This window comes from Hyphobacterium sp. CCMP332, from assembly GCF_014323565.1.
In the GTDB taxonomy this organism is placed as follows: domain Bacteria; phylum Pseudomonadota; class Alphaproteobacteria; order Caulobacterales; family Maricaulaceae; genus Hyphobacterium.
Window position 1 is genome coordinate 57,302 of sequence record NZ_CP058669.1, and the last position, 55,368, is coordinate 112,669.

At 61.6% G+C, this 55,368-nt stretch carries 58 protein-coding genes (2 of these 58 only partly in view); 21 read left to right on the forward strand and 37 right to left on the reverse strand.

The window, feature by feature from the left end; genetic code table 11:
- The 3 genes from HXX25_RS00270 to fsa form a co-directional block, all read right to left on the reverse strand.
- Positions 1 to 305 carry the start of a type II toxin-antitoxin system HipA family toxin gene (locus tag HXX25_RS00270; protein ID WP_187166431.1) on the reverse strand. The gene continues 940 nt to the left of window position 1, outside the view, so the window shows 305 of its 1,245 coding nt (coding positions 1–305); it begins with the start codon at positions 303 to 305; the stop codon falls past the left edge of the window.
- A complete protein-coding gene (locus tag HXX25_RS00275) occupies positions 302 to 520 on the reverse strand; it encodes a helix-turn-helix domain-containing protein (protein ID WP_187166432.1) in 219 nt (72 codons plus the stop codon). Before HXX25_RS00275 ends, HXX25_RS00270 begins: the two co-directional genes overlap by 4 nt.
- A 126-nt stretch (positions 521 to 646) precedes the next feature.
- Complete coding sequence (gene fsa / locus HXX25_RS00280; protein WP_187166433.1) at positions 647 to 1,300, reverse strand: fructose-6-phosphate aldolase; 654 nt, start codon at positions 1,298 to 1,300, stop codon at positions 647 to 649.
- A 155-nt stretch (positions 1,301 to 1,455) separates the two neighbouring features.
- Between fsa and HXX25_RS00285 the strand changes: the two genes are divergently transcribed.
- Both HXX25_RS00285 and HXX25_RS00290 read left to right on the forward strand, forming a co-directional pair.
- The gene (locus tag HXX25_RS00285; protein ID WP_187166434.1) at positions 1,456 to 2,205 is read left to right on the forward strand and encodes a YebC/PmpR family DNA-binding transcriptional regulator; all 750 of its coding nucleotides are present in this window, start codon (positions 1,456 to 1,458) and stop codon (positions 2,203 to 2,205) included.
- 2 nt (positions 2,206 to 2,207) lie between these two features.
- Positions 2,208 to 3,086, forward strand: coding sequence for a hypothetical protein (locus HXX25_RS00290; RefSeq protein ID WP_187166435.1), 879 nt, complete (start codon positions 2,208 to 2,210; stop codon positions 3,084 to 3,086).
- Here HXX25_RS00290 and HXX25_RS00295 read toward each other — a convergent pair.
- Positions 3,083 to 4,177, reverse strand: coding sequence for an SMP-30/gluconolactonase/LRE family protein (locus tag HXX25_RS00295; protein ID WP_187166436.1), 1,095 nt, complete (start codon positions 4,175 to 4,177; stop codon positions 3,083 to 3,085). The genes HXX25_RS00290 and HXX25_RS00295 overlap by 4 nt on opposite strands.
- 145 nt (positions 4,178 to 4,322) lie before the next feature.
- Between HXX25_RS00295 and tkt the strand changes: the two genes are divergently transcribed.
- Complete coding sequence (tkt, locus tag HXX25_RS00300; protein WP_370543741.1) at positions 4,323 to 6,311, forward strand: transketolase; 1,989 nt, start codon at positions 4,323 to 4,325, stop codon at positions 6,309 to 6,311.
- Here tkt and HXX25_RS00305 read toward each other — a convergent pair.
- The 4 genes from HXX25_RS00305 to HXX25_RS00320 form a co-directional block, all read right to left on the reverse strand.
- Positions 6,308 to 7,495 (reverse strand): cupin domain-containing protein, encoded by a 1,188-nt coding sequence (locus HXX25_RS00305; protein WP_187166438.1) that lies wholly within the window; start codon positions 7,493 to 7,495, stop codon positions 6,308 to 6,310. The two genes, tkt and HXX25_RS00305, sit on opposite strands and share 4 nt — an antisense overlap.
- A gap of 268 nt (positions 7,496 to 7,763) precedes the next feature.
- Positions 7,764 to 8,249 carry a hypothetical protein gene (locus tag HXX25_RS00310; RefSeq protein WP_187166439.1) on the reverse strand — a complete coding sequence of 162 codons (486 nt, stop codon included), beginning with the start codon at positions 8,247 to 8,249 and terminating at the stop codon, positions 7,764 to 7,766.
- A 39-nt stretch (positions 8,250 to 8,288) separates the two neighbouring features.
- A complete protein-coding gene (locus tag HXX25_RS00315; RefSeq protein ID WP_187166440.1) occupies positions 8,289 to 8,861 on the reverse strand; it encodes a hypothetical protein in 573 nt (190 codons plus the stop codon).
- 276 nt (positions 8,862 to 9,137) lie between these two features.
- Positions 9,138 to 9,491, reverse strand: coding sequence for a hypothetical protein (locus tag HXX25_RS00320; RefSeq protein WP_187166441.1), 354 nt, complete (start codon positions 9,489 to 9,491; stop codon positions 9,138 to 9,140).
- A gap of 296 nt (positions 9,492 to 9,787) precedes the next feature.
- Here HXX25_RS00320 and ruvC point away from each other — a divergent pair, with 296 nt between their 5' ends.
- From ruvC to ruvB, 4 genes are read left to right on the forward strand one after another with little or no spacing between them, the layout of a single operon-like run.
- Positions 9,788 to 10,288: a crossover junction endodeoxyribonuclease RuvC gene (gene ruvC / locus HXX25_RS00325; RefSeq protein ID WP_187166442.1), complete on the forward strand. Its 501-nt coding sequence runs from the start codon at positions 9,788 to 9,790 to the stop codon at positions 10,286 to 10,288.
- The gene (ruvA, locus tag HXX25_RS00330) at positions 10,285 to 10,923 is read left to right on the forward strand and encodes a Holliday junction branch migration protein RuvA (RefSeq protein WP_187166443.1); all 639 of its coding nucleotides are present in this window, start codon (positions 10,285 to 10,287) and stop codon (positions 10,921 to 10,923) included. The genes ruvC and ruvA overlap by 4 nt, the downstream gene beginning before the upstream one ends.
- Positions 10,920 to 11,702, forward strand: a complete 783-nt coding sequence (locus HXX25_RS00335; RefSeq protein WP_187166444.1) for an MBL fold metallo-hydrolase — start codon at positions 10,920 to 10,922, stop codon at positions 11,700 to 11,702. The genes ruvA and HXX25_RS00335 overlap by 4 nt, the downstream gene beginning before the upstream one ends.
- Positions 11,699 to 12,730: a Holliday junction branch migration DNA helicase RuvB gene (gene ruvB / locus HXX25_RS00340; RefSeq protein ID WP_187166445.1), complete on the forward strand. Its 1,032-nt coding sequence runs from the start codon at positions 11,699 to 11,701 to the stop codon at positions 12,728 to 12,730. The genes HXX25_RS00335 and ruvB overlap by 4 nt, the downstream gene beginning before the upstream one ends.
- 2 nt (positions 12,731 to 12,732) lie before the next feature.
- Here ruvB and HXX25_RS00345 read toward each other — a convergent pair whose 3' ends face one another.
- Positions 12,733 to 14,061 carry an ATP-binding protein gene (locus HXX25_RS00345; RefSeq protein ID WP_187166446.1) on the reverse strand — a complete coding sequence of 443 codons (1,329 nt, stop codon included), beginning with the start codon at positions 14,059 to 14,061 and terminating at the stop codon, positions 12,733 to 12,735.
- 69 nt (positions 14,062 to 14,130) lie between these two features.
- Here HXX25_RS00345 and HXX25_RS00350 point away from each other — a divergent pair, with 69 nt between their 5' ends.
- The 10 genes from HXX25_RS00350 (at position 14,131) to folP (ending at position 23,985) form a co-directional block, all read left to right on the forward strand.
- Complete coding sequence (locus HXX25_RS00350) at positions 14,131 to 14,589, forward strand: YbgC/FadM family acyl-CoA thioesterase (RefSeq protein WP_187166447.1); 459 nt, start codon at positions 14,131 to 14,133, stop codon at positions 14,587 to 14,589.
- Between the two features lie 155 nt (positions 14,590 to 14,744).
- Complete coding sequence (gene tolQ, locus HXX25_RS00355; protein WP_187166448.1) at positions 14,745 to 15,413, forward strand: protein TolQ; 669 nt, start codon at positions 14,745 to 14,747, stop codon at positions 15,411 to 15,413.
- 3 nt (positions 15,414 to 15,416) lie between these two features.
- The gene (locus HXX25_RS00360; protein ID WP_187166449.1) at positions 15,417 to 15,872 is read left to right on the forward strand and encodes a biopolymer transporter ExbD; all 456 of its coding nucleotides are present in this window, start codon (positions 15,417 to 15,419) and stop codon (positions 15,870 to 15,872) included.
- 11 nt (positions 15,873 to 15,883) lie between these two features.
- Positions 15,884 to 16,681 carry a cell envelope integrity protein TolA gene (locus HXX25_RS00365; RefSeq protein WP_187166450.1) on the forward strand — a complete coding sequence of 266 codons (798 nt, stop codon included), beginning with the start codon at positions 15,884 to 15,886 and terminating at the stop codon, positions 16,679 to 16,681.
- A 39-nt stretch (positions 16,682 to 16,720) separates the two neighbouring features.
- Positions 16,721 to 18,073, forward strand: a complete 1,353-nt coding sequence (gene tolB / locus HXX25_RS00370; RefSeq protein WP_187166451.1) for a Tol-Pal system beta propeller repeat protein TolB — start codon at positions 16,721 to 16,723, stop codon at positions 18,071 to 18,073.
- 162 nt (positions 18,074 to 18,235) lie between these two features.
- Complete coding sequence (gene pal, locus HXX25_RS00375) at positions 18,236 to 18,760, forward strand: peptidoglycan-associated lipoprotein Pal (RefSeq protein ID WP_187166452.1); 525 nt, start codon at positions 18,236 to 18,238, stop codon at positions 18,758 to 18,760.
- Positions 18,761 to 18,898: 138 nt separating this feature from the next.
- Positions 18,899 to 19,819, forward strand: coding sequence for a tol-pal system protein YbgF (ybgF, locus tag HXX25_RS00380; RefSeq protein ID WP_187166453.1), 921 nt, complete (start codon positions 18,899 to 18,901; stop codon positions 19,817 to 19,819).
- Entirely contained in the window at positions 19,810 to 21,162 is a 1,353-nt protein-coding gene (gene tilS / locus HXX25_RS00385) for a tRNA lysidine(34) synthetase TilS (RefSeq protein ID WP_187166454.1), read from the forward strand. Before ybgF ends, tilS begins: the two co-directional genes overlap by 10 nt.
- Before the next feature lie 55 nt (positions 21,163 to 21,217).
- On the forward strand, positions 21,218 to 23,146 hold the full coding sequence (ftsH, locus tag HXX25_RS00390; protein ID WP_187166455.1) for an ATP-dependent zinc metalloprotease FtsH: 1,929 nt from the start codon (positions 21,218 to 21,220) through the stop codon (positions 23,144 to 23,146).
- Complete coding sequence (gene folP / locus HXX25_RS00395) at positions 23,146 to 23,985, forward strand: dihydropteroate synthase (RefSeq protein WP_233346744.1); 840 nt, start codon at positions 23,146 to 23,148, stop codon at positions 23,983 to 23,985. The genes ftsH and folP overlap by 1 nt, the downstream gene beginning before the upstream one ends.
- On the opposite strand, the gene HXX25_RS00400 is transcribed toward folP, so the two are convergent.
- From HXX25_RS00400 to HXX25_RS00520, 25 genes are all read right to left on the reverse strand, one after another.
- Positions 23,969 to 25,816 carry a glycosyltransferase family 39 protein gene (locus tag HXX25_RS00400; protein WP_187166456.1) on the reverse strand — a complete coding sequence of 616 codons (1,848 nt, stop codon included), beginning with the start codon at positions 25,814 to 25,816 and terminating at the stop codon, positions 23,969 to 23,971. The two genes, folP and HXX25_RS00400, sit on opposite strands and share 17 nt — an antisense overlap.
- Positions 25,816 to 26,565, reverse strand: coding sequence for a glycosyltransferase family 2 protein (locus HXX25_RS00405; RefSeq protein WP_187166457.1), 750 nt, complete (start codon positions 26,563 to 26,565; stop codon positions 25,816 to 25,818). Before HXX25_RS00405 ends, HXX25_RS00400 begins: the two co-directional genes overlap by 1 nt.
- A gap of 83 nt (positions 26,566 to 26,648) precedes the next feature.
- Positions 26,649 to 27,425, reverse strand: coding sequence for a hypothetical protein (locus tag HXX25_RS00410; protein WP_187166458.1), 777 nt, complete (start codon positions 27,423 to 27,425; stop codon positions 26,649 to 26,651).
- The gene (locus HXX25_RS00415; protein ID WP_187166459.1) at positions 27,422 to 28,147 is read right to left on the reverse strand and encodes a hypothetical protein; all 726 of its coding nucleotides are present in this window, start codon (positions 28,145 to 28,147) and stop codon (positions 27,422 to 27,424) included. The genes HXX25_RS00410 and HXX25_RS00415 overlap by 4 nt, the downstream gene beginning before the upstream one ends.
- Positions 28,144 to 28,902, reverse strand: coding sequence for a hypothetical protein (locus HXX25_RS00420; protein WP_187166460.1), 759 nt, complete (start codon positions 28,900 to 28,902; stop codon positions 28,144 to 28,146). The genes HXX25_RS00415 and HXX25_RS00420 overlap by 4 nt, the downstream gene beginning before the upstream one ends.
- A 31-nt stretch (positions 28,903 to 28,933) precedes the next feature.
- Positions 28,934 to 29,575 carry a hypothetical protein gene (locus HXX25_RS00425; protein WP_187166461.1) on the reverse strand — a complete coding sequence of 214 codons (642 nt, stop codon included), beginning with the start codon at positions 29,573 to 29,575 and terminating at the stop codon, positions 28,934 to 28,936.
- A gap of 93 nt (positions 29,576 to 29,668) precedes the next feature.
- Positions 29,669 to 30,415: a hypothetical protein gene (locus HXX25_RS00430; RefSeq protein ID WP_187166462.1), complete on the reverse strand. Its 747-nt coding sequence runs from the start codon at positions 30,413 to 30,415 to the stop codon at positions 29,669 to 29,671.
- The gene (locus HXX25_RS00435; protein WP_187166463.1) at positions 30,412 to 31,167 is read right to left on the reverse strand and encodes a hypothetical protein; all 756 of its coding nucleotides are present in this window, start codon (positions 31,165 to 31,167) and stop codon (positions 30,412 to 30,414) included. The genes HXX25_RS00430 and HXX25_RS00435 overlap by 4 nt, the downstream gene beginning before the upstream one ends.
- Positions 31,164 to 31,904: a hypothetical protein gene (locus tag HXX25_RS00440; RefSeq protein WP_187166464.1), complete on the reverse strand. Its 741-nt coding sequence runs from the start codon at positions 31,902 to 31,904 to the stop codon at positions 31,164 to 31,166. Before HXX25_RS00440 ends, HXX25_RS00435 begins: the two co-directional genes overlap by 4 nt.
- The gene (locus HXX25_RS00445; protein ID WP_187166465.1) at positions 31,901 to 32,674 is read right to left on the reverse strand and encodes a hypothetical protein; all 774 of its coding nucleotides are present in this window, start codon (positions 32,672 to 32,674) and stop codon (positions 31,901 to 31,903) included. The genes HXX25_RS00440 and HXX25_RS00445 overlap by 4 nt, the downstream gene beginning before the upstream one ends.
- Complete coding sequence (locus HXX25_RS00450) at positions 32,671 to 33,399, reverse strand: hypothetical protein (protein ID WP_187166466.1); 729 nt, start codon at positions 33,397 to 33,399, stop codon at positions 32,671 to 32,673. Before HXX25_RS00450 ends, HXX25_RS00445 begins: the two co-directional genes overlap by 4 nt.
- Complete coding sequence (locus HXX25_RS00455) at positions 33,396 to 34,181, reverse strand: DUF6090 family protein (protein ID WP_187166467.1); 786 nt, start codon at positions 34,179 to 34,181, stop codon at positions 33,396 to 33,398. The genes HXX25_RS00450 and HXX25_RS00455 overlap by 4 nt, the downstream gene beginning before the upstream one ends.
- Positions 34,178 to 35,299, reverse strand: a complete 1,122-nt coding sequence (locus tag HXX25_RS00460; RefSeq protein ID WP_187166468.1) for a DUF3500 domain-containing protein — start codon at positions 35,297 to 35,299, stop codon at positions 34,178 to 34,180. The genes HXX25_RS00455 and HXX25_RS00460 overlap by 4 nt, the downstream gene beginning before the upstream one ends.
- A 145-nt stretch (positions 35,300 to 35,444) precedes the next feature.
- A complete protein-coding gene (locus tag HXX25_RS00465) occupies positions 35,445 to 36,191 on the reverse strand; it encodes a hypothetical protein (RefSeq protein ID WP_187166469.1) in 747 nt (248 codons plus the stop codon).
- Positions 36,188 to 36,481: a hypothetical protein gene (locus HXX25_RS00470; protein ID WP_187166470.1), complete on the reverse strand. Its 294-nt coding sequence runs from the start codon at positions 36,479 to 36,481 to the stop codon at positions 36,188 to 36,190. Before HXX25_RS00470 ends, HXX25_RS00465 begins: the two co-directional genes overlap by 4 nt.
- 6 nt (positions 36,482 to 36,487) lie before the next feature.
- On the reverse strand, positions 36,488 to 36,940 hold the full coding sequence (locus tag HXX25_RS00475) for a hypothetical protein (RefSeq protein ID WP_187166471.1): 453 nt from the start codon (positions 36,938 to 36,940) through the stop codon (positions 36,488 to 36,490).
- Positions 36,937 to 37,677, reverse strand: a complete 741-nt coding sequence (locus HXX25_RS00480) for a hypothetical protein (RefSeq protein ID WP_187166472.1) — start codon at positions 37,675 to 37,677, stop codon at positions 36,937 to 36,939. The genes HXX25_RS00475 and HXX25_RS00480 overlap by 4 nt, the downstream gene beginning before the upstream one ends.
- Positions 37,674 to 38,402 carry a hypothetical protein gene (locus HXX25_RS00485; protein WP_187166480.1) on the reverse strand — a complete coding sequence of 243 codons (729 nt, stop codon included), beginning with the start codon at positions 38,400 to 38,402 and terminating at the stop codon, positions 37,674 to 37,676. Before HXX25_RS00485 ends, HXX25_RS00480 begins: the two co-directional genes overlap by 4 nt.
- Positions 38,399 to 39,157 (reverse strand): hypothetical protein, encoded by a 759-nt coding sequence (locus HXX25_RS00490; protein ID WP_187166481.1) that lies wholly within the window; start codon positions 39,155 to 39,157, stop codon positions 38,399 to 38,401. Before HXX25_RS00490 ends, HXX25_RS00485 begins: the two co-directional genes overlap by 4 nt.
- Positions 39,154 to 39,906 (reverse strand): hypothetical protein, encoded by a 753-nt coding sequence (locus tag HXX25_RS00495; RefSeq protein ID WP_187166482.1) that lies wholly within the window; start codon positions 39,904 to 39,906, stop codon positions 39,154 to 39,156. Before HXX25_RS00495 ends, HXX25_RS00490 begins: the two co-directional genes overlap by 4 nt.
- 106 nt (positions 39,907 to 40,012) lie before the next feature.
- A complete protein-coding gene (locus HXX25_RS00500; protein WP_187166483.1) occupies positions 40,013 to 41,848 on the reverse strand; it encodes a hypothetical protein in 1,836 nt (611 codons plus the stop codon).
- Positions 41,845 to 43,692 carry a tetratricopeptide repeat protein gene (locus HXX25_RS00505; protein ID WP_187166484.1) on the reverse strand — a complete coding sequence of 616 codons (1,848 nt, stop codon included), beginning with the start codon at positions 43,690 to 43,692 and terminating at the stop codon, positions 41,845 to 41,847. The genes HXX25_RS00500 and HXX25_RS00505 overlap by 4 nt, the downstream gene beginning before the upstream one ends.
- On the reverse strand, positions 43,689 to 45,557 hold the full coding sequence (locus HXX25_RS00510) for a tetratricopeptide repeat protein (protein WP_187166485.1): 1,869 nt from the start codon (positions 45,555 to 45,557) through the stop codon (positions 43,689 to 43,691). Before HXX25_RS00510 ends, HXX25_RS00505 begins: the two co-directional genes overlap by 4 nt.
- Positions 45,558 to 45,679: 122 nt before the next feature.
- Positions 45,680 to 46,927 carry a hypothetical protein gene (locus tag HXX25_RS00515; RefSeq protein ID WP_187166486.1) on the reverse strand — a complete coding sequence of 416 codons (1,248 nt, stop codon included), beginning with the start codon at positions 46,925 to 46,927 and terminating at the stop codon, positions 45,680 to 45,682.
- A 93-nt stretch (positions 46,928 to 47,020) separates the two neighbouring features.
- Positions 47,021 to 48,784: an ABC transporter ATP-binding protein gene (locus HXX25_RS00520; protein ID WP_187166488.1), complete on the reverse strand. Its 1,764-nt coding sequence runs from the start codon at positions 48,782 to 48,784 to the stop codon at positions 47,021 to 47,023.
- A gap of 304 nt (positions 48,785 to 49,088) precedes the next feature.
- Here HXX25_RS00520 and thiD point away from each other — a divergent pair, with 304 nt between their 5' ends.
- Positions 49,089 to 49,889 carry a bifunctional hydroxymethylpyrimidine kinase/phosphomethylpyrimidine kinase gene (thiD, locus tag HXX25_RS00525; protein WP_187166490.1) on the forward strand — a complete coding sequence of 267 codons (801 nt, stop codon included), beginning with the start codon at positions 49,089 to 49,091 and terminating at the stop codon, positions 49,887 to 49,889.
- Here thiD and HXX25_RS00530 read toward each other — a convergent pair.
- Positions 49,865 to 50,767: a DMT family transporter gene (locus tag HXX25_RS00530; protein ID WP_187166491.1), complete on the reverse strand. Its 903-nt coding sequence runs from the start codon at positions 50,765 to 50,767 to the stop codon at positions 49,865 to 49,867. The two genes, thiD and HXX25_RS00530, sit on opposite strands and share 25 nt — an antisense overlap.
- On the reverse strand, positions 50,764 to 51,903 hold the full coding sequence (locus HXX25_RS00535; RefSeq protein ID WP_233346745.1) for an aminotransferase class V-fold PLP-dependent enzyme: 1,140 nt from the start codon (positions 51,901 to 51,903) through the stop codon (positions 50,764 to 50,766). The genes HXX25_RS00530 and HXX25_RS00535 overlap by 4 nt, the downstream gene beginning before the upstream one ends.
- A gap of 122 nt (positions 51,904 to 52,025) precedes the next feature.
- Here HXX25_RS00535 and HXX25_RS00540 point away from each other — a divergent pair, with 122 nt between their 5' ends.
- Positions 52,026 to 53,195: a phosphoserine transaminase gene (locus tag HXX25_RS00540; protein ID WP_187166497.1), complete on the forward strand. Its 1,170-nt coding sequence runs from the start codon at positions 52,026 to 52,028 to the stop codon at positions 53,193 to 53,195.
- 74 nt (positions 53,196 to 53,269) lie between these two features.
- On the forward strand, positions 53,270 to 53,842 hold the full coding sequence (locus HXX25_RS00545) for an acyloxyacyl hydrolase (protein ID WP_187166499.1): 573 nt from the start codon (positions 53,270 to 53,272) through the stop codon (positions 53,840 to 53,842).
- 106 nt (positions 53,843 to 53,948) lie between these two features.
- On the opposite strand, the gene HXX25_RS00550 is transcribed toward HXX25_RS00545, so the two are convergent.
- Complete coding sequence (locus HXX25_RS00550; protein WP_187166501.1) at positions 53,949 to 54,494, reverse strand: hypothetical protein; 546 nt, start codon at positions 54,492 to 54,494, stop codon at positions 53,949 to 53,951.
- Positions 54,495 to 54,599: 105 nt separating this feature from the next.
- Between HXX25_RS00550 and HXX25_RS00555 the strand changes: the two genes are divergently transcribed.
- Positions 54,600 to 55,368 carry the 5' portion of an adenylosuccinate synthase gene (locus tag HXX25_RS00555; RefSeq protein ID WP_187166503.1) on the forward strand. It continues 521 nt past the right edge of the window, so only the first 769 of its 1,290 coding nucleotides appear in the window; the start codon lies at positions 54,600 to 54,602; its stop codon lies off the right edge, out of view.

Here is a 55,368-nt window from a genome sequence, read left to right on the forward strand (position 1 = left end):
GGGCCGCCGATCGACAAGGCCCCCGCAGTTTCCCGCCCGGTTTTTTTGAGCAGAGTGTATAGATCCGCCGGATGCGACCGGTTCAACCGCGCAAATGCGCGAAGTTGATCTTCTTCGGGCAGAAGATTGGCAAACCAGTTTGTTGCGATCTCTGAATCCGGTTCCGTGAGCGTAACGGGAAGGCTGGCTGAAACGGGAAACGGGTCTTCCTCGTCCAACCATGACGGATTGTAGCGAAAATTGATATTCGCGCCTTCGCCGGTGATTGTGCCGACCTGGCGGGTTTCATAGTAGACTGGAATCATTCAACGCTGCTCGCTTTGAGGGTAAGGTTCAAGGCGGCCGCGACCTCCAGTATGGCCCCGATTCGGGCATTGGGCTTGCCGGATTCGATTTCGCTAATCCATTGGTGGCTGAACCCCAAAGCATCTGCCACCTGCATTTGGGTTAATCCGGCCTTTCGTCTCGCCTGACGCAAAGCGGCACCCAAGTCTTCTGTAGACCGAATGATCTGTGCCATGGTCTAGCCCCTTTCGCCGATTGACGAAATTTAGCACGATCTATTCGAGTAGGCAAGGGTTTTCGCCGATCAACGAAATTGAACAATAACTTCGGGAATTGAACTGGATTTCTCTGATCGACGAAATCACAGCGCGCCCTTTCCCGCATCCGTCCAATCCTTCAGGAAGGCATCCAGCCCCTTGTCGGTCAGATCGTGCCGGATCATGGCGTCGAAGATGTTCGGCGGCAGGGTGCAGGCATCGGCGCCTGCAAGCGCGGACCCTTCCACATGCGCCATCGTGCGGATGGAGGCGGCGAGGATATAGGTCACATAGCCATGCTCGTCATAGAGCGTGCGGATATCCCTGATCAGCCCCAGCCCGTCCTGTCCGATATCATCCAGACGGCCGATAAAGGGCGACACGAAGGTGGCTCCCGCCTTGGCCGCCAGCAGGGCCTGGGCGACGGAGAAGCACAGCGTCACATTGGTCGGATGGCCTTCATCTGTCAGCGCGCGGCAGGCTTTCAGCCCGTCCACGGTGAGCGGCAATTTGACGACGATATTGTCGTGAAGGGCGCGCAGCTTGCGGCCTTCGGCAATCATGGTTGCGGCATCTGTGGCAACGACTTCGGCGCTGACCGGCCCGTCGACGGCCTCGCAGATGGCCTTCAGTCCGTCGAAGAAATCACCGCCCGCCCTGGCCACCAGTGACGGGTTGGTCGTCACGCCGTCCACCAGCCCGCCTGTGGCGCGTTCGGCAATCAGACCGGCATCGGCACTATCCAGAAACAACATCATCGCGGCATCTCCTCTTGTCTTGTCTCCCGGATATCGCCTGCCGGTGAAGGAAACGTGACGAGACGGCTTGGAGGATGCACCTCACATGCGCTAACTAGCCGCCAGAGCAATTCACGCCGCCCTTCGGGGCGTGCCACAAACGGAGGCGACCGGACATGGCCGGACACTCGAAATGGGCAAATATCCAGCATCGCAAGGGCCGTCAGGACAAGGCGCGGGGCAAGCTGTTTTCCAAATTGTCCAAGGAAATCACTATCGCCGCCAAAATGGGCGGCCCCGACCCGGACATGAATCCGCGTCTGCGTCTGGCGGTGGCCAATGCCAAGGGGCAGTCCATGCCCAAGGACAATATCCAGCGCGCCATAGACAAGGCGTCGGGCAATGATGTCGATGCCTATGAGGAAATCCGCTATGAGGGCTTCGGCCCCGGCGGTATCGGCATCATCGTTGAATGCTCGACCGACAACCGCAATCGTGCCGCGTCCGATGTGCGCACGGCCTTCTCGAAAAATGGCGGTAATCTCGGCGAGACCGGTGCCGTCGCCTTCATGTTCGATCAGGTCGGCGAGATCCGTTATTCCGAAGAAGTCGCCGACGAGGAGGCGATGTTCGAGGCCGCCATCGAAGCCGGGGCCGAGGATGTCATCCATGAGGCCGGCGATGCAGACGAGGGCGAGCCCGGTGAACGCATCGTCTTTTGCGCCCGCGATGATCTCGCAGAAGTCGCCGGCAATCTGCAGACTGCTCTGGGCGAGCCGAAATCGGTGAACATCATCTGGAAGCCGCAGACGATGACGCCGGTCGAAGACGACAAGGTCGATAGCGTCGTCCGACTGCTCGAAGTGCTGGATGATCTCGACGACGTCCAGAATGTCTACGCCAACGCCGACTTCCCGGACGAATAGACGTGCAACCCGGCCTGACCTTTCTTGATGCCGTCAACGTCCCGTCCGGGACAGGCAAGGGCGATGATCGCTACGGATTTGATGAAGGCGCCGGCACGGCCTGGGTCGTTGATGGGGCCACCGATGTCGGCACAGCCCGCCTGTTTCCCGATATCGGGGCCGACGCGGATGCCCCCAATTTCGGCTGGGAGAGTGATGCTGCCTGGTATGCGGATCATCTGTCAGAGCGTTTTATCCAGCCGCCCGATCCGCTTGAGAGCGCGAAAGCCTATCTCGAGCGCGTGATCACAGACGTCACGGCCAGGGCGCATCGCGACGCCGTGGTTCGGATTGAGGAACAGCCCCGCCACAACCTGCCGAGCGCTGGCGGGATATGGATGCGGCGCGTCGATGACACGCTGGAATTTGCCGGGCTCGGCGATTGCGTGGCCATCGTCCGCACCGGCGGCCACACGCAATTCGTCGGCAATCTGGAGATGATCCGGGCCGAGCATGCCTTGAACCGCAAACAGCTTGCCGAGCCCGCGGGCAAGGTCGGCGGCTATGCCAGTGCGCGCGAAACCCGCGGCCGGATGAATACAGACGGCGCTCACTGGGTGTTTTCCCTGCATCCCGAAGCCGCCGCGCGCGCCGAGGTGACGCGGATACAGATGCGCGGCGAGACCCATGTTCTCCTGATGTCAGATGGCTTTTTCCGTCTGGTCGAACCCTACGGGCTTTATGATATCGACCGCCTGATGGCGCGTGCCATTGAGGAGGACAGCCTGCCGGACCTCGCGGCGCAACTCCGCGCTGCCGAGCAGAATCCGGAGGATGATGTCCGCATCGGCCGCCTGAAAACCTCCGACGATGCCTGCGCCGTGCTGGTCGAGATCAGCTAGTTTTCCGGCAGCTCATACCGCCCGATCACGCCCTCGGTCAGCGAGCCGAGCCAGAGATTTCCTTCATCATCCGGCACCACATTCGCCAGCATGCCGAAGCGGCTGTCGGGATCGTGGAAGCTGTCGAGATAATTTCCCTCTTCATCCATGACCAGCACGAAGGCCTTGGTTTCGCCGGGCCGAAGCCAGACCCATTCGGGCAGTTTGGTGATCATCCGCGTCCAGAACGGATTGCGATGGAGGAAGCGCATGATCGGCACGCGCTGTGTGTCCATGGCGATGTAGAGCCGGCCCTGACCATCGCCCATCAGACCATCCGGAATGCCGGGCAAATTCTCGGCCAAGATTTCGAACTCGCCGGCGCGCGGGCCCTCCAGCCAGTAGCGCGACAGGCGATAGCGATAGGTTTCCAGAACGAAGACGGCGCGATTGTCCGCCGACATGGCCACGCCATTGGCGAAATACAGCCCGTCGGCCAGCACCTCCATTTCGCCGGTGGCCGGATTGAGCGAATACAGGAGTCCATAGGGACGGTTCTCTGCCATGTCATAGGCATATTGCGGGGTCCCTTCGCCTGCCCCCCAGCGGTAAGACGCCTCGGAAAAATAGATCGTCCCGTCCGGCCCGATATCCAGATCATCGGCAAAGGCGAGCGGGTGCTCGGTCGCCCCGGTCGAGAGCAGGGTGACTTCACCAGTCGCGACATCGACTGCATAAACTCCGTCGATAGCCGCTGCAATCAGCCGGCCTTGGGCGTCCCATTGCAGACCCAGCACGGCAGCGCCGTCGGTCACCTGCGCCGCGGTCTCGCCTGCCCAGCTCTCTCCGTCCCGCGTCAGCCGGACGATCGATCCGTCATGCTGGCCGGAAAAGATCGCCCCGTCAGAGCCAATGGCCACATCCTCGGACGAGTGTAAAAGCGGGTGGGTGATCAGCTCCGCATCGGCCAGCCGTCCGCGCGGCTCCAGAACGCCGGTGAGGGCCGGCGGTTCCGGCTCGTCCCAATAGGCCGGGTCCACCGTGGCGGGCCAGACAAACCAGACCAGAAACAGACCGCCCAACACGGCCAGAACAATCAGAAATGTGCGCATGACCCCTGCCTCCCATTGATGCGGCAGCTTATCGCCAAAGTCCGGCCTGCGGAAGCACCGCCATTAACTGTGGGAAATCCGGCCGTCGCGCGTTAGGGCAAAAGCCGAATCTCTTTATAGATTTTGCGCATCACAACACACGGGAATGGCCGCCATGACGTCTCTTGATCTCAACACCTTGAAACCCATGGCAAATGCCGTTCGCGCACTGGCGATGGATGCGGTCGAAGCGGCCAAATCCGGTCACCCCGGCATGCCGATGGGCATGGCCGATGCGGCGACCGTCCTCTGGTCGCGGCATCTCAAATTCAATCCGGCCGATCCCGACTGGCAGGACCGCGACCGCTTTGTGCTGTCGGCGGGCCATGGCTCCATGCTGATCTATGCGCTCCTACACCTTACCGGCTATGCCGATGTGACGCTGGACGAGATCCGGAATTTCCGCCAACTCGGCTCGAAAACGCCGGGCCATCCCGAATATGGCCACACCACCGGCATTGAAACGACAACCGGGCCGCTGGGGCAGGGCATTTCCACCGCCGTCGGCATGGCGCTGGCCGAACGGATCCTGAATGCCCGATTCGGCGATGATCTGGTCGATCACCGCACCTGGGTGATCGCGTCGGATGGCGACCTTCAAGAGGGTATCAGCCACGAGGCCATTTCGCTTGCCGGGCATCTCGGGCTCAATCGCCTCACAGTCCTGTGGGATGACAATTCCATCCAGATCGATGGCTCGACCGGGCTGGCCGAGACCTCCGATGTGCTCAAACGCTTTGAAGCGGCGGGCTGGGATAGGGACGCCGTTGATGGTCATGACATGGAAGCGGTCGATGCGGCGCTTGCCCGCGCTAAAACCTCGCGGAAGCCGGTCCTGATTTCCTGCAAGACGATTATCGGGTTTGGCGCACCCAACAAGGCGGGGAAATCGTCCAGCCATGGCTCGCCCCTCGGCGCAGATGAACTGGCCGCGGCGAAGCAGGCGCTGGACTGGCCGCACACCGCCTTTGATATTCCAGAAGATATCCGGACGACCTGGAAAGCGGCCGCTGAAGGCGGGGCCATCGCGCACAAGGCCTGGAAAGACCGCTATGAGAACACCTCACGCCGCGAGGAATTCGATGCCGCTTTCAAGACCGGACTGCCGATCAAGGCCGCCCGCAAACTGGCAGATTGGCGCCGCGAACTGGCCGCAGAGAAACCTGACCTCGCCAGCCGCGCCTCCTCGGGGCGGGTGCTGGAACAGATTGTGCCGGTGATGCCGGAACTGGTCGGCGGATCGGCAGACCTGACCGGGTCCAACCTGACCAAAACGCCCGATCAGCAAGTCATCCAGGCCGGGGCTTATGGCGGTCAGTATATCTATTATGGCGTTCGCGAACACGGAATGGCGGCGTGCGCCAACGGTCTGTCGCTGCATGGCGGCGTGCGGCCCTATATCGGCACCTTCCTGGTCTTCGCCGACTATTGCCGCCCCGCCATTCGTCTCGCCGGTCTGATGAACCAGCCCGTCACCTATGTCTTCACCCATGATTCCATCGGGCTTGGCGAAGACGGCCCGACCCACCAGCCGGTCGAGCATCTGGCCTCCTTGCGGGCCATGCCCAATGTCCGCGTCTTCCGCCCGGCCGACGCAATGGAGACCGCCGAAAGCTGGGAGCTGGCCCTGTCGCACCAGACCGGACCAACACTCTTGGCGCTGTCACGCCAGAAACTGTGCTTCGCACGGCAGGATGACGGGTCGGAAAATCTGTCGGCGCGCGGGGCCTATGTGCTGCGCGATGCGCCGGATGCAAAGGCCGTGATCATCGCCACGGGTTCGGAAATCGGCATTGCTCTGGAAGCCGCTGAAACCCTTGCCAACAAGAGCGTTCCGGTTCGTGTCGTGTCGGCCCCCTGCATCGAGATTTTCCTCGAGCAGGACCACGCCTATCAGGACAGTGTGCTGCCGAAGGGCCTGCCGCGGATCGCGGTCGAGGCCGGGCTCCGCTATGGCTGGGATGCCATCATCGGCCGCGAGGGCGGCTTTGTCGGTATGACCGGCTTTGGCGCATCCGCACCTGCCGAAGCGCTCTACGAGCACTTCGGCATCACTGTGGATCGCATTGTTGAAGAAGTGGAGGCGCGGGTCTAGCCGACGCGTTCCACCACGCCATAGCCGAAAAGCTGGTTCAGTGCTTTTTGCGCTTCTTCCTCACCGGCCGCCTCGAAGGTCGATAGATCAATCTCTTCACCGTCGAGCACCTTGTCGAGCCCGGCTTCAACCGCGCTCGGGAAGATCAGCTCACCGCCGGCCGTGATCAGGACCAGACGATTCTCGTCCTCGGCCAGTCGCCAGGGAATATTCGGCCGCAGGCGGAATTTCGCGCCCGGTATTGTGGATCCCCCGCGTCCGGTGATCGCCCCTTCGGAATAGGGCGGCCGCGAGCGTATGAAGTTGTCGACGAAGAGATCGAACGCGCCTTCCATATCGGCTTCTTCGCCGATTTTCTTGACCAGCGTATCGAAATGCGCCTGTGCAATGGAGCGGTCGAAATCGGCCCGCGCATAACCGGGTGGCAGGGACTGGCGGAATTCCGGATGGCGCAGCGCCACTTCCGAGACCGCTTCCAGCATCAGGTCGGCCCAGGTTTTCACGATCATGCCAACCGTGATGTGCAGGCTGTCCGACGCGCCCTGCGCCTGTGCGTCATGCATCAGGCCGCGAGGGACATAGGCACAATCGCCCGCCTTCAGAACGAATTCCTCGACGAGATCGCCGGGCTGCACGTGATCGGGGTTGAAGCCTTCGCCGCGATAGGGTTTGTCGACGCTCTGGTCATACAGACGCCACAGCTTCTCGCCTTCGACCTGCAGCACGAAGACATCATGATCATCATAATGTGTGCGGAAGCCCTGATTGTTGGGCGGCGTCAGATAGATATTCGTCTGCACATGGCTGGAGAAAATCGCTTCCATCGCGCGGCAGAAACTCTTCAGGCCCAGATCGGCCTGATGCAATTGCGGCAGGATCAGCGTGGCACCTTCCTGATAGAGATTGGCCACTGAACCGCGATCGGCAAACCCGTTGGACAATACGAATTGTTCCCGGGAGATTTGCGGTTCGGCCCGCGCCATATCCAGGTCGTCACCGTGAAAATCGCGGCTGGCGAGCAGGGTGTCGATCTTGGCGACGGACAACAAATCCTTGTACCGGTCCGGTTCATCACGAGAGACGATCAACGCCTTCTTCTCGAAATAGGTTTTGAAGAAGTCGTCAGTCCCGTTCGGACCAATGCAGTAATCCAGAACGTCGCGTCCCCAAGGATGGTCAGCCATATTTTCCCCGCGCAAATTGTCGTGTCGCTGTGCGGATGCGCGGCGACTTTCTTTGAATGAAATCAGGAATTCCGGAACTGTCCAGCACTGTTTGCGGCAATTATCATCGCGGGCCGGGTGAGGCGTCGATTGGCCGCATTCATTCCCGGCTCCGGTTAAAAAAAGACGGCAAACGGATCAGGCCGGGGCCTGGTCACGGGTCGTCCGGCGCGGCGGGTCAATCCGGGGATCAACCAACGCGCCGGCCCATCAGTCAAGCCTGCCAGACCTAGCAGCGGCGCCCGCTTCCAACCGGATCACCATATGTGCCGACATCGCTATCCGAGCAGTTGCGGCGCCGGTTGCCACGACCGTTTCCAGCCGGATCGGCATAAGTACCGGTATCACTATCGGTAATGCCGCTACCACCACGTCTACGCCCGCCCCGGCCATTGCCGACGGGGTCTGCATAAGTGCCGGTGTCGTTGTCGGTGATTCCGGTATTGCGTCCGCCACCGCGGCGTCCGCCCCGGCCATTGCCCACCGGATCCGCATAGGCTCCGGTGTCGCTGTCGGTGATGCCGGTATTGCGCCCGTAGCGCCCGCGGCCGTAACCGGCCGGATCGGCATAGGCGCCGACATCAGCATCGGTAATTCCGGTATAGGACCCGCTTGTTGCGCACCCCGTCACCAGACCTGCGGCACCGGTGGCTACGCCGACCCCGGCAACCCGGGTCAGAAAGGAACGGCGGCTCAGCTTCGTTTTCTTGGCCATTCAGGCCTCCTGTATTGCGTATATGACGGGAGATCGGGCCTAGCAGCGATCCCCGCGGCCAATCGGGTCGCCATAGGTTCCAGTGTCGGAATCGGTGCAGCGGCGGCGTCCACGGCCATTGCCAACCGGATCCGCATACGCGCCGGTATCACTATCGGTCAGCCCGGTGCGGCGGCTACCCCGGCCATTGCCGGCAGGATCGGCATACGTGCCACTATCACTGTCGGTGACGCCCGTGCGGCGGCTGCCGCGGCCATTGCCAGCGGGATCGGCATAGGTGCCGCTGTCACTATCGGTGATGCCGGTGCGGCGGCTGCCGCGGCCATTTCCGGCGGGGTCGGCATAGGTACCGCTATCGCTATCGGTGACGCCGGTGCGGCTGCTGCGGCCATAACCGGCACGGTCGGCATAGCGGCCGCTATCACTGTCTGTGACGCCTGTCCGGCCATAGCCGGCGCGGTCTGCATTCCGGCCCGAATCCGAGTCGGTACGCCCGGTCCGGTTCTGGGCGAGCGCTCCGCCGGTAATTGTGGCCGCTGCGCCGGCAGCCATCGTGGCACCGGCCACTTTTGTCAAAAACGAACGGCGGCTGAGTTTGCCTTTTTGGGCCATGATACGGCCTCCCCTGATGTCTGTTATCCGGCAATAGCCGGGACCCTCGCACTTGAAGCGTAGCCTTGCGTCAGGCCCAGCGTCAAACAGGAACAGGGTGCATTTTCAAATAAATCGACGAAAAAGCAGGATTAGTTGAAAGAATGAGAAGCATTCTCACAAAATTGATGTGAATCAATATCAGTTGCGGCAAGTTCGAATGTGAAAATCCATTTGGACACAAAAAAACCGGCAGCCCGAAAGCCACCGGTTTTCCTGTAAGTCTGGCGAAGAGGGCTAGCCGCCGCGACCACGACCCGCCGGGTCGGAACAACCCGATGTGTCGCTGTCGGTGTAGCCGGAATTGCCGCGGCCATGGCCAGCATTGTCAGCGCAACCGCCGGTATCGCTATCGGTGTAGCCGGTGTAACCGGTACCGCGTCCAGCCTGATCGGCGTAAGCGCCGCCGTCATTGTCGGTGATGCCGGTACGGCCATTGCCGGCCGGGTCGGAATTGCCACCGCTGTCGGCGTCTGTACGGCCGCGGATCATTGATGCGCCTGCAACGGCACCGACGGCACCGGTGATGGCGACACCACCAACGACGCGCGTCATGAAGGAACGACGGCTGAGTTTACCTTTTTTGGCCATGTGAGTGGGCCTCCCTTAGAACTGACTGAATAAGCTGCGCATCCCCCGCGAAGCTGATTTCGGATACAAGGTATGCGGCTAAATGTCCGATAGTCAAACAGAATCTCGCCTATACTTGGTTCATGATAGTCATTCGCAGGTAAAATCCCCTCCAGGTTGAAAAACGCTACCATATTCGTGAATTTGATAATCATTATCAGAATCTGCATTTGCTAAATGAGAGTGATTTGCAAGTAATGCCGGTTTGCAGGCCGGGGACTGTGCGATCCGCGCCGTTCGGGGCTAGTCTGCCGCCCATGAGTTCAGCGATTCGCATCCTCGGCATTGATCCCGGCCTCCGGCATACCGGCTGGGGCATTATCTCCGTTGATGGCTCCCGTTTGAGCCTCGTCGCGGAAGGCCGGATTTCGGCCAGAACCGATTTGCCGCTCTCCGACCGCCTGATGACCATTCACGCCGCGCTCGAAGTGATCATTGCCGAACACAGACCGGATGAGGCCGCTGCCGAGGAAACCTTCATGGCGACCAATGCTGCCAGCGCGCTGAAACTCGGTCATGCCCGGGCGGCTGCCTTGCTCGCCCCGGCGCGCGCCGGTCTTCCGGTGGCGGAATATGCGGCCCGCCTGGTCAAGAAGGCCGTGGTCGGCACGGGCGGCGCCGACAAGGCGCAGGTCGCGGCGATGGTCGGGATATTGCTGCCGGGCTGCAAGGCAAAGGATGATGCCGCGGATGCGCTTGCCGTGGCGATCTGTCATGCTCACCATCGCACGACGCGGAATCTGGGGAGTGCCGCATGATCGGAAAACTGCGCGGTATTGTCGATGCCATTGGCGAGAGTGAGGCCGTAATCGATGTGAACGGCGTCGGCTATCTCGTCGGCATGGGCGGACAGGCGCTCGCACGGCTGACCCAGGGCACAGACGTCGAGGTCCATATCGAGACCTATGTCCGCGAGGATGCCTTCAAGCTGTGGGGCTTTCTGTCGGAACGCGAGCGGGCCTGGTTTGCGCGGCTTCAATTGATTCAAGGCGTGGGCGCGAAAGCGGCTCTGGCCATACTTGATGCGCTCGGCGTGGACGAGCTGGAAAGCGCCGCCGCGCTCGGCGATGCGGCCGCCTTCGGCAAGGCCAAGGGCGTCGGCCCGAAACTCGCCGCCCGGCTGGCGCTGGAAATGAAGGACAAGCCGCCACCCACGGGCCGGGCCTTTGCCTCGGGCTTCAGCGTTGCGGCCCATGCGGGGCTCGCCTCGACCCAGCCCTCGGAAGCGCCCGCCGGCAATAATGCCGCGCGCGAAGAAGCCGTCTCGGCGCTCACCAATCTCGGCTATGCCGAGACCGATGCGCGCCGTGCCGCTGCTGCCGCAAGCCGTGCCAGCCCTGATGCCGATATTGCAACCCTGATCCGGCTGGCGCTGAAGGATTTGTCGAAATGAGACTCCTGTTCAGCGCGGCCCTGCTCGCTGCCACTCCCGCCATCGCCTCGGCCGATGTGACCATCCGCTTCATCGCCAATGAAGGCGTCCACATCACCAATGGTGAATCCGGCGTGCTGATCGACGCTCTCACCTGGAATTCCTACGATGGCACCTATGCCTTGCCATCCAACGAAGCCCGCGCCGCCATGATTGCGGGCGAAGCACCCTATGACGATGTCATGGCGCTGCTGTTTACGCATATTCATGGCGATCACTCAGACGCCGCTGCGGCCGTTGAGTTTCTGAACGCACAGGCCAGTGCGACTATGGCGGCATCTCCCCAGATCACCGATGCGATGCGAAACAATGAAGTCGCGCTGGCTGACGGTGCGGACCAGAGGATTATTCCCGTTCCGCTGTCTGCCTCGGATCCCGGCCCCTGGGCGCATCCCCGGTTTGATTTCATCGAGGGTGCCTGGCTTTTCCACCGCGAGGGCGTCGACAATGTCACCTGGCATGTCGAGCTGGATGGCGTCTCCATCCTGCATCTCGGCGATACCCAGCCGCAAATGGCCGACTTCTCGGTCTGGAACGACACAGAGTTTGACGTCATCCTCTATCCCTACTGGTTTGCGCAGATGGCAGAGGGTATCGCGTTCCTCGACTCGCGCCCCGAGGCGCGCGCCATCGCCTTCCACCTGCCCGCTGCCGCCACACCGCTGACCATCCGTGCCGGGCTGGGCGAACGGGAATATCTGTTCGGCGAGGGCAGCGAAGTGGTGATTGAAACCGAATGACCGACGCGCGCGACATATCCCCTGAAATCCAGCCCGAGGATGGCCGCGACAAGGCGTTGCGGCCGCTATCTTTTGCTGAATTCGTGGGCCAGCCGGCGGCAATTTCCAATCTGAAAGTCTTTGTCGCGGCGGCGCGCCGCCGCGACGAAGCGCTGGACCATGTTCTGCTCTCCGGCCCGCCGGGTCTGGGCAAGACCACTTTGGCGCAGATCGTGGCCAAGGAGCTTGGCGTCAATTTCCGCGCCACATCCGGCCCGGTGATTGCCAAGGCCGGCGATCTCGCCGCCATCCTCACCAATCTGGAACCGCGCGACGTGCTCTTTATTGACGAGATTCACCGGCTGGCCCCGGTGGTCGAGGAAATTCTCTATCCCGCCATGGAGGATTACTGCCTCGACCTCGTGATCGGCGAGGGGCCGTCGGCGCGCACAGTCCGCATTGATTTACCGCCCTTCACACTGGTTGGGGCCACCACCCGCGCGGGCCTTCTGGCCACACCGCTGCGTGATCGTTTCGGCGTGCCGGTGCGTCTGGAATTCTATGACACGGCGGAGCTGGCCGGCATTGTCGGCCGCGCCTCAAGAAAGCTCGGCCTGTCAATGACCGAAGACGGTGCCACCGAGATCGCGCGCCGCGCCCGCGGCACGCCGCGTGTCGCCGGGCGGCTCTTGCGCCGGGTCCGGGATTTTATCGAGGCTGACGGCCTTGCCACAATCGATGCTGCCGCAGCGGACAAGGCGCTGAAACGGCTGGAGGTTGACGAGATCGGCCTCGACAGTCTCGACCGCCGCTATCTCAATGCGCTGACCGGGCATTTCGGCGGCGGGCCGGTGGGGCTGGATACGCTGGCGGCAGCCTTGGCCGAAGCCAAGGACGCGCTGGAAGACGTGGTCGAACCCTTCCTTATCCAGCAGGGCTTTATCCAGCGCACACCGCGCGGACGCGTGGCGGCCGCCCGCGCCTGGTCGCATCTCGGGCTGAATATGCCGCAATCCTTGCAGAATACGCTGTTCGACGAGGGCAAATAGCCTCAGGCCGCTTTGGAAGCCGGCCTTGCATCCGCTTTTTTCACGGGCAGACGCGCGACAAAGCGTGATCCCACACCCGGCACGCTGCTGGCGTTCAGCTCGCCGCCCATCAGATCGCACAATTGCCGCGATATGGAGAGACCGAGCCCGGTGCCGCCATGAATTCGCGTGGTCGAGGCATCGGCCTGGGTGAAAGGCTCAAACAGGCGCGCCAGTTTTTCCGGCGGGATTCCGATCCCCGTATCCTGAACGATGAATTCAACCGAATCCGTGGCCACTAGCACGGACAGGCGCACCTGACCCCTCGAGGTAAATTTCACGGCATTCGAGATCAGATTGTTCATCACCTGGCTGGTCCGCAGGGGGTCGCCGATAAACTGGCCATAGACCTGCTCGGGCAGATCGGTGGTGAATTTCACGCCCTTGGCTTCCGCCGACAGGCTGTGCAGTGACACAACGGTATCGATGATCTCGGCAAGATCGAAGGAGATATCCTCGACCTGCAATTCGCCGGCCTCGATTTTCGACATGTCCAGAATGTCGTTGAGCAGGGTGAGCAGCATCTCTCCGGACTTCTCGATGATCTCGACCTGGCCGCGTTGCGCGTCCGACAGGTCCGAGCTCTTCATCAGTGCGGCCATGCCCAGAATGCCATTCATCGGCGTGCGGATTTCATGGCTCATATTGGCCAGAAACTGGGACTTGGCGATATTTCCGGCATTGGCCGCCCGCCGCGCCGAATCCAGTTGCTGGTTGGCTTTTTCCATCTCGCGATGAAACACGGCCATGACAAGCGACACTGTGATGACCAGCAAACTCAGCGTGATCATATTCCACCGCGCCGCGACCGCCTCGTCAAAACCGGCGGGCAAACCGGGCAGGTAAGGCCGGAGATAATAAAGCGCGGCGATGGTTCCGATCGTCAGGACAGCCGCAATCGCGCCGGTGCGATAGCCGATCAGGAAGGTCGCCAGGATGGGAAAGGCGGCATAATATAGAATGACCGGATTGGCCGATCCGCCCATGGTCGCAGCCGGTATCAGGATCAGCAAATAGCCGAGCGACAGCACAAATGCCGAGACCAGCTTCAACCGGCCTGTCCAGAACAGCGCGAAGGGCGCGGCCAGACAGAGCATGGGCCCGAACAGGCCGACATAGGTCTGCAGCGGATAGTCCGCGACAGTCGAACTGAAAGCCGCCAGCGCCGGCAAAGCGCCCAGTATGCCCATGGCCGTCGACAGGACGGCCAGCAATCGCCGCCGTGCCGTTCCCAGCACGTCTTGCGGGTCCGACGAGGGCCAGAAAATCTGCCTCAGCTGAGAAAGCCCCATGGATCGCTCTTTGCCTATCTGCCAGTCTGGAAACACTATGACCGGCGGACTACGAGGGAGTTAATCCATATGCCGAAGCTCAGCCCGCATTGCGGAGAATGGGGGGATGACAACATCCACCGCTTGCCCGTGCGCGTCTATTTCGAAGACACGGATTTCTCGCAGATCGTCTATCATGCCCGCTATCTGCATTTCTTCGAGCGCGGCCGCACCGAAAGCCTCCGCGCGCTGGGCGTTCATCATTCCGAGCTGGTCAATGGCGCCGATCCGGTCGCCTTTGCCGTCCGCTCCATGGATATCCAGTGGCTGCGCCCGGCCAGAATCGATGAAGCCCTGATCGTGGAAACGGTCTACCGCCCGAACAAGGGCCCGCGCCTGCGCATGGATCAGACGATCCGCCGCGGTGACGAAGTCTTGTGCACGGCCAGCGTGGAGGCGGTCATCATCGACCCGTCCGGCCGTCCGCGCCGCCCGCCGAAATGGATGATCGACGTCTGGACGCCGGTGCTGACTCCCGAGGCGGAGTAACGCCGGCCTCACAAATCTGCCGCATTCTGACGCAAATTTAAGACGCGTTACACGTGCATCTGCTTGACGCGCCGGGTCGAGTCCGCTTGGAAGCGTCAGATTAACGCTTATCGGCGACACCTCTACGGGATTGGCCGGGATTGAAAGGACGATTGATGGAAAACGGGATTATCGAAATCGCGCCTGCGGCGCAGGAGTTTGGCTTTCTCGAGCTTTTCCTGATGGCCGACTGGGTGGTGAAGGCGGTGATGGGCATTCTGGTCATCATGTCGGTCTGGTCCTGGGCGATTGCGGTCGACAAATGGCTGTCCCTGCGCAGTGCCCGATCCAAGGGCCGCACCTTCGAGGAGGCCTTCTGGTCAGGACGTGATCTCGATTCCCTGGCCAATGAATATGGCAAGAAGCCGCGCGATCCCTTCTCCCGGGTCTTCGCTGCCGGGCTTCGCGAATGGAAAGGCCGCAATGCCGGTGACCGGGTCGCGAAGGCGGCGAATGCTGAATCCGGCCGCGAGCTGTCAAAACTTGAAGGCGGCCTGGGCATGCTCGCCACCATAGCATCGTCTGCGCCCTTTATCGGCCTGTTCGGGACCGTCTGGGGCATCATGAACTCCTTCCGCGCCATTGCCGCTTCGCAGGACACCAATCTGGCCGTCGTGGCACCGGGTATTGCCGAAGCCCTGTTCGCCACCGCACTGGGCCTTCTGGCGGCGGTTCCGGCTGTCATCTTCTTCAACGCCCTGTCGTCCAACCTGTCGGGCTATGCCACCAAGCTGGAAGCCTTCGTCGATGAATTGTCGGCTCTGGCCGACCGGGGCGAGGACTGATCCATGGCGGGATCTGTCTCTTCCGGAGGACGCCGCGGGCGCTGGCAGCCCAAGGCGGAAATCAATGTGACACCCTTTGTGGATGTCATGCTGGTGCTCCTGATCGTCTTCATGATCACCGCGCCGCTGCTCACTGTGGGCGTGCCCGTTGAATTGCCGGAAACCGAAGCGCGCAACATGCCCGCAGATGAAGAGCCGCTGACCGTCACCATTGGCGCGAATGGCGAAATCTTTCTTCAGGAAACCGCAGTCGAACTGGATCAGCTTGTACCGCGCCTGCGCGCCATTGGCGGTGCCGGCTATGAAGGGCGGATCTTTATCCGGGCTGACGAGGCCGCCGACTATGGCTCCGTTGTGCGCGTCATGGCGCGCATTTCCGCCTCCGGTTATACCAATCTGGGCCTGGTGACCGATCCGATCAGCACAGGATTGCGTGCTGAAAACCCAGACGATAACTGACGGTCGCCGGTATGCGCACAGCTCTCGTTGTCTTTGCTTCGCTGCTCGTGCATGCCGGTTTCATCGTGGCCGGACTGTTCTACTTTCCGCAGACCGTTCGCCAGTTCACGACCAGCCAGATTGTGCCGCTGGAGCTGATCACCGAAATCGCGGACGTGACCAACCTGCCTGAAGAAGAGGTGGAGGAAGAACCGGTCGAGGAAGAAGCGCCGCCTCCGGTCGCTGAACCCGAACCGGAGCCCGAGCCGGAAATCGACATGAATGCGGCGCCCGAAACGGAAGCCGCACCGGAACCCGAGCCCGAGCCGGAGCCGGAATTCGTGCCCGATCCGGAACCGGAAGCGCCCGCCCAGCCACCGGCGCAGACGGCACCGCAGCCGGCCCAGCCCGCCCGCGAACAATCTTTCGATGACATGCTGCGCGACCTCGCCAGTTCGGTGGACCGGGATCGCAGCTCCTCATCCTCTGGCCAGACGCAGGATTCCGCCGCTTCCTATGAGGCGATCGGCGTCACACTCGCGGACAGCATTCGCAGTCAGGCCCAACGCTGTTACCGCGGATCGGCGGATGCGCCGGATCCCGAACGCCTCATCGTCATGGTCCGCGTTCGCCTGAATCGGGACGGCAGTCTCGACGGCCCGCCCGAAGCGTTGAACCGGCAGGCGATTGATGTGTCCGGTGACCGATACTGGCGTGTCGCCCGGGAGCGGGCCCTTGCGGCGGTCATTGATTGCGCCCCTTATCGGCTGCCGGCCGAATATTTTTCCATCTGGCGCCGCATAGATGTCACTTTTCGCAACGAGACTTGATGCTACCCTGCTGCTGAGTTTCTGGAGATCCGAAATCATATGACCCGGTTTATTCGCCTTTTGAGCCTTCTTTTCATGGTTGCCCTTCCCGCTGCGGCGCTGGCCCAGCAACCCCTGCAGGTGGATATTTCGCGGGGCAATCTCGAGCCTGTTCCGATCGCCATTCCCGACTTCATCGACGTTGGCGGCACAGATGGTCGCGGCGGCGATATTGCCGGCGTCATTGCGGCAGACCTCGTCAGCTCCGGCCTGTTCTCGACCATCGATGAGCGCGCCTTCATCGAGGATATTCAGGATTTCAATCTGCGTCCGCGCTTTCAGGACTGGCGTGTCATCAACGCCGATGCCCTTCTGATCGGGCAGGTCACGCGGCAATCGGATGGCCGTCTTCTGGTGGGCTTTCGTTTGTGGGATACGCGCCTGCAGGAGCAGATGGTCGGTCTGCAATTTGTCACCGCGCCGGAAAACTGGCGCCGGGTGGCGCACCGCGTCGCCGATGCCGTCTATGAGCGCCTGACCGGTGAAGGCGGCTATTTCGATACAAGGGTGATTTACGTTTCCGAAGGCATCGGGCCGCGCGGCGAGCCGGTTCGCCGTCTGGCCGTGATGGATCAGGACGGGGCCAACCCCTCCTTCCTGACCGACCGGTCCTACTGGTCGCTCCTGCCGAACTATTCGCCAAGCGCCCAGCAGATTACCTATGTCTCCTTCCTCGACGGGCAGGCGACCACCTATGTCTACGATCTCGAAAGTGGCCGCCAGGAAGCGCTGTTCGCCTCCGGCGGAGCAGGCCTTGCCCGGATTGATCCGGACGGGCAATCGCTGTCGGCGCGTTTCTCGCCCGATGGCGAGCGTCTGGCCGTCTCGATCGAGCTTCAGGCCGGCCACGACATCCATCTCTTCGATCTGCGCTTGCGCAGCCTGCGTCGCCTGACCGAACACCCGGCCGATGATGTCGAGCCCAGCTTCTCGCCCGACGGCGAACGGATCGTCTTCTCCTCCAGCCGCAGCGGCGGCTCACAGCTCTACGTCATGAATGCCAATGGCGGCGATGTGCAGCGCATGTCCTTCGGTGAAGGCCGCTATACCGCGCCGGTCTGGTCGCCGCGCGGCGATCTGATCGCCTTTGTCAAACAGCATAACGGCCAGTTTTCTCTGGGCGTCGTCGCGGCCGATGGCTCCGGCGAAGAGCGCATTCTCTATCAGGGCTATTATGTCGACACGCCGGCCTGGTCGCCGAATGGACGGGTCATTCTCTTCACCCGGGGGGACCGCGGGCGTGAAGGTACGGAGTATGAAATCTGGAGTGTTGACCTCGCCGGTTTCAATTTGCGGCGCATGCCGATCAATGGACAATCGTCTGATCCGGCATGGTCGCCCTTGATCGAATAGGGCTTTTGGCAGTAGCGTGAAAACAGGGCGTGCGGAATAAGCCGTCTTTGTGTGGAAAACCTGCCCGAACAGGCAGTTTTGTCGCGAAAATGGCGTAATCGTGCGTAGTGGTGGAAGTTCCGGGGGCTGGCTCAGACCCGGCGAATAAGGGATAGGACAGATATGAAGTTCAAGCTTTTACTGATTGCGGGCATGACAGCCGTTCTGGCGGCATGCGCGTCAACACCGCCGCAGACCACAACCGAAGCCCCGACATCGGAGCCGCCGCGCACGACGCGTACGGATACGACGGGGACTGTGGATCCGGGGCCGGTTCCGGGGACGGAAGCCCACTTTGTGGCGACCGCCGGCGACCGTGTTTTCTATGACCTTGACCGGTCGACATTGACGGCTGCAGGCCGTGAGACCCTGCGCCGTCAGGCCGACTGGCTGAACGCCTATTCGGGCACGAACATCCTGATCGCCGGCAATTGCGATGAGCGCGGCACGCGCGAATACAATCTGGCACTGGGTGCACGCCGGGCCAATGCGGCCCGCGATTATCTGGTCAGCCTTGGCGTATCGCCATCGCGTATCCAGACCGTGTCATACGGCAAGGAACGGCCAACCTGCCGCGAATCCGGCGAACGTTGCTGGTCGCTCAACCGGAACGCCACCACCATGATAACCGGTGGCGTCACGGGCTAGAACCGGACAATTGTCCAGAGGAACGCCCGCAGTGTATCGCTGCGGGCGTTTTTCTTTGTTAATCCGGCCGCCGTATTTTCGCCGCCTCGATCGCCTATCCCGTGCCTCTATTGGCCAAAGACAGGGATGACCTGACCCATGATCCGTTATCTGATTCTCCCCCTCGCTATCCTGTTGTTCAGCGCACCCGTTGACGCGCAATCGCGACGCGAGCTCGCGTCGCGTCTGGATGCTGTCGAAGCGCGCCTCGCCGAGATGGACTCCCTGCGCATTGCCCAGAATGATCAGATGCTGACCCGGATTGCTGAACTTGAATTCCAGGTCCGGGACGCCACCGGACAGGCCGAACGTCTCGAATTTGAAAACCGCCAGCTGGGCCAGCGGATCGCTGCGCAAGACCGGGAAATCCAGAGCCTCCGCAATCAGCTCGCGGCCCTCCGGTCGCGGCCGGCGCAACAATATGATGACGAGGGCAACCCGGTCGATCCGGTGCCGGATGCAGGTGCCATGACCGATAGTGGCGAGCGCGCCAACACCGGTTCCGGTCCACGTGACCTCACCGGCGGCGGCCTTGCCGTGACCGATGCCGGCGATCCTTATGCCGCCGACCGCGCCGCTGCCACCCGGCCTCTGGGCGGAACCATCGCCGGAGCAGCTGACCGGGCCCCGGCCATGAGCGCCAATCAGGCTTATGGTCAGGCCCGCGCCAAACTGCTTGATGGTGATTTTGACGGGGCGCAGGAGGATTTCTCCAGCTTCATCGGCAATTTCCCCGACGACGAATTGATCGACGAAGCCTGGTTCTGGCTGGGCGAAACCTATTATGTGCGCGGCGATTATGCCTCGGCGGCAGATGCCTACATCACCTCCTTGCGCGAAGAACGGAACGGATCGGTAGCGCCCGATGCGCTGGTGCGTCTGGCCTCCTCTCTGGGCGCGCTCGGACGCAATGACGAAGCCTGTCAGACCCTTGCCCGCTTCTCCCGCGAATTTCCGTCCGCCGGCCCCAACGCCACGGCCCGCGCCGAACGCGAGGCCTTGCGCGCCGGGTGCCGCTAGAACCGCTGGATTTTAATCCGGATATCGTCTGCGGGCGGCTGGCGGCGCTGGGGACAGCGCCCTGTCTCATCGGATTCTCCGGTGGAGGTGATTCAACCGCCCTGCTGCTGATTGCGGCCCGCTGGGCCCGGCAATGCGATGTGCCATTGATCCCGGTGATTATCGATCACGCCCTGCGTCCGGAAAGCGCGCGCGAGGCCGAAGCGGCCGCGTCAAGGGCCCGGCAATTGGGGCTCAACCCGGAAATTGTCCGCTGGGAAGGCGATAAACCGGCATCCGGCATTCAGGCAGCCGCGCGCACCTTCCGTCTTCAGACCTTCGCCCGCATGGCCCGGGACGTAAATGCACAGACAATTCTCCTCGGTCACACGCTCGATGATCAGGCCGAAACCGTCTGGATGCGGCTTCAGGCCGGCGGTGGCCCCGATGCGCTGGCCGGCATGTCGGCGCGCAGCCCCTTGCCGCTCTGGCCGGAGGGGATGGCGCTTTCAATCGTCCGCCCGCTGCTCGATGTCTCCCGCGCCGCATTGCGCAACTGGCTGAGCCGCGAAGGTCAGTCCTGGATTGATGATCCTTCCAATGAGAGCCGCAACTTCACGCGCATTCGCAATCGCCAGACGCTGGCGCAGCTCTCCGATGGCGGGTTTGACGTCGCAGAACTTTGCGCCATGGCCGGGCGATTCCAGGCGTCCAGACGGTCCGGGGCATGCGAGGCGGCCGCCGTGTTGCTCAAATCCGCCACGCTGCTGCCCTGGGGCGGCATCAGGCTGGATCGAGGCGCATTGGGCGATGCCGCCGACCGTCCGGCGCAAAAAGCGATGGAGGCCGCGCGCGCTGCGGTCAGCGGCGACCCTTCACCCCGGATGGATGCCGCGAAGCGCCTGCTGGAGGCGTTGAAAGCCTCTGCATCGGCAACCGCAGGCGGAGCTGCGCTGACACTCTTCAGAGGCGAATGGTGGCTGGTGCGGGATCCGGGTGCCGTCGCGGGCCGCGCCGATCAGGCGGCTGCGCCGGTCAGCACCCTCCCGCTCGGAACGGCAACAATCTGGGACGGGCGTTTTGCTTTCACCCGGCCAGACCTCGAAATCTCTCTGCTGGGCAAGACCTATCCAACCGGAATAACGGCGGAAACGCTCAAAGCGGTCCCGGCTCTGGCGCGCCCGGGATTACCGTTGATCAGGCAAGGCGGACAGCTTTGTGGTATGCCGGGCCTGTCAGGGTCTGCGGACAAAGTGACACGGAGCCTTGCCAAAGCGCTGATCCGGCGGAATCTGTTTGAGGACAGACCGCCTGCATGGTTTGATGAACAACTGCACGCGCAAACGGCGCAAGGCTCGCATTAGCCGCACTTATACCCCATATCGGGACACAGACAGAGAACTAGCGACGGAAAACGAGATGAATATTCGCAATCTGATGATCTGGGCCATCATGATCCTCCTTCTGGTGGCGCTCTTTAATCTGCTGCAGCCGGGCGAAACCGCTCCGGGCGCACAGCAGATCGAATATTCGCGGTTTATAGAGCGCGTCGAGAATGATCAGATCAATCGCGTCACCATTGACGGCGACCGGATCATCTCTGGCGGCGCCGAACCGGTCTCGACCGTTTTTCCTGTTGCCGACGAACAGCTCTACGCCATCCTCCGGGCCAATGATGTCGAGTTTGAAGTCACACCCGCGGCCAGCGGCTTCAATATCTTCAGCTGGCTTCTCAGCATTTTCCCCTTCCTGCTGCTCATCGGTGTCTGGATCTATTTCATGCGCCAGATGCAGGGCGGTGGCCGGGGCGGCGCGATGGGTTTTGGCAAGTCCAAGGCGCGCCTTCTGACGGAGAAGTCCGGCCGCGTGACCTTTGACGATGTCGCCGGCATTGACGAGGCCAAGGAAGAGCTCGAGGAAATCGTCGAATTCCTGAAAGACCCGTCCAAATTCCAGCGTCTTGGCGGCAAGATTCCGAAAGGCGCTCTGCTGATCGGCCCGCCCGGAACCGGTAAGACGCTCACCGCGCGCGCTGTCGCCGGGGAAGCCAATGTGCCCTTCTTCACGATTTCCGGCTCGGACTTCGTTGAAATGTTCGTGGGTGTTGGCGCCTCTCGTGTCCGCGACATGTTCGAACAGGCCAAGAAAAACGCGCCCTGCATCATCTTCATTGACGAGATCGACGCCGTTGGCCGCTCACGCGGTGCCGGCCTGGGTGGCGGCAATGATGAGCGCGAGCAGACGCTCAACCAGCTGCTCGTCGAGATGGACGGCTTTGAAGCCAATGAAGGTATCATCCTGATCGCAGCGACCAACCGTCCGGACGTGCTGGACCCGGCGCTTCTGCGCCCCGGCCGTTTTGACCGTCAGGTCGTCGTGCCCAATCCCGACATCATCGGCCGCGAGAAAATCCTCAAGGTGCATATGCGCAATGTGCCGATTTCCGATGATGTGGAACCGAAAGTCATTGCCCGTGGCACGCCCGGTTTTTCCGGCGCCGACCTGGCCAATCTGGTGAATGAAGCCGCATTGCTGGCCGCGCGCCGCAACAAACGCATCGTCTCCATGGCGGAGTTTGAAGACGCCAAGGACAAGGTCATGATGGGGCCGGAACGCCGCTCCATGGTCATGTCCGACAAGGAAAAGGAACTGACCGCCTGGCACGAGGCCGGTCACGCCATTGTCTCCCTGAATGTTCCCGATGCCGACCCGGTCCACAAGGCGACCATCATTCCGCGCGGCCGCGCGCTGGGCATGGTCATGCGTCTGCCGGAAGCCGACAAGCTGTCGGAAAACTTCACCCAGATGACGTCTTTCCTCGCCATCGCCATGGGCGGCCGCATTGCCGAAGAACTGAAATTCGGCAAGGAAAAGATCACGTCCGGAGCGTCTTCCGATATCCAGCAGGCGACCCGCGTGGCCCGAGCGATGATCACCCAGTGGGGTTTCTCGGACAAGCTGGGCACCATCGATTATTCCGACGGCGGGGGTCAGAATGTTTTCCTCGGCCAGGAACTCACCCGGTCGAAGTCCATCTCCGGTGAAACCGCCCGCATCATCGAGGAAGAAGTGCGCCGCCTGATCGACGAGGCCAATGAAACCGCCCGCAAGATTCTGACCGAGAAGCGCAAGGACTGGGAAGCCCTGGCCGAAGGTCTGCTGGAATACGAAACCCTTTCGGGTGCCGAGATCACCGAATTGCTGAAAGGCAATCCGCCGACCCGCAATGCGGATATACCGCCATCGAAAGATGACACGCCATCGGGGGCCGTGCCGGCAACGGACGATGATGAGGAAACCTCGACGGGCACTGAACCCTCGGGTGGTCCCGCGCCGCAAGGGGCCTGATGTCCACCACATTTGAAGACCTGCAAGAGGCCATTCGCGAACGCGGGTGGCCTCTTGTCATGGGGATCGTCAATGTCACCCCGGACAGCTTTTCCGATGGCGGGCGATACGACGAGGCCAATGCCGCGATTGATCATGCGCTGCAGCTGGCGCGCGATGGCGCAGACATACTCGACATTGGCGGTGAATCCACACGGCCGGGGGCAAACCCGGTCGATGAAGCCGAGGAGCTGCGCCGCATCCTGCCGGTCATCCGGGGCATCAGACGTCATACCGATGCCGCCATATCTATCGACACGATGAAACCGGATGTCGCCCGTGCGGCCATGGAAGCGGGCGCAACGATCTGGAATGACGTGAATGCCTTGCGGGCCCCCGGGGCGCTGAGGACGGCGGCTGAACTGGGCTGCGGTGTGGTCCTGATGCACATGCAGGGCGAACCACAAACCATGCAGCAGAACCCGCACTATGACGATGTGGTCCGTGAGGTGTCCGCCTGTCTGTCAGAGCGCGCTGATGCCGCCATCGCCGCAGATGTCCGGCGCGAAAATATCTGGCTGGACCCGGGCATCGGCTTTGGAAAAGCGCTGCCGCATAATCTGGAATTGCTGCGCAGCATTTCTGACGTGTCGAATGACTTTCCGCTGCTGATCGGCGCGTCTCGCAAGCGTCTGATTGCCGAGCTGGACGAGGGCACGGAGGCCGAAAACCGTCTGGGTGGATCACTGGCGATTGCGCTTTATGCTGCGCAGCAAAAGGCGGCCTGTATTCGCGTTCACGATGTGCGGGAAACGGTGCAGGCGTTCAAAGTGCAGGCGGCCATCAATCAGCCGTTCTGACCTGCGATCCGTCCAGCGTCAGAATGTCGAGCTCGAGCTCATCGCCCTTGACCATATTGACGCCGGACACCTGCCCCAGCAGGCGTACACCCTGTTCTGCCAGAGCCGCATCAAAACCGGTGCGCTCTGTGGCGTCGACAACAGCAATGCCGCACTCGGGATGGAGCAGGAGGCTGGCCGCTGCGCCCGCGCCATCGGTCAGGGCCACATCCGTACCAAGGTAGAAGACATTGGAGGGCTCGCGGTAACCGGCTGTGGCGGCGGGATAGGCGTCGCACCCCTCCAGCGTCTCGACGATACGCGCCACCCGGTTGGACGGCCACGCCGCGTCGACGGACGGAATGGCGAACCCGAAGGCGACGAGGTATTGCACGGCAACAATAACGCTGAGTGGAATGAGGCGCGCAAGACCCGGCTTTACGGCAAACCAGATCAGAACCATTGCGCAAAGCGCGCCCAGAACCGTCGCTGCATAGGCGATTTCCGGATGCGTCTCGTTCAGCTCCAGCGCGCCATAGGTCGGAATGGCCGCTATGGCGAGGCCCGCCACAACCGCCAGCCCGATCCAGACGAAATGGAGCGTCTTGGTCTTCCACCCGGCCAGCAGGGCCGGAACCTGCATCAAGCCTGCCGCCGCCAGTATCGCCAATGCCGGAAAGGCCGGCAGCACATAATGCGGCAGCTTGGTCTGCACAAATTCGAACACGATCCAGGTCGGCAGGGCCCACATGATCAGAAAGCGGATTTCCGGTTTGTTGCGTCCCGCCCAGGCGGCCAAGAGTGCCAGGCCCAGCAAGGCAGAGCCCGGCCAGAACATGGCGGGCGATAACAGCGAGTGATAGAGGAAGGGCCCGCCATGACTGTCATCGGCCTCGCCGACCTTGCCGAACAGGGCATGACCGACCGATTCCTGCAGGAAGCCCCAATCGGTAGCGATATTGATGGCAATCAGCCAGGGCAGGGCGATGGCGGACAAAACCAGCAATCCCTTGATCCAGTGAAAGTTCGCCAGCGCTGAACGCGCGTCCTTGTAGAGAACCAGCACGAAGACAAAAAGCCCCGCCATGCCGCCCATCAGCACGGCAATGCCGCCGGGCAGAAAACCGAGCCCCACAAGCTTCAGAATTTCGATGAGAAACGCGGCGCCAAAAAGAATGAAAAGCCATTTCGCGTGATGTTTGAAAATGAAATAGCCGATCAGTGCCAGCGCGCTGACCATCGCTATGATCGGTCCTTTGATCATGATGGCGGCACCGCTCGCGGCCCAGAAGAGCAGCGGCCAGCCAATGAATTTCAGCCGCTCTCCGGCTTCGGCCTTCAGGAGCATCATCATCAGACCAGTCTGCGCCAGCACACCGGCGGCTAGCAACATGGCGTCGGTCTTGGCCGTGCGGGCTTCGACCTGCATCATCAGCGCGGTGGCCATCAGCAAACCGGCGGCCAGACCTGCCTGGGGGCCGAACAGGCGCGCCGCCAGCCAGGCCGTGCCGAAGACGGCGATCAGACTGCCTATCAGCGAGGGCAGGCGGAAGGCCCAGATATCGGCATCTGCGCCGCCAAAGGGCAGGGAGGTGATCACCTGCATCCAGTAGATGCCCGCCGGCTTCACATGCCGGGGATTTTCCTGGAAACGGATATCGACATAATCGCCGGTCTCGATCATCTGCGTCGACGCTTGCGAATAGCGCGCCTCGTCGCGGTCCATGACCGGCATGGAGGTCAGGCCCGGTGACATCGCCAGAAGCGCAATAAACGCCAGCACCAGCCAGGCGCGGATCGACAGGCCCCATTTCTCAGGCCCGGCCATCAGCCAGTCAGACAGAGCTTGCATCAGGCATCATCCTTCGGGGCAAACAGCAAGGCTTTCGACGGAATATGCGTACGCCGCATCAGCCAGTTCACACCCATCAGATCAAAGAAACCCGCAAAGGCGCGGCCGACATTCGTGTATTTTGTTTCGCCGGAAATCCGCGCCCGGTTCACGACGTCGACATAGATCTGGTCAAAGCCCAGATAGCGCGTCAGCGGCGGCAGATAACGGTGCAGGGAGTCAAAGAATGGCAAGGCGAGGAACAGGTCTCGCGGGATCACCTTCAGCCCGCAGGCCGTGTCCGGACAGTCATCGCGCAACATGAAGCGGCGGATGGCATTGCCGATCTTCGACGCCCATTTGCGGTTGGCCCCGTCGGTGCGGTTGGTCCGGCAACCGCAAACCAGTGCCGGTGCGTCCAGCGAGGCAAGGTCGATCTTCGATGCCATATCGACGACCGATTGCGGATCGTCCTGACCATCGCCGTCCATCGTTGCCACCCACAGCGTCTTCGCGGCCAGAAAGCCGGTGCGCAGCGCGGCGCTTTTGCCCGCGCGGTTCGGATGTTGAATGGCTGTGACGTGTGGATAGCGAGCACCCAGCGCGGTGAGCTTTTCCCACGTCGCGTCCGTCGAGCCATCTTCGACGGCAATGATGTGAAACGCCTCGAAGGCTGCGGAGAACACGTCTACGGCCTCGGCCATAACCGAGTCGATGTTTCCGGCTTCGTTGTGCACCGGAATGACGATGGAAAGTGTGCCTGCCTGCATGTCCGCCCGCTCTGTGCTATTGCGTCGTGAATAGCGCGTTTCGGCGTAAGGGGATACAGGCAGAGTTCAGCAATCCGGACACTTTATCCGGCTTCACGGGGCGGCAATATGCGCTCGAACATCAGCTGCCAATAGATTTGCGAATTGCTTTCGATGGATGTTTCAACGGCGCGCTGGCGCAGCAGCGGCAACAAGTCATCGTCCGCCCGCAGGCGCTCCGCCATGGCCGCAATCGCAGCATCATGGCCGACAATATCACAAGGAAAGTCGAGAATGCCGGACAGGGCATGATAATCCCCGATTTCCAGCGTCCTCGGTTCAGCACAAGTGTCCGCGAGCGCGTCATAGAGCGCGCGTTCGGACAGGCGGAAAAAGGCATGACGGTAGGTTCGGTCCCGGTCCTGAAAACTCAGATCATCCTGTCCGCTTTCATAATATTCAACGGCAGCGGTCATCAGCGCCTCGTCCGAGATCAGATCAATCGTCCCGGTGGAGACCAGCTCCTCATAGGTGGTCCGGATCACAGGAAACGAGAAAATCTGGGTCGCCCGGAAGGCTTCGATGACCAGCGTTTCGTCCTCTACCTCGCGCCGCCCCTCCAGCGCATCGATGGTGCGCTGGGCATTATCGGAGACCTGGGCATAGTAAATCGTATTGCCCTCCACCCGCCATTGCTCGGCGCGCAAATCCGCGATCAGCCGGGCCGTCAGGATGTCTGCACGCTCGGCGGCGGCCCGGTCCGCATTCCACGCCGTGATCTGGAAACCAATCACCACACCGGCGATGACGATGACGAATTCGAGCGCCACGGCGAACCAGTTCTGTTCGCGCACGGCGCGGGAGAGGCGGGCAAGGATCATGGCGTCGAACCTCCTGCGCAATGCGCGCCGTGAACCGCCAGCAACTGTTCGAGGCGTTCCAGTTTCTCGGCAGTCGTGGTTTTCCAGCTCAAGCTCGCGGACACCAGGGCTTCGATCAATCTTGTGGCGAGCTGGAAGTCGACACTGCCGATCACGGCCTGCAGCGCTTCGCGTTGGGACGGGGACAGCGCCTCGATCTCGGCCGGACTCAGCGAAACCGCTCCGAAAACCGGCGCGCCGGGATCGAAGACACCGTTGGCCAGATCGGACCCGGCGCGCTGGTGCCGGTCGACATGCTCGCCGAAATCGGTGAGCGCCAAGCGCAGCTCCGACGACCGGATCAGGCCGATATCGCCGTTCGAGATCAGTTGCGCATAAGTGGCCGAGCCCGCAGGCGGTACCCGCAACATGAAAATCTCAGTTGAAAACTGGCCAAGCGTGTCGAGATCAAGCCCTTCCTGTGCGGCCCGGACCAGGGCGCTCGCCTGCTCGGCCGTGCGATGCGCATCGCTCAAATGCTCGCGGACATCCGGTCCGATGAGCGAGAAATCGTCCACGAGACGGCAGATGATGACGGCTTCAAGGGCCTGCTCCTGCCGGGCCTCATTCCACGCTGTGATCTGGAAGGCCAGCAGGACACCCGCCACGACGATGACGAATTCCAGCACAACCGCGAACCAGTTCTGCGTCCGGATGGCTTGGGAAAGGCGGGAAAGGATCATGTCTCGCTCTCACCGTCCTCAGGGCGTTCCCAAGGGGCGACGCCGAGCGTTGCGGCCAGATAGGATTCCAGCTCGTCAATGCGCTCCAGATGGCCGCGCGTGAACGTGATAATCAGCCTGGATCGGATGTTGATGGCCGACATCGTGCCGATAAAGGCCCGATCGTTGCACAGGGCGTCAAAATCGAAGCGGGCATCAAAGGCCGCGTCGGTTGAAAATGAATACTGGGTGGCATCGACTTGCCCGGCGATTTCGGGGCGCAGCGTTGTCATGTCCTGGCGCGCGCCTTCGATAATCATGCGGCTTCTCTGGTAGAGGCCGTTGACCCGTGCCAGCCGTTCGCGCAATTCGAGGTCTCGGATAAGGCCGATATTCCCGGTCGCGATGAGCTCATCAGCTGTTTCCCAGCGCAATGGCACCGGGTTGATATTGCCCAAAAAGATGATCCCGCGAACGAAGGCTTCACGCTCTGACTCGTCCAGCGTACAGGACCTCAGGGCGTTCAGCGCGACCGCTTCTGCCTCCAGCTGCGTGTCGTCCCACACGGCGTTGGAATAGTAATCCTCCAATGTTCCGACCAGATCCGCGTGGAGGCGTTCCAGATAATAGGCTTCCAGGTGTCGGTCAGCCTGTTCGCCGCGCCATTCGGTGATCTGAAAGCCGATCACCACACCGGCGATGACGATGACGAATTCGAGCGCCACAGCGAACCAGTTCTGCTCGCGGATGGCACGGGAGAGGCGGGTGAGGATCATGGGGCGCATCCGGTTATGGCAGGGTCCGGCCTCATTCCGGCGGTGGCCCGATCATCAGGAGAATACCGATATAGACCAGCGTCAGGCCCAGGCCGGCAAGGGTGGCAGTCTTGATCTTCCGTTCACGGATCAGGTCGTAGGCGGGTAGCGCAAACAGCAGGACCAGCCACATTGGCAGGACGGCGAACGGGTTGAGGTCGAACACATATCCCACGCGCGCCAGCGCCGGGAACATGATCGACAGGCTCGCCAGCATCATGAAGCGCTTGTGCAGGGCCGCCGTTTGCCGCCAGTTCAGGGCCATCAGATAATAGGCCATGAAGAAGGCCGCATTGACGCAGTTTCCGTAGAAGATTTGCGCCGCGCCGGTCCGCAGCATGTTTTCGTAACTCACCCAGATCCCGGCTGGCAGCATGACGGCAACGAGCACAAGGCTCGCAGCGCCGAGTGTCTTGTGAAGCGCAACCCGTCCCTGTCCGATCAGCCCGGTCTGGACCACGATCAGGGCAAACCAGCTTCCCGTCAGAACCGCATGCACGTGCAGGAGGGGCCGGATCGGTGGCAGATACTCGGCATTCACCAGCGCGTGCATCGGAAAAAACACTGCAACAATCCCGAACAGAACAAGGCTGTAAAAGAAAAAGAAGCGCTCACCGCGTTGTGGCTGGCTCAATATCCGTCTCCCCATTTCCCCAAGCAGAAGTGAAAACGGTCCGGAGGGCCTGTCAATCCGGAAATCGAGGCGGGCCCGGCCGGGCGAGGATCATCAAAACGACGCCTCCGGCGGTTCGCAGGCCCGGCCGGTGAGGCGCGCGGTCTCCGCGCACAGGGTTTGCGCACTTTCCAGCGTGTTCTGCCACCAGCCGGTCATGGCGCGCATGGAGTTATTGCCGGTCAAAAGATATTGCAGGAAATCCGGATCGGTCGCTGCGGCGTCCCAGTCGATAACATGAGACCGTTCGCGGGAAGTGCCGGGTGCGTATTCCAGCCAGACATAATCGAAGTTATCAATGTCAGGGCGCGCATTCACTCTTTCTCTGAAATAGTCGATCTGGCCCTGCAGGAAAACGACGCTCGACTGGTAGTCGCCCAAAGCTTCCCGGAACGCTGCGTCACCCAGGCTGGAAAGCATGCCGGAACTGACGATTTCGGTATAGACGCCTTGTCGCGGTGAAAAGGCCGGATAAAGGGTCGTGGCCACCGCCGCGGCGTTGTTGGTTTCGGTGTCGATACCGTCCCGATCGCCGGCAATCATGCGCTCGATCACCCCGGTCCGGGCGGTGTTCAATTCCTCATAGGTGTCCGTCATCCGGACAAGGATGCTGACCGCGCCCTCGACCTCGTCATGCAGCCGGTCGAGCACCACGGCCCGCCGCTCGGCCTCCGCCCGCGCCGACGCCCATTCCGTAACCTGGAAACCGATCACCACACCGGCGATGACGATGACGAATTCCAGCGCAACAGCGAACCAGTTCTGTTCGCGGATGGCCTTGGTGATGCGGGCGAGGATCATTCGGAGGCCTCCTCTGCATCGGTCAGCCCGAGTTCGGCATCGAGCGCAAGGTGAAGGGCTGCAAGGTCGGAATCGAAGCTGTAAATGGCGCCGTAAACATAGGCCTGCGCCCGCCCCGCATTACTCGCGAGCTCGTTGAGGAAGCCCGCCGATGCGCGCATGCTGGCGCTATCGCAGGTGTTCACCGAGCGGGTTCCGTCCGGAGCGTCGGGATCGGCAACCAGGCTTCGTTGCAAGAGTTCCGGGAACCGGACCGGCAACAACAGCGAATTGCGGACTATCGCCTCGACCGCGTTACGCGCGGTGATCCGGCGCTGGACAAAACGGTTGAGCGACGCCCGCAGGTCCGGCGACCGGATCGCACTCAACCGGCCGGTCGCAATGATTTCCTCGATCGTAGGCATCTGATCGGGTGGTTGGGGCAAGATGTGGGAAAAGATGATCGCGTTGCACATCGCTTCGGGCATCCGTTCGTTTGACGTCCCCACGTGCAGGAAGTGCCGCGCTGCATCGAGCTGGGCGGACACCGTCTCGGCGGCCTCGCGAAACTGTTCCCGGGTCTCGGTAAGCTGGACCAGCTCGTCATGCAATTGAGACAGCGCCTGGCGTTCGACGTCCCGCGCCCGGCGCTCCTCGTTCCAGAGTGTGGCCTGGAAGGCGAGCATGACGCCCGCGACAACAATCACGAATTCGAGCGCAACAGCGAACCAGTTCTGTTCGCGGATGGCGCGGGTGAGGCGTGAGAGGATCATTCCGGATGCCTTTCATCAATCGCCGCAAGCAGGTCCTGCGTGGCGGTGTCGAAGCTCTGGTTCACCGCCCAGAGGTATTCCAGATTAAGCGCGAATATGGCCAGGTGATCGGCAAAGGCCGAATCTTGCGACAAGGCCAGCCAGTCGGTATCGAAGCTGACAGGAACAGGCTCGACCAGTCCGATACGCGGAAAGGAGTCGACCATCGCGGCAATGGATAGAGCCTCGAACGTGGATCCGGCATTGGTGACCTCGATCAGGCTGTCGATATTCTCCTCGGTGCTGCGTACCACTTCAAAAGTCTGCCGCCAGTCGCGCATCCTGGCTTCCAGCCGGCTGCCGCTCAGCGATGCGCGGCCTTCCATGATTTCCAGTTGGTCAAGCGCGAAGTGTTCGGCGTCGAGGCTCGGATTCATGAAGGCATAAAGGGTAAGTTCATTCAGACGTGTTGCATCGGCCCCTGCCGTGTAGGCCGAAAGCTGAACCCGCAATTCGCGCACATTCGCATTGTTCGTTTCCAGAATGCCGATGTTTTCCTGAATTTCCGCGAGGTTCGCACGCATCTCCGTTCGCAGGAGTTCAATCTGGACGTCGATCCGTTCTTGCACGGCCTGCCGTTCGCTCAGCAGCGAGATCTGGAAGGCCAGCAGCACACCGGCCACGACAATGACGAATTCCAGAACGACCGCGAACCAGTTCTGCTCGCGGAGGGCGCGGGTGAGGCGGGCGAGGATCATGGGGCGTTATCCCGAGCCGTATCCAGAGCTGCCAGCAGGCTGTTTGTCCGGGCTAGCTGATCGCTGAAGATACCAAGTGCCGCGCGTTGGGTCGAAACCCAGAACCGCAGCTCGCCATTGAGCCTTTCATCATTCAATAGCCGGGCGGCGAGCGCGTCGATGTCATGCCGGGTCTGTTCCGGCGGCGGGCAGTCGCGTAATTGCTGACTGCCGGTCCCGCCTCCGGAGGTGTAACAATTGTCCCAGATATGGTCTTGCAGCTCGATCGGGATCAGTGTCCGGACATAGGCCCGGTAGGGTGGCCGCTCGTCGGTAATTTCGGACAATGCGCCCTCTGTATAGTAGACGCTGAGCGCATTGCGCAGGTCGAGATCGGCGATCAGGCGCAGATCGCCGGTGGAGAGCATTTCTTCATAGGTTGCGCGCACCGGATAGGCGCTGCCCGACTGGCTGGCATTGAAATAGGTGGCCACGGCGTGCCAGCTGCTGGCGGGCTGACGTTCGCCCGACGAAAAGGCGAGCGCGTCCAGCCCGAGCGCCCGCACGTCTGTCCGGAAGGCGATATTGCTTTCGGTGCGGGTGCGGTTTTCCGCAAGGTCCGCGCTCAACCGCTCGACATAGAGCTGACCGCGTTGAAGATCGGCCTGGCGGGCATTCCACGCCGTGATCTGAAAACCGATCACCACGCCGAGGATCACGATCACGAATTCCAGCACCACGGCGAACCAGTTCTGCTGCCGGATGGCGCGGGAGAGGCGGGCGAGGATCATTCGGCAATCCGTTCATCGAGTTCGGCGCGCAGATTCGACACCTGGGTCTGGACCGAGTGCAGCCAGAACACGTTAAATCCGTGGCCCCGGCGCAGTGACGACATGGCAGGCAGGAAGTGCGGGTCGGCCCGCATCGCGGCAAGATCATAGCGCGACACGCCGGGGACGTCGGGCACGCCGGACTCGCCGAGCGTGTCCTGGTAAACCAGATACCGGGTGAGATATTCGCCGTAGCGGTCCTGCTGGGTAAAAACGAATGCGAAGACCCTGTCATATCGCGCCAGAAGGGCGTCGATCTCGATCAGCATTTCACGCAATTCGGGATCTGAAATCAACGACAGCTGACCGGCCGATTCCATCTCCCGGAAGGTGGTCGATCGCGGTGGCGGTATCGTGCCCAGCAGGATCGCCGACAGATCACTGCGGAACGCCGCGTCATCGGCCGGTTCGGCCTCCCCGCTTTCGATGAAGGCCATGATCCGATCCGCGGCCTCGAACATCTCGGTGTATGAGTTAATGCCGCCCCGCGTCGTGGTCTCGATGTCCACAAAGTCGTCACGCAGCCGTTCGATATAGGCCGCTTCTCGCTCCTGATTGACGCGCGCCGCATTCCACGCCGTCACCTGAAAACCGATCACGACACCGGCAATCACGATGACGAATTCCAGCGTCACCGCGAACCAGTTCTGGGTCCGGATGGCATGGGAGAGGCGGGCGAGGATCATGGTGTTTCCGACGTTGGATCAAGCTGTTCAAGGGTCGCGAGTGCACTGACGCGCAGGGCGACCAACCAGCTGAGATAGGTATTGTTGAGGTCGCGGCTGGCCACGAACATATCGCGCAGGGCAGGATCAGCCTGCAGGGCCTCCAGGTCATAGTGTTCCAGAGTGCTGCGCACACCCTGGGCCGCGCGATAATTGTCCGAGCTCAGAAAGGCGCCGGATTCACGCGCGCGTTCCAGATCAGCGACACTGCCAGGCTCCAGAGACACAGGAAGCGGGGCGCGCTGCGCATTGTTGAAGCGGGCTTCAACAAGCCGGTTCGCCATGCCGTCAACGGCCTCATACCGTTCCATGAATCGCGCCAGCGCCGCCCGCAAATCGGCGTCCGACAAGCGTGACAGGCCGCCCGAACTGACCAATTCCTGCAAGGTGCTCGGTGATTGCGGTGGCTGCACGGCCCAGACCAGTGAGATCAGTCCTTCTTCAAACTGGTCGATGCGCTCCTCTGGAACCACACCGCTATCGATCGCTTCCACGACCACTGTGGCATTACGTGCGATCTCGAAGGTCCGCTCGATGACGTCGTCGATATCACTGACCAGGGTCTGAAAGTCCTCTTCCAGATTGGCCAGAATAACGGCTTCCTGGATACGGGCCGTCCGCGCCTCGTTCCATGCGTTGACCTGAAAACCGATCACCACACCGGCGATGACGATGACGAATTCCAGCACAACGGCGAACCAGTTCTGCGTCCGGATGGCTTGGGAGAGGCGGGCGAGGATCATTCCTCGGCATGCGCCTCTTCATAATGGGCTTGCAGCCAGTTCTCGCCGTAATCATTCGACGGGTCGCGGATCACAATGTGGAAATGGTTCGCATCGCCGCTTTGGCCCTCCCGGGCGAAATCGATGTGCAGAGACGGACCGCTGATACGCAGCATGAAGGGTTCGGACAGGTCGTCATGATCGCCCCACCAGGCGAGATGGAGCGACTCCAGCCCGTCGGTCTCGATCTGCGCCAGCCGGGCATCGGCCGCCGACATCGTGGCAACACCGATGAATTCCCGGATCGCGGCATGCAGCATCAGCATCTGATCGTCAGACAGATCGGCAGCCGACAGGCCGACGGCGTCAGCCTCCATGTCAGGCACCCAGCCGGGGCCGGCGAAATCCGCGGCCTCACGGCGATCCTGCGACTGGACCAGTTCGGCAAGCTGGCTCTCGTCCAGGGAGGCCATCAGGTCGGCTACCCTGTCCAGTTCGTGCTGCAGGGAGCGCCGCCCGGCAAACGCCCCTGACGGAATGGTCTGCGGATTGTTGCCAAGGAAGACCGGGGCGAACGTGATGCGGCCATCGACCACGGTTGAAGTGACCGCCAGGTGATGGCCATCCAGCACCAGCGACCAGGTGCCGGAAGCCGGATCGCCGAAAATGCGGATCCAGTAATTCTCAGGATTGGCTGCGGCCAGCGCGGCTTGCGCCCGCGCTCGCATTTCGTCCGGCATGTCCTCGCCCCGTTCGGCTATGGCGGTTTCGATCCTGGCGCGACCAAGGCTTTCCAGCGACATGATGTGCATCGCGTCGCCATACCCTTCGCTGGACAGCGAACGGGCGAGCAAACCGTGCAGCGCGACGCGCTGCTCCGCGTTCAGCGTCGCGATCTGCAGACCCACTCGCGGTGCCCTCAAGGTCGGCAGGTTGCTCCAGCCCTCGCGCGCCTCGGTGTCGCCCAGGTCAAACAGCACGCGGGCGCGCTGATCCTCGTCCAGTGTCGCGAGAAACTCGCCCGCGGCCTGTGCCATGGCGGCGGCTTCCTGCCGCATGCCGGCGTCTGCATGATCCGGATGCGCATGGGCAGCGCCGGCCAGAATCGTGCCCAGCACGATCAAGATAATATGCTTCATGATGTTCCCCCCGAGATTTATTATGCCAACTTGGCCTGTGAAGTCATCCGCCGCGTGAATCGGCGTCTTCGCGTGCTGTTTCCAAGTCTGAGATGCGGGCGCTCTTCCGGCGGGCAGATCGCGGCGGAGCGCAGGTGGGCGAGGATCATTCCAGGCGCTCCCGTTCGGCCTGCAATATCGCTTGCAAGGCATGGGCCTGCGCGGTCGCGGCGGTATAGGTGTCCTCATTGTATTGTTGCCAGAACTCGACGGTCGGCAGCCAGGCGATCATCTCCGGCCGGTCCGCAATCCTTGCCATGGCAATCTCGACATCCTCCGCTGAATACCGCCCGGCCGTGGCCGGTTCCGATTGCAGGCGTTCCTGCGCAGGCGTCAGCACCCCGGCGCGCAGCGTCATGTAGCGCGTCTGTACATGCGCGCGCATGTAATCCCATTGGGATCGCACTTCGAGGCGTCGATAATAGGCGGCGATCTGTGACCGGACGTCCTCGTTGCGGATAAGGCCGATATGCCCGCGATTGATCATCTCGTCATAGGCAATGCGATCGACATTTGGCGTATAGGTATAGGCGGCGGTGACGATGCCGAGCAGGAAGGCGTCCGGATGGGTGCTCGCCTGTGACGGGTCGTCCAGCGCCGCCAGAATCTGGCGGGCCTGTCCGCCACGTTGTGCGGCCAGATTTGCGGCGTCTGCGAATTCATCCGCATCGGCGGCAACGGACTCCGTCAAGCGTTCCAGATAGCGCAGCTCCAGTTCGCGTTCACCGCGCTCCGCATTCCACGCTGTCACCTGAAAGCCGATGACCACACCGGCGATGACGATGACGAATTCGAGCGCCACGGCGAACCAGTTCTGCGTCCGGATGGCTTGGGTGAGGCGGGCGAGGATCATGGGGCGGTCTCGTTGGCATGATCAATGTCCAGAATCAGATCGATTTGGCGATGAAGCTGGGTGAGCTGGTCACTCCAGGGCCGTAACCCGTCCCGCACATAGGCATCATAGGCATCCGCATTGGCCGACACGGCGTTGAGAAAATGCCGGTTGGCGCGCATGCCGCCAAGATCGCAGGAAGTTTGGTTACGGACTTCATCGCTTGACGCGTCATGCTGGGCAGAGACCGAGATCAGGTCCGGGAAGATTTGCGGTAAGGCAATGCCTTCTGCGGTAAGGAGCGTTATCAATTGGTGCTATCTCGTGCGGACCTGCTCGTATTGAACCAGAGCCCGGCGCAGTTCGGCATCGCGCAGAATTCCGACCCGGCCGATGCTCGTCAGCTCGGTAAAGGCGGCAAGGTCGGCCGTATAGATGTCGTAATAGTGTGACGCGCCCAGTGCTGCACACTGCGTGTCCGTCAGTGCGTCGGCGTCGGATCGCCCGAACAGGATGTCGATGGCCTCGACAATCTCGCCGATACGCTGGAGGCGGCGCTCGCGGACACGTTGGCTCAGGCTTTCCGCCAGTTCGATATCGGCGTGCAAGCGCGCGAGAAAGGCGGCTTCATCCACGCGCTCCTGACGCGCGCTATTCCACGCCGTCACCTGAAAGCCGATCACGACGCCCGCGATGACGATGACGAATTCCAGCGCCACGGCGTAGTAGTTCTGCTCGCGGATCGCGCGTGAGATGTTCTGAAGGATCATCCGAAGCCCCGCATTTCGATTTCGCTGCGCACCCGCTCCCGGATCGCTTCGATTTCGCTTCGGTACCGCACGAAATGGGCCGCCTGGAACCGGTTCTGCAGGGCGGCGTAATTCACCCTGTTCAGGAAGACTTCGTTCTGCGAAACCGCGTCGAAATCGAACTGGATGGTGTGCTGGTCGTACCCGCCCGCCGAGAAGTCCGCCACGTCCTCGAGCCGGGCTTCGAACTGACGTGAAATCTCGAAGGCAACCGGCGTCAGGTCAGCGGCCATCTGCTGCAGCGAGGCCTGCGACCGGCTCTGCAATTGGGGGATTGAAGCCAGGTCCGAGCGCAACGCCCTGTTTTGTATGATCGTCAAATCACCCGCGCTGATCATTTCGCGCAAGCTGGCGGGCTCCAGATTGATCATTTCAACATCGGTGATCGCATTCAGGCCCCAGGACCCCGCCTGCGCCTGGTCCCGATCCCCTTCCTCGACGCCCTCGAGGAAAAGCCCGATCCAGTTGAAATAGGCATCGATTGCGCGCTGCGCGTCGTTCAGGTCTTCGATCACCGCCGTCAGCTCGACTTCCAGCCGGTAGAGATATTCGGCCTCAAGATGGCGCGCCTGGCGGCCCTCATTCAACGCATTGATCTGAAAGCCGATCACCACGCCCGCGATGACGATGACGAACTCCACCCCGGCGGCGAGCCAGTTCTGGGTCTTCAGCGCGCGGGAGAGGTTGTCGAGGATCATGGTGTGGTCTCCACGCGGGCGGCGAGCATCCCTTCGGTCTCCCGCATCACCTCCAGGACACCGGCGTGTATGCGCTCTCGGCTCCGGGTGGCGTGCCAAAGGTCGAGCACGGCGTTATTCAGCTCCAGGTGATCGCACAAGGACTGGAACTCGAATCCAGGCTCCACGGAGACCTGGAACAGGCTGTTCGGATCAGGTGCGAACGGGACGACGCCGATGATAACGGCGCTTGCACGCTCCGCCAGCGCCGCATTTGCCGCGCTCGATACGCGCACATTATTGTTCAGAAGCGAGTAGGTGTATTTGATCTGCGCCTTCAACGCGGTGTCTTCAAGCCGGGCGAGTGCGCCGCTTGCGACCATTTCCTCATAAGTCCCGTCGACCACAAAAATCTGGGTGCGCATGCGATGACGGGCGAGTGCCTGCCTCACGGGGGCCCACGCCGCCTCGTCCGGCGGGCAGGACCGCAGCACGTCGATCGCCTCGGCAAGATCGGCCTCGTACCTTGTGTTGGCTTCCATACGCTCCAACGCGTCCGTCATCGCGCGAAAGTCGGAGAGCAGCTCGACGAGGTACTGTTCCTCGCGCCCTCGCAGCTCACGCGCTTGCGCCCACGCATTGACTTGAAAGCCGATCACGACCCCGGCAATGACGATGACGAACTCCACCCCGGCGGCGAGCCAGTTCTGGGTCTTTAAGGCGCGGGAGAGGTTGTCGAGGATCATGGGGCGTATCCGAGTTCATCGAGACGCTCATGAACGCGCCGGTCTATCACCTGCAGGTCAGCAATCAGCCCTTCTACATGGTCTTTGACCTGGCTGCTGAAATAGGCGCGGTAAAGCACGGCGTTTCCAAACCGGCGATCGGTCAGAAGGGACGCATCCATCGTCAGCGGCTCGCCCGGCTGCAGCCAGGGTATCGAGCCCCGGTTTTGTTGCGGCAGGAAAATCGGCCCCATATCCACGAACTCGATCAGTAACGGATCGGAAAACCGGTAGGTGACCTGATACTCGTTATCGATGGTGATCCGCGTGACTTCATAGGCGCTGTCGAGCGCCTGGAGCGCCGCCATAAGCTCAGGGTCGCCAATCAGATTGAGCCGGCCCGATCCGACGAGCGTGTCGAATGTGGTCTCGTTGACACGCAATGCGGACAGAAAGAACAGACCGCGCTGCATCAAGCCTGCCATCTCTTCGGGATCCGGGTCGGATTGACCAAGATGAACGTCATACAGCGTTTCAAGCGCCGATTGCTGACTGGCCAATAGCCCGTTCAGCCTTTCGAGACTGGCCCGCGAGAGCCTCACATCGTCCGTGAGCGCCAGCAAATAGCCGACCTCCTCAGAGCGCTCCGACCGCGCCTCGTTCCACGCACTGATCTGAAAGCCGATCACCACGCCCGCGATAACGATGACGAATTCGAGCGCCACGGCAAACCAGTTCTGGGTCCGGATGGCGGAGGAAAGGCGGGCGAGGATCATGGCGCTTCTTCCTCGTGCACTATGCCCAGCTCGACATCGACGGCTTCATGGAGGGCAAGGAAACTGTCATTTGGTCCACTGAGAACCGCAAACTCAAAGAAGCCCGATTTGGAAATATTATCCGCGAGTTCGTTGAGGAATCGACGATCATTTCGCATGCCATCCGTATCGCAGCGCGCCGACCCGTCGAAGATCGGATTCCAGTTGTCAGCGTCATCCGGGACCACGAAATAAAAATAATCGGGATGTCTCGCCGATAGATTGAAAACCTCGTGATTGAGAGCGGTATCCATCTCCGACGACCATGCGGTCGCCAGAAAATTCGCGGTGACGGCAGTTCGAATTCTTTCGCTTCTGATCAGATCCAGGTCGCCGGTCGATTCCAGCTCCGCCAGAATCGGCAAGGCCAGCGATGGCGAATTGAAAACATGTGACTGAGCCAGCGCATTACATTCTGATGGAGACAGGTCAGACAGATCATCGCCGAACAATTTGTGGCTGGCCGAGAGTAACAGTTCGCGAGTGGCGGTGCGGTCGGCCGCCCAGTCCCAGCGCGCATTGCCGACGCTAGCAATGTCGTCATGAAGGCGTGCCATGATTTCGGCCTCGGTCGACCGTTCTGCCCGCGCCGCATTCCACGCAGTGATCTGAAAACCGATCACAACACCGGCAATCACGATGACGAATTCAAGTGAAACCGCGAACCAGTTCTGTTCGCGGATGGCTCTGCTTATCCTTTGAAGGATCATCCCCTTAATCTCCCCGCGGGAAAGCTAGCAGCGCGCGCGTGAAAAGGGAAAGGGGAATAGAGCCCGGCCTTTACCCGGAACCGGCGCCGGTCCGATCCCCTGTGAACTATTCACATTCGAAATCATCTTCGCCAACGGGACGGCATTGCAGCGGGAAGCCGTGTTCGCGCCAATAGTCGAGAATGCCCCTCTCGCGCATGCCGTTTTTGAAACTCCCGGATTGGCGCCACGCGCGCAATTCCGGCTGCCATTGGGTGAAAGGATATGCGTTGGTGGCGGCCGGATCGATCGCCAGCAATAAAACCGGGACCAGAGGGTTCGTGTCATTACCAATGCTGGCCGCATATCTCCAGGCATCTTCGCCCAGATCGGAATGGTCTTCGTCCAGATTCAGATACGCGTCGTAGATCTCGCCAATGCGGGGATAGCGCTGCAGGACAGACGACTGGTTCAGGGCATGGGCAAAGGCGATGTCCTTGCGGAAATGGGCCAGCATCCCGAAATTGGACCATTCGCCCGTAACGAGGCCGGCGAACAGCGACTCCTGGTAGGCTGCCAATGCCTCCCCGGTTCGGCCAAGGGCATAAAGCGTATCGTAATGATTCTCGGCGCACGGCGCATAACGGGGTTCCTGTTCCAGGCAGGCCTGAAAATCGGCGAGCGCCAACTCCAGATAGCCCATGTTGAAATAGGTGAGCCCGCGCCAGTTGCGCGCCGATCCGTCATGCGGGTCAATGTCCAGTGCACGGGTATACTGGGCAATGATGTCCGAATAATCCGCCCATGTCCCCAGAAGACGGGATTCCTGCGCCCGTGTATTGGCGAGCACGGCGATGGCGGTGGCATTCTCCGGATCAATATCCAGGGCGTCGCCTGCAAACCGCCTCGCCTCGGCGTTCAGATCCTCCCTGGAGCGGGCGGTCTCACTGTAATCCGGCAGCAAATGCGTGGCACCGGCGCGGATGGCATAGGCCTGCGCAAAACCGGGGTCGCGGGCAATGGCCTGGTCGAGCAAGTCCATGACCCGGTCAAGATCGCGGCGGCCGAGATAAAGGGCCCGCGCCTCCAGATAGAGCGTATAGGCGTCGACATCATCGGTCACGGCCTCGACGGCGATCACCGGCGCGGGGGCCGTCTCGTCGAGAAAGGCCCGTAGCGCTTCGACGATGGCGGTCGCGATTTCATCCTGAACCGCAAAGATCGCCCCGGCGGTCAGCGGGCGGTCATAGGTCTCCGACCAGAGATGCCGGTCGTCGCGCGCATCAATCAGCTGGGCGGTAATCCGCACCGTTTCGCCATCGCGGCGGACCGATCCTTCAAGGATATGTCGTACGCTCAGCCCGTCCGCGATCTCGGGAATGGAATAATCCTCGCCGCGATACTGGAAGGCGGAGGTGCGCGAGGCGACGTCCAGCCCGTCAATGCGCACGAGCACATTCAGGATTTCTTCGGCAATGCCGTCAGAGAAATATTGCTGATCGCCCGCAGGTGACAGGTCCGCAAAGGGCAGCACCGCAATGGAGGAATCGGAGACGTCCGGACTGTCCGGCACAGGCACAGCGTCTGCCATATCCGGAGTGCCATCGCCTGCGTCTCCGCCCGGACCTCGGACCAGCTGCGCCCCGCCAATGCCGAGGACCACCAGAACAGCGGCGATCAGCACATAATCACTCGGACCCAGCGGCTTGAACCCTGACGGTGCCTCGACGTCCTCGGTCTTCTTCAGGCCTTCGGGTGTCAGCTCGAACGCCCAGGCAATGAATATTACGACCGGAAATCCCGCGACCAGTATGATGAGCGCCAGGCTGTCGGTCCAATCCGGCAATCCCGCCGCTGTGCCAATCGTCGCCACCACCTGCATGACGATCCAGCCAGCCACGAGATAGCCTGCCGCAACGCGGAACACATTCCGCCGCCGGAGTTCTGTGAGAAAGCGTGTCATTCGTCCGGCCAATCGCACGCAAAATCATCCTCGCCAACGGGCCGGCATTGCGGCGGGAAGCCGCGCGCCCTCCAGAGATCATCCAGGTCCCCACGGCGGACCCAGGCTTTCCATCGTGCATTGGCGTACATTTCGCCGCGGAAAGTTTGCCAGAACGGGTTGAAGGTCGCCCAATTGCTGGGCCGGTCGTCGGCGGCCTCGACCGGGGTCTGCGAGAAATAATACTCCATGTCGGACGCCAGCAAGGCATACAGGGTGCGGATAAAACCCCGGCTTTCCGCGGCAAGCGGTTGCATCTCTGCCAGGTTTTGCGCAGCGATGAAGCGCTCGATCAAATCCTCATCTGCCGGAGCCGGGTGGCCGCGGTTGAGCATGGCGGTGAGCGCGGACTGGGTTCCGGCCATGTCCCCGGCTCTGGCACGGCTCCACATCAGGTTGGCATAGGGGAAGCGCAAACCCGGGTCGATGTCCTTTGCGGCACGGAATTGCGCGTCAGCTTCCTCGAACCGGCCCTGTAAGGCGAGCAGGTTTCCCAACGTGTTGCGGTAAATTGCCGCCTGCGGGTCCAGCGCGACCGCATGCTCGGAGAGCTCCAACGCCTCCGCTGCATACCCCACCTTTCCGAGTATCTGTGCGGCCGTGTCGAGGACGTCGGGATCATTGGGAGCCAGGGCCACGGCCCGGTCCAGCATGTCCAGCCCCTCGATCCAGTTCCAGTTCTCGGCCAGCGCCGATCCAAGAAAGGCATGGGCCTGGGCGTCGGCCGGATTGATTGCAATCGCCCGGCGCGCCGTCTCTATGGCCAGGGAATTCCATCTCACCCGAAGCTCGGGCGCAGCTTCGTTGTTGCCCTGACGGTAATAGGGCATCACCCCATAAACACCAGCCAACAGAGTCCAGCCGGGCCCGTATTCCGGGTCGCGCGCCAGCGTTTCGGTCAGCATGGCAGCGGCGAGTTCAAGATTGGCCTGACCGCGCTCTCGAAAGAGCTGCCGGGCATGAAGGAAGGATTCATAGGCGGCCAGATCAGAGGTTCGGGCAACACTGACCGCACCCGTGTCGAGCCCCAGCGAAGTGGCGAGCTCATCGGCAACCGCTCCGGCAATGTCGTCCTGTATGTCAAAAATATCGGCGATTTCCCGGTCATAGGTTTCTGACCAGATATGGAAACCGTCGGCGGAGCGGATCAGTTGGGCTGTGATGCGCAGCCGGGTGCCCGACCGCCGGACACTGCCTTCCAGGACATGAGACACGTCAAGCGCGTTGCCGATTTCGCGCAAATCCTGATCCTGACCCCGATAGGCAAAACTGGAGGTTCGCCCCGCGACCTGCAGGCCGGGAATACGAACGAGCACATTCAGGATTTCTTCGGAAATGCCGTCGGCGAAATAGGCCTGATCGCTATCGGGGCTCATGTCGGCAAAGGGCAGGACGGCGACGGATGCGCCTTCACCTGCCTCCGCCCGCGCCGCGAGTTCAGGAGCGGTGGCCGCTTGCGGACGGGCTACTTGCTGCCAGATGATGGCCCCGATCAGCACCACGATGCCGCCCGCGATGACATAGTCCAGCCGCCGGGCGGTCTTGCCGGCGATGCTCTGATCTTCCGGAACAGCCGCCGTCAGTTTGACGCCGTCGGGCGTGACCTCGAAGGCCCAGGCGAGGATTAGCGCAATGGGGAAGGCGATGCCGATCAGAACGATGACCAACGTATCGGTCCAGTCCGGCAGACCCAGCGGTTCTGCAATGAGAGCGATGACCTGCAGGATCAGCCATCCTGCGACGAGGTAGGCGACCGCGACGCGGAAGACATTACGGCGACGAAGTTCGGCGAGCAGGTGGTTCATCGCACAATCTCGGGATCATCAATCCAGCCGCACTCGAAATCATCACGTCCAACGGCATGGCATTGCGCGGGATAGCCGTGCTCGCGCCAGAATGCCGGCAATCGCATTTCGATTATGACAGCCCGCCGTGCCGCCAGAAAGGCGTCGCGGCTGGCCGGCCGGAATCGATCCGGCTCGAATGGGCTCCAGACAGCGCCATGGCTGTTAAGGGTCGGAATAGGCCGTTCATAGCCGCCGAACAGGTTCGTGAAGCCGTCAAGAGATCCATTCTCACGCAGATAGGCGGTGCGGAGCATCTGGTTGACCGCTTCATTCGACAGGCTGAAATCGGTTTGAAAGCGATACCTCGCCTCGAGATAGAAACCTGCCCCGTTTCTCTCCAGTGCATAAGCCAGATTGAGGATTGCAGCAGACTGGTCGCCAATTGCGAAATAGACCGGAACCATGGTTGAGTTAATGGCGTTTTGCCGTACCAGAATTCCCTGCTCGTAAAGCTCCAGTGCCCGGTCGGTATGGCCTCGATAGAGTTCGGCGAAGGCCAGGTGCCGACGGCAAATAGCATAAGCCGGATCACGCTCCAGACAGGTTTCAAAATCGGCAGCGGCGGCATCGAAAAACCCGGAGATCAACCAGACGTAACCCCTGAAATACCACGAATCGGCACTGGTCGGATCGCGGCTGATCCCGTCATTCAGCTGAACGATTGCGTCGGTCCAGCGTCCTTCTGTGGTGTGAAACCGGCCGCGCACCGAATACGGCAGCGCCAGATCCGGATCGAGAGCTGTGGCCCGATTTGCTGCGGCAAGGGCGAGCGCATCGAAGTCGCGTTCGTCTGATGGCCCCAGCCATGCTTCACTGACGCTATACATCGCGGCGAGCCCCGCCCAACCGCGTGCAAAGTCCGGATCCGCGGCCACAGCGCGTTCAAACAGATCAATCCCTTCTGGAACATTGTCCGCGGATCGACTGTGAAAAATCGCCTGGCCCCGCAGGAAGAGTTCATAGGCACCGAGATTTTCCGTTCCGGCCGCGACCTGGATCTCTGGTGCCGGAATCCCCAGCGCTTCGCTCAGCGCGGAAACGATTTCAGTCGCAATCTCGTCCTGAATGGCAAAGATGTTTTCCGCTGTCAGCGGACGGTCGAATGTGTGCGACCACAAATGCCGATCGTCTTCGGAGTCGATCAGCTGGGCGGTGATCCGCAGCGTATTGCCGGCTTTTCGGACCGAGCCTTCCAGTATGTGCCGGACATTCAACTCCTGTGCGATGGCGGGAATACCCAGCTCGTCACCGCGGAACTGGAAGGCCGACGTACGCGAGGCGACGTGCAGGCCATCGACCCGGGTCAGCACATTGAGTATTTCTTCCGCGATGCCATCGCCGAAATAGGCTTGGTCGCCCTCCGGGGACAGATCGGCAAAGGGCAGGACCGCGATTGAATTTGCCGATGCCAGAACGGTTGTGGGCGTCTGCGTCGACGATTCCGCTTCCGTGTTCGCGGCGACCGGAAGGTTGACACTTTCCGCGGGCCTCAGCATTTGCAGCCCGGCCACGCCGGCCACCACGATGACACTGGCGATCAGCACATAATCACTGGGGCCCAGGGGCCGGAAGCCTTCATCCGGCTCGGCGGCACCGGTCGTCTTCAGGCCCTCGGGCGTCAGTTCAAATGCCCAGGCGATAAACAGGATCACCGGAAAACCGGAGACCAGAATGATGAGGGCCAGGCTGTCAGCCCAGTCCGGCAAACCGGCGGCGCTGCCAATAGTGGCAACGACCTGCATGACGATCCAGCCCACCACCAGATAGGCGGCGGCAACGCGGAAAACGTTCCGGCGGCGCAGCTCAGATAAGAATGAAGTCATACCCGGTCGTCTCCCCTGCACCGGATCTAGCACACGCCGCAGGGGAAAACGACCCTTTAGTTAGAGGGGTTTAGGCTCGCGCAGAACTGGCAGGAAGACTGCAATGGCCGGGGTGGACGGCATCAGTGCCCGGTCTGTGCCAGACGGTCTTCGAACCAGTCGCGCGCCTCGCGGCCGGAAATCTCCTCCAGCATCGCCAACAGATCCGGTGTCGTATCGATGCCATCGACCATGTAGCGAGTGATGAAGTGGTTGAAGGCCGGACGGCCCAGATAGGTTTCCAGTTCCCACAAGGCGACCGGCCCGGCCCGGTAATTGACCAGATAAGGACCGCGGTCCGTCGCGCCCGGCACCCAGATAGCCGGCAGGGCCTGTCCCTCTATCTGCGAGGCAAAGAGATTCATGCGATCAAGAAACACCGCTTCGCCGAAGTGTTCCCGCACCGCCATATTGCCGATATATTCGGCGAAGGATTCATTCAGCCAGTTCTCGACGGTGTTGAAATTCGCGCCGAAGCTCCAGTGATGGGACAATTCGTGACACAGGAATTGCGTCATGGTTTCCGCTTCGGTGTCAGAAATATCGGTCAGCGAAATATAGCTGCGCCGATTATAGGCGCTGCCGGACCGTCGATTGATCGTGAAATTGATATGCGGCAGGCGATCCATGCCGCCATAGAGCCCGTTCAGATAATCCACACAATAGGCGGCGGCGGAGATCAGCACGTCAGAGCCGTCATTGTTATCTCGCAGATCATGCAGGGAAAAACCGTCATGATGCGTGGTGCGGAATGACGGTGCCAGTGTGAAGGCAATATCGAGCGACGGCTCGGTATTGATGACGCGGACACCGGTAGGCCTTTCCACCACATCGCCATTGGCGATGCCGGACCAGGCCGCGCCGACATCAATCGTGAGGTCCGCCGTAAAGAAGCCCTGGAAGCTGGCATCAATCGGCAGCCAGAATCCGTCGACCGACAATTCCACCCGGTCGGGTGAAATATCATTGATGTCCGTGTCCATGGGCTCGGGGAAAAGGACACCATCATAGGTCAGTTCGATATGCCGGGGGGCGTCGCCGCGAGCCTCGTCCAGCTGGATGACGATAGCGTTGAACGGGCCTTGCGGAGCAATCTGGAAATTGGCGACATCGCCGCTCACCTCGACATTTCCGAGAGCGGAGCTCAGCAGGAAGGTCACCATTTGCTGGTCGGGATCCAGAATCCGGATATCCCAGTCGAGATCGATAAAGCCGGTTTCGGTCTGCGCCTCCATCTCGCCCTGATAATGATAGATTGGCTCGCCATACTGGGCATTCGCGGCCGACGTGATCAAAAATGCGGCACCTGCTGCCATGGAAAGAATGTTCATCAATCGACTACCTTGTCTGTTCTTTTGGACAAGGATGCGGCCATTCGGCGGATTGGATGCAAGAAACATCCAATCCGCCGGTGCCGCGCACCTCTAGGCGGCGGCCAGGGCCGCCAGCCGGGCATAGAGGCCATCGCCCTGAGCCGCGAGCTCGTCATGCGTGCCCTGTTCGACGATCCGGCCCCGGTCAAAGACCAGTATCCGGTCGGCATCGCGAATGGTCGACAGGCGGTGCGCAATGACAATCGTCGTCTTGTCCTGCGTCGCGCTTTCCAGCGCCGCCTGAACGTCCCGCTCCGTCTCGTTGTCGAGGCTGGAGGTTGCCTCGTCAAAGATCAGGATCGGCGCATCTGACAGGATCGCCCGGGCAATTGCCACGCGCTGGCGTTCCCCGCCCGACAGCTTCACCCCGCGCTCGCCAACCAGCGTGTCATAGCCGTCCGGCAGACGCTCGACGAAGTCATGGGCATTGGCGCGCCGGGCGGCCGCCTCGACCTCCTCCCGCGAGGCATCGGGCCGGGCATAGGCGATATTCTCGGCAATCGTCCGGTGGAAGAGGGCCGGATCCTGGGGCACCAGCGCCACCGCCTGCCGCAGGCTCGCCTGTGTCACCGAACGGACATCCTGACCGTCAATCACCACGCCGCCCGCCTGCACATCATAAAGGCGCTGCAGCAGTTTGACGAAGGTCGACTTGCCCGACCCGGTCGGCCCGACCAGCGCCACACGCTCACCCGGCGCGATGCGCAGGGAGAAACCGTCATAGAGGCGGCGCTTCTGGTTCTCATAGGCAAAGCCGACCTGATCAAAGACGATCTCGCCCCGGCCCGGCGCAAAGTCCGGCGCATCCGGCGCATCGGCGATCTGGACCGGCAATTGATCAAACCCGGCAATATCCTGAATCTCGTCCAGGCCCCGTTGCACGTTCTGAACTTCCTCGCCAAAGCGGCGCATATAACCGGCCATCATCATGAAGGCGGTGATCGCAAAGACGACATCGCCGGGGCTGGCCCGGTCCGCCATCCACATATTGATCAGAAGCCCCGTCAATCCGGCCTGCAGGCCGAGAATGGCGACAATCTGGATCAGCCAGGTATTTACAAAGCGCAGCCAGGTCTTCTTGACCTCCGCCCGCCAGCGCCAGGCGAGGGCGGAAAAACGGTCATCCTCGCGCGCTTCCGCGCCAAAGCTTTTCACCGTCGCAATACCGCCAATCGCATCGGCGACCGCGCCACCCAGCTCGGAATCAATGGCATTGGACTTGATGTTTTGCGGCCGGATATAGCTGTTGGCCGCCCACACGGTCGCGGCGACAAACAGCGTCGTCACGCCGAGCGAGAACGCGCCCACCATCCACCACTGGGTCAGCATGTACACGCCCAGCCCGTACATCACGAAGATCGACGGAAACAGACCGAACCACATGGTCGCGGTGATCGTGTCATAGGCCCACATGCCGCGCGTCACCTTGCGGACCACCGAGCCGGCAAAGGTATTGGCGTGCCAGTCCAGCGAGAAGCGCTGCACCTTGGCAAAGGCCTCCGAGACCATGTCGGCCATGTTGGCCGAGGAGAAACGCACTTCGAAGCGCACGGCGATCTGGCGGAACAGATTCACCATCGCCGCTAGCCCGATAAAGGCCGCATAGGCGGGCCAGTGCTCGCCTGAACCGCTGTTGAGCGCATCGATCAGGGCGCCGGCCGCGATCGGGATGAAGACGTCGGCGCAGGTCGCAATAATGGTGAACGCGACCAGCGCCGCGAAGAACCACGGACGGCGCGACCACTGCTTGAACAGAAAGCCGATGACGGCAAGGCTGGAGAGAATGCGCGGGGCGCGGGAAGTAGGCTGGGTCATTTCAGAATCGGACAAAATCTGTCCGCCTCATGCTGTTTCGGTCTTTAAAGGTGGAGGGGATCGCGGGAAAACCGGTCTGGCGTGATGCGAGGCATCGACGCGGGATCGTCCGGCAAGAGGCGATCGATCAGCCGCCTTCTAAAGTCGAATCTTGTGCATGGGTCTGAAACGCGCTCCAATGACTGTCTGGGGAAGCGGCTCTTACACGCGCATAACGGCGAGGGCCAGAAAAAGGTGCGCCGCAAATCGCCTTTGGCGCGAAAGCGCGGCATTGAGGTCACACTGGGTGTGGCCGGAGGGCAATATGAGTCAATTCAAAGGGCGTGTCCTGATCATCGCGGGATCGGATTCTGGCGGCGGTGCGGGCATCCAGGCCGACATCAAGACGGTGACCGCGCTGGGCGGCTATGCGGCAACCGCCATTACCGCCATCACGGTCCAGAACACGCTCGGCGTCACCGGCGTCCACCCTGTGCCGGTGGATATGGTCATCGCGCAGGCCCGCGCCGTGCTCGATGATATCGGCGCGGATGTTATCAAGACCGGCATGCTCGGCACGCCCGGACTCGTCGAAGCCGTGGCAGATCTTCTCGCCGATTATCCCGATATCCCGCTCGTGCTGGATCCCGTCATGGTGGCCACCTCCGGCGATCAGCTGGTCAGCGATGCGGCCGTGTCTGCAATCCGCGACCGTCTTCTGCCGCGCGCCGCCCTGATCACACCCAACGCACCTGAAGCGGAAAGGCTCACCGGACTGACGGTTTCCACCACGCAGGACCAGGCCGACGCCGGCAAGGCGCTGGTCGCCGCCGGTGCAGCCGCCGCGCTGGTCAAGGGCGGACATCTGTCCGGTCCCGTCATCAACGACGTTCTCGTCACCGCGGACATGACACGTGTGTTCGAGACCGAACGGCAGGACACAAGAAACACTCACGGCACGGGCTGCACGCTGGCCTCGGCGATTGCCGCCGGACTGGCGAAAGGCGCATCCTTGCCGGGTGCGATTGACGCGGCCGGCAGCTATCTTTCAGAGGCGATCCGCCGTGCGCCCGGTTTTGGCACCGGTCATGGTCCGGTCCATCATGCCTGGGTCGTGGATCGCTGAGTCCGCCGCGCCAGCGCGATGCCGGCCAATATGATCACAAGGCCGAGATAGGCATTCCAGCCGATGGCTTCCCCGAAAGCGAGGCCGGTGAAGAGCGCGACAATCGGCACCAGATAATTGACCAGTGACATGAAGCCGGCCCCGGCGCGCGCGATCAGGCCGACATAGAGCACGGTCGCCAGCGCTGTCGGCCCCACGGCCAGCCAGACGAGAGATCCCCATCCGGTGACCGTGGCCGGAAGATCGTTCACCGCCAGTTGCCAGATGCCGAACGGCGCCCCCCAGATCGAGGAACAGATCAGCGCGCCGGACGCCAGAATGGCGGGATGCGTCGGCGGTGCGCGCCGCGTCATGGTGGCGTTGAGGGCATAGGAGAGGGCCGCGCCGACTATGGCCAGCTGGGCCAGAAAGGTCGGACCACCCAGACCTGCCAGAGCCGCCGGACCGATCAGGATGACCGCCCCGGTGAAGCCGACGGCGAAACCGGCCAGCTTCCATCCGGTAATCTTCTCATTGGCGAAGAAATGCGCCAGCGCGACCGTGGACAAGGGCATGATCGCCAGCAGGATACCGGCCAGCGCGGACGGCAATTGCGTCTGTCCCAGCGGGATCAGGAAGAAGGGCAGGGCGTTTCCGAAAAATCCGAGGAAAATAAAGAATTTCCAGCGCGGATCGGAGAGCGGTGGCAGGCGATGTCCGCGCGCATAGGCAAAGACCGTCACCAGGATAGCGGCAATCGTCAGCCGGGAAAACGACAGGGCCGCCGGCGGCAGACTGTCCAGCGAAAAGCGGATGAAGATGAATGCGGTGCCCCACAATGCCGCCAGAAAAAGCAATAGCGTCCAGTCCTGCCAGCGCGGGTGCTGGGGATCACTCACGCCAGTTCGGCCTTTATGGCCGACGCAAAGCGATCAATGTCGGCGCCATCGGTATAGAGGTGCGGCGTCACCCGCAGGCGATCACCGCGCTGCGAAACGGACACGCCTCGCGCCATCAGGCGTCTGGCGAGGTCTTTCGGCGCGTGATCCGGCAAGGCCAGACACAGATAATGGCCGCCGCGATCCGGTGTATCGCAATGCGCGCCATAAGGCCGGACCGCATCCTCAATGTCTGTCGTGCGCGCCAGCAGGCCATCACGAAGCGTGTCCAGTCCGAGCCCGTTCAGCCATTTAAGGGATTCCAGCGCGGCCGGCACCAGCTGAAAGCCCGACCGTTCGCCCATATCGAATCGTCGCGCGCCCGGCGCATGGCGGTCGGCATAGTCGACCAGTCGCGCGAAATCCTCGGCGCCTTCGCGGACAATCCAGCCCTCTTCCAGCGGGATGCCGGACTGGTGTTCCGGCGCGATATAGCCATAGCCCATCGTATAGGGCCCCAGCAGCCATTTATAACCTGCGGCAATCGCAAAATCGGGCCGGATGGCCGCGAGATCAAACGGCGCGGTTCCCAGTGACTGGGTCAGATCAAGGACCAGTTTTGCGCCGTGCGCGCGCAGCTTGTCCGAGACCGCCTTCAGATCGACACGGCCGCCATCGGCCCAGTGGACTTCCGGCAGGGCGGCGATGGCGGTTTGCGGCCCGATCGCCGCCAGCACGGCCTCGGTCCAGCTCTCATTGGCCGAGCGCGTCACGGTCTTCATTGTAGCGCCGCTCTGCGCCGCTTTCTCGCGCCAGATATAGACATTGGAGGGAAACTGCCCGTCCAGCGCCAGAATCTCCTGACCGGTGCTCAGCGGCAGGTTTCGCGCGGCAATGGCGAGGCCATAGCTCGCCGCCGGAATCAGCGCGATATCATCTGCGGCTGCGCCGAACAGTTTTGCCGCCTCGGCCCGCAGCGCTTCTGGCTGGTCAAAAAACCGGTCCTGAATGTCCAGCTCCCACGGGCGTTGGCGCTGGTCATAGGCGGTCTGTCCCGCATTCGCCGCGAAGCGGGGCATCGGACCCATATAGGCGCAATTGAGATAAGCCAGATCACGCGGCAGGTCGAAGAGCGGGCGAAGCGTTTCAGAATTCATGCTCGCGATGTGGACTGGCCAATCCGTCAGGTCAAATCACCAAAACCCCCGGTCTGAAACAGTTTGCGAATTGACCGTCCGTATGTGGCGGGGCTAGGCCGGAAAAAACGCCGGGACTCGCCATGACCGAATATTCGAAACCGCATTTGCGCCCTTTTGATCCGCGCTTTTCCTGCGGCCCGACCAAAAAGCATCCGGGCTGGTCCGCAGATCAGCTGGCCAATGGCATGCTGGGACGCAGCCACCGCGCCAACGGCCCGCGCCAGCGCATCGTCGAAGCCTATGAGCGCACGGCCGCTCTGCTGGAATGCCCGGCGGATTACAGGGTCTCGATGGTGGCCGGGTCCGATACCGGTGCCATGGAAGCCGCCATGTGGTCGCTCCTGGGCCCGCGCGGCGTGGATGTCTTTGCCTGGGATATCTTCGGCGGGCGCTGGACCAAGGATGCGCGCGACGAGCTGAAACTGGAAGATTTGCGGATTTTCGAAGCCGATAGCGGCAACACGCCCGATTTCAGCCAGGCTGATCCATCGCGCGACATCATCTTCACCTGGAATGCCACAGCATCGGGCGCGCGGATCCCGAATACGGACTGGATTTCCGAGACCCGTGAGGGCCTCACCATTGTCGACGCCACATCGGCAGCCTTTGCCATGGAGCTCGACTGGTCGAAGATCGATGTCCTGACCTATTCCTGGCAGAAATCCCTTGGCGGCGAGGCCCAGCACGGCATGATCATTCTCGGGCCGCGCGCTATCGAGCGGCTGGCGCAGCATCGTCCGGCCTGGCCCGTGCCGCGCATTCTCCAGCTGCACAATGCGGAACGCACCGGCGTTCTGGAAGAAATCTTTGACGGCAAGACGGTGAACACGCCGTCATTGCTCTGTTTCGAGGACTATCTCATGTCGCTCAGATGGGCGGCGCGCGAAGGCGGACTCCCGGCGCTCATTGGCCGGGTAGACAGGAATTTCGCCGCGCTGACCGCATGGGTGGAACGTACCGGCTGGATTGACTGGCTCTGCACAGACGCGGCCACGCGCTCACCGGTCTCGGTCACGCTGAAGTTCGCCGAACCCGATATCGCAGCCCTGGATCAGGAAACGCAATGGCAACTGACCCGCAAGATGGTCGCGCTTCTGGAACGCGAGAATGCGGCGCTGGATGTCAATCCGCACCCGTCGGCACCGGCCGGCTTGCGCATCTGGTGTGGACCCACGGTCGAGGCCGATGATGTCGCCGCGCTCGGCCCGTGGCTGGACTGGGCCTATGCCGAGGCGCGCGCCGAAATGTAGCTTTGCGTGAGGCGCAACGCGTTCTAGACTGAAGGCCAACGCCGGACTGGCGTGATCAGGTAGGGGATAGGTTCATGAAAACATGTGTTCTCGCTGCAATGGGCGCAGCGCTATTGTCTGCGCCGGTATTGGCGGCAGATCATGAATGGGAATTTCGTCTGGGCGTGACCGCCCATGACCTCTCCGATCATGTCGAGGATGGCCCCAATATCACCGTCGGTCTTGTCGGCCCGCAGATCGAGGCCTTGAGCCTGATCTGGACGCCGCGCCCCTATGTCTACGGGTCGTTCAATACCAATGAATTGACCAATTTCGGCGGCGCCGGTCTCGAATGGGATTTCAATATTACCGAGAACCTGTCTTTCCAGCCCGCTTTCGGCCTGTCCTATAATGACGGCGTGCGCGATATCGACCGCACCGCCCCGCCGAGCGATCCGAACCGCATCCGTCTGGCCACCACGCGGTCATTGATGGGCGAGCACATTCTCTTTCACACGACATTCGCGCTGAATTACGAATTTTCCGACCAGATCACGGTCGCGGCCTATTACGAGCACATCTCGCATGGCCAGATTCTCGGCAGCGGGCGCAATCAGGCGCTCGACAATGCCGGTATCCGCTTCGGATATCGCTGGGGCCAGCGCTAGTCCGGCAACGTTGCTTTGCCCGATCCGGATGCAGGAGCGCCGCTGATCCGGGGGTGGATCAGCGGCGCAACGCATTCCGGGAGGACAGACAAAGGGACCGGGAGTCCTACTCGCCGGAATGCGTGTTCGGATCATCTTCCTGCCGGACATAACGGCCCGTAAACCAGACATCCCAACTTTCGGTTTCAGCATTATACTGTGTGAAATGCTGTGTCACGCTTCCATCGTCATTTGGCGTCCAGAGGCCACGAAATGGCGCGCGGTTGCCGTTCTGATGATAGAATATTCCACCTTCGAGGAACATGGCGCCATCCCCGTTCAGCTCGCCCGTATAATCGATATAGGCCCCGGCGCTCATCCACACCTGACGCCAGGCATCCTGAAGCGGATCATAATAATTCATCGAAAAACCCGAAGATCCGCTGGCACCCGACCAGTGTTCCTCGATCAGACATCCGCCTTGAGTCTTCCGGATGGAATTGGTGCCGGCAAATTCTCCAGCCGGGCCATAGACATTCCACTCGCCCACCCAGAAGTCGAAATCAGTGCGGCTTTCCATGGAATCACATCCAGGTGGCGGGTTCTGGGCTGCGGCGGTGGCAGGATACAGGGCCAGAAGGCTGGCCAGGATTATCAGCTTGCGTAACATCATCTCCCCTTCCGTAAAGCAGGCTTCCAGAACGGAGACTAGGCTGATAGACCGCGCTTGGCGTCTCACATTACCGTGAGACAATTCGACCTGTGTGGAGAGATGTGAATGGCCAATGTGACCGTCGTCGGCGCGCAATGGGGAGATGAGGGCAAGGGCAAGATTGTCGACTGGCTCTCGCATCGCGCGGATGTCGTGGCGCGTTTCCAGGGCGGACATAATGCCGGCCATACGCTGGTCGTCGGCGAGGCCGTCTACAAGCTGTCGCTTTTCCCGTCCGGCGTGGTGCGCGGAAAGCTCTCCGTCATCGGCAATGGCGTGGTCGTCGACCCCTGGGCCTTCCGGGACGAGAAGCAGCGGCTGGAAGACCAGGGCGTGCACATCACCCCGGACCTCGTCAGGATTTCCGAAACGGCCAGCCTCATTCTCCCGGTGCATCGCGAGCTCGATGCGCTACGCGAGAACCGCGATGACGGCATGGCCATCGGCACCACACGCCGCGGCATCGGCCCCGCGTATGAGGACAAGGTCGGCCGCCGCTCCATCCGGGTCTGTGATCTCGCCGATCCGGCTTCCTTGCCAGCCAAGGTCAAAGACCTGCTGCACCACCACAATGCCATCCGCAAAGGCCTCGGCCAGCCGGAATATGAAACCGGAGAGCTGGTGGCCGCTCTGGAAGAGATCGCCCCCGTCATCCTGCCCTATATGTCCCCGGTGTGGCGTGATCTGGATCAGGCGATCCGCGAGGACAGGAAAATCCTGTTCGAAGGCGCGCAAGGCGCCATGCTGGATGTCGACCACGGCACCTATCCCTATGTGACCTCGTCCAACACAGTGGCCGGCCAGGCATCCGCCGGAACCGGCGTCGGACCGAAAT

Bases quoted from the DNA above. Each gene is read 5' to 3' on its own strand.
- HXX25_RS00435 (WP_187166463.1), bottom strand. From the start codon at position 31,167: ATGATCCTCTCACGCCTCACCCGCGCCATCCGCGAACAGAACTGGTTC.
- HXX25_RS00475 (WP_187166471.1), bottom strand. From the start codon at position 36,940: ATGATCCTTCAGAACATCTCACGCGCGATCCGCGAGCAGAACTACTAC.
- HXX25_RS00505 (WP_187166484.1), bottom strand. From the start codon at position 43,692: ATGAACCACCTGCTCGCCGAACTTCGTCGCCGTAATGTCTTCCGCGTC.
- HXX25_RS00460 (WP_187166468.1), bottom strand. From the start codon at position 35,299: ATGAAGCATATTATCTTGATCGTGCTGGGCACGATTCTGGCCGGCGCT.
- pal (WP_187166452.1), top strand. From the start codon at position 18,236: ATGAAGTTCAAGCTTTTACTGATTGCGGGCATGACAGCCGTTCTGGCG.
- HXX25_RS00515 (WP_187166486.1), bottom strand. From the start codon at position 46,927: ATGAACATTCTTTCCATGGCAGCAGGTGCCGCATTTTTGATCACGTCG.
- HXX25_RS00450 (WP_187166466.1), bottom strand. From the start codon at position 33,399: ATGATCCTCGCCCGCCTCTCCCATGCCATCCGGACCCAGAACTGGTTC.
- ftsH (WP_187166455.1), top strand. From the start codon at position 21,218: ATGAATATTCGCAATCTGATGATCTGGGCCATCATGATCCTCCTTCTG.
- ruvB (WP_187166445.1), top strand. From the start codon at position 11,699: ATGACCGACGCGCGCGACATATCCCCTGAAATCCAGCCCGAGGATGGC.
- HXX25_RS00550 (WP_187166501.1), bottom strand. From the start codon at position 54,494: ATGATGTTACGCAAGCTGATAATCCTGGCCAGCCTTCTGGCCCTGTAT.
- HXX25_RS00400 (WP_187166456.1), bottom strand. From the start codon at position 25,816: ATGCAAGCTCTGTCTGACTGGCTGATGGCCGGGCCTGAGAAATGGGGC.
- HXX25_RS00480 (WP_187166472.1), bottom strand. From the start codon at position 37,677: ATGATCCTCGACAACCTCTCCCGCGCGCTGAAGACCCAGAACTGGCTC.
- thiD (WP_187166490.1), top strand. From the start codon at position 49,089: ATGAGTCAATTCAAAGGGCGTGTCCTGATCATCGCGGGATCGGATTCT.
- HXX25_RS00465 (WP_187166469.1), bottom strand. From the start codon at position 36,191: ATGATCCTCGCCCGCCTCACCCAAGCCATCCGGACGCAGAACTGGTTC.
- HXX25_RS00350 (WP_187166447.1), top strand. From the start codon at position 14,131: ATGCCGAAGCTCAGCCCGCATTGCGGAGAATGGGGGGATGACAACATC.
- ybgF (WP_187166453.1), top strand. From the start codon at position 18,899: ATGATCCGTTATCTGATTCTCCCCCTCGCTATCCTGTTGTTCAGCGCA.
- HXX25_RS00305 (WP_187166438.1), bottom strand. From the start codon at position 7,495: ATGGCTGACCATCCTTGGGGACGCGACGTTCTGGATTACTGCATTGGT.
- HXX25_RS00455 (WP_187166467.1), bottom strand. From the start codon at position 34,181: ATGATCCTCGCCCGCCTCTCCCAAGCCATCCGGACGCAGAACTGGTTC.
- HXX25_RS00345 (WP_187166446.1), bottom strand. From the start codon at position 14,061: ATGGGGCTTTCTCAGCTGAGGCAGATTTTCTGGCCCTCGTCGGACCCG.
- HXX25_RS00335 (WP_187166444.1), top strand. From the start codon at position 10,920: ATGAGACTCCTGTTCAGCGCGGCCCTGCTCGCTGCCACTCCCGCCATC.
- HXX25_RS00295 (WP_187166436.1), bottom strand. From the start codon at position 4,177: ATGCGCACATTTCTGATTGTTCTGGCCGTGTTGGGCGGTCTGTTTCTG.
- tkt (WP_370543741.1), top strand. From the start codon at position 4,323: ATGGCCGCCATGACGTCTCTTGATCTCAACACCTTGAAACCCATGGCA.
- HXX25_RS00535 (WP_233346745.1), bottom strand. From the start codon at position 51,903: ATGAATTCTGAAACGCTTCGCCCGCTCTTCGACCTGCCGCGTGATCTG.
- HXX25_RS00520 (WP_187166488.1), bottom strand. From the start codon at position 48,784: ATGACCCAGCCTACTTCCCGCGCCCCGCGCATTCTCTCCAGCCTTGCC.
- HXX25_RS00540 (WP_187166497.1), top strand. From the start codon at position 52,026: ATGACCGAATATTCGAAACCGCATTTGCGCCCTTTTGATCCGCGCTTT.
- tolQ (WP_187166448.1), top strand. From the start codon at position 14,745: ATGGAAAACGGGATTATCGAAATCGCGCCTGCGGCGCAGGAGTTTGGC.
- ruvC (WP_187166442.1), top strand. From the start codon at position 9,788: ATGAGTTCAGCGATTCGCATCCTCGGCATTGATCCCGGCCTCCGGCAT.
- tolB (WP_187166451.1), top strand. From the start codon at position 16,721: ATGACCCGGTTTATTCGCCTTTTGAGCCTTCTTTTCATGGTTGCCCTT.
- HXX25_RS00545 (WP_187166499.1), top strand. From the start codon at position 53,270: ATGAAAACATGTGTTCTCGCTGCAATGGGCGCAGCGCTATTGTCTGCG.
- HXX25_RS00445 (WP_187166465.1), bottom strand. From the start codon at position 32,674: ATGATCCTCGCCCGCCTCTCCCGCGCCATCCGGCAGCAGAACTGGTTC.
- HXX25_RS00320 (WP_187166441.1), bottom strand. From the start codon at position 9,491: ATGGCCAAAAAAGGTAAACTCAGCCGTCGTTCCTTCATGACGCGCGTC.
- HXX25_RS00405 (WP_187166457.1), bottom strand. From the start codon at position 26,565: ATGCAGGCAGGCACACTTTCCATCGTCATTCCGGTGCACAACGAAGCC.
- HXX25_RS00415 (WP_187166459.1), bottom strand. From the start codon at position 28,147: ATGATCCTTTCCCGCCTTTCCCAAGCCATCCGGACGCAGAACTGGTTC.
- HXX25_RS00500 (WP_187166483.1), bottom strand. From the start codon at position 41,848: ATGACACGCTTTCTCACAGAACTCCGGCGGCGGAATGTGTTCCGCGTT.
- fsa (WP_187166433.1), bottom strand. From the start codon at position 1,300: ATGATGTTGTTTCTGGATAGTGCCGATGCCGGTCTGATTGCCGAACGC.
- HXX25_RS00275 (WP_187166432.1), bottom strand. From the start codon at position 520: ATGGCACAGATCATTCGGTCTACAGAAGACTTGGGTGCCGCTTTGCGT.
- HXX25_RS00285 (WP_187166434.1), top strand. From the start codon at position 1,456: ATGGCCGGACACTCGAAATGGGCAAATATCCAGCATCGCAAGGGCCGT.
- folP (WP_233346744.1), top strand. From the start codon at position 23,146: ATGTCCACCACATTTGAAGACCTGCAAGAGGCCATTCGCGAACGCGGG.
- HXX25_RS00485 (WP_187166480.1), bottom strand. From the start codon at position 38,402: ATGATCCTCGACAACCTCTCCCGCGCCTTAAAGACCCAGAACTGGCTC.
- HXX25_RS00430 (WP_187166462.1), bottom strand. From the start codon at position 30,415: ATGATCCTCGCCCGCATCACCAAGGCCATCCGCGAACAGAACTGGTTC.
- HXX25_RS00360 (WP_187166449.1), top strand. From the start codon at position 15,417: ATGGCGGGATCTGTCTCTTCCGGAGGACGCCGCGGGCGCTGGCAGCCC.
- HXX25_RS00315 (WP_187166440.1), bottom strand. From the start codon at position 8,861: ATGGCCCAAAAAGGCAAACTCAGCCGCCGTTCGTTTTTGACAAAAGTG.
- HXX25_RS00310 (WP_187166439.1), bottom strand. From the start codon at position 8,249: ATGGCCAAGAAAACGAAGCTGAGCCGCCGTTCCTTTCTGACCCGGGTT.
- HXX25_RS00420 (WP_187166460.1), bottom strand. From the start codon at position 28,902: ATGATCCTCACCCGCCTCTCCCGTGCCATCCGCGAGCAGAACTGGTTC.
- ruvA (WP_187166443.1), top strand. From the start codon at position 10,285: ATGATCGGAAAACTGCGCGGTATTGTCGATGCCATTGGCGAGAGTGAG.
- HXX25_RS00490 (WP_187166481.1), bottom strand. From the start codon at position 39,157: ATGATCCTCGCCCGCCTTTCCTCCGCCATCCGGACCCAGAACTGGTTT.
- HXX25_RS00365 (WP_187166450.1), top strand. From the start codon at position 15,884: ATGCGCACAGCTCTCGTTGTCTTTGCTTCGCTGCTCGTGCATGCCGGT.
- HXX25_RS00440 (WP_187166464.1), bottom strand. From the start codon at position 31,904: ATGATCCTCGCCCGCCTCACCCGCGCCCTCCGCGAGCAGAACTGGTTC.
- HXX25_RS00495 (WP_187166482.1), bottom strand. From the start codon at position 39,906: ATGATCCTTCAAAGGATAAGCAGAGCCATCCGCGAACAGAACTGGTTC.
- HXX25_RS00410 (WP_187166458.1), bottom strand. From the start codon at position 27,425: ATGATCCTTGCCCGCCTCTCCCGCGCCGTGCGCGAACAGAACTGGTTC.
- HXX25_RS00510 (WP_187166485.1), bottom strand. From the start codon at position 45,557: ATGACTTCATTCTTATCTGAGCTGCGCCGCCGGAACGTTTTCCGCGTT.